Source organism: Metapseudomonas resinovorans DSM 21078 (assembly GCF_000423545.1).
GTDB classification, from domain to species: Bacteria; Pseudomonadota; Gammaproteobacteria; order Pseudomonadales; family Pseudomonadaceae; genus Metapseudomonas; species Metapseudomonas resinovorans.
On record NZ_AUIE01000028.1, the window covers coordinates 56,443 to 103,222 of the forward strand.

46 protein-coding genes, 2 tRNA genes and 1 pseudogene (1 of these 49 cut by a window edge) are annotated in these 46,780 nt (G+C 63.0%); 28 read left to right on the forward strand and 21 right to left on the reverse strand.

All coding sequences use genetic code 11. The annotated features are described in order from the left end of the window. On the reverse strand, positions 1-1,808 hold the 5' portion of the coding sequence (locus G559_RS0119455; RefSeq protein ID WP_028629852.1) for a DUF2339 domain-containing protein. It extends 1,789 nt beyond the left edge of the window; only the first 1,808 of its 3,597 coding nucleotides appear in the window; its start codon is at positions 1,806-1,808; its stop codon lies beyond the left edge, outside the window. A 266-nt stretch (positions 1,809-2,074) separates the two neighbouring features. Between G559_RS0119455 and G559_RS0119460 the strand changes: the two genes are divergently transcribed. Continuing rightward, complete coding sequence (locus G559_RS0119460; protein ID WP_028629853.1) at positions 2,075-2,470, forward strand: YkgJ family cysteine cluster protein; 396 nt, start codon at positions 2,075-2,077, stop codon at positions 2,468-2,470. Positions 2,471-2,486: 16 nt separating this feature from the next. Here the strand turns inward: G559_RS0119460 and G559_RS0119465 are convergent, their stop codons facing one another. Both G559_RS0119465 and G559_RS0119470 read right to left on the reverse strand, forming a co-directional pair. After that, positions 2,487-3,416 carry an ion channel gene (locus G559_RS0119465; RefSeq protein WP_028629854.1) on the reverse strand — a complete coding sequence of 310 codons (930 nt, stop codon included), beginning with the start codon at positions 3,414-3,416 and terminating at the stop codon, positions 2,487-2,489. A gap of 278 nt (positions 3,417-3,694) precedes the next feature. Then, complete coding sequence (locus G559_RS0119470) at positions 3,695-4,609, reverse strand: DUF808 domain-containing protein (RefSeq protein ID WP_028629855.1); 915 nt, start codon at positions 4,607-4,609, stop codon at positions 3,695-3,697. A gap of 545 nt (positions 4,610-5,154) precedes the next feature. Here G559_RS0119470 and G559_RS0119475 point away from each other — a divergent pair. After that, positions 5,155-5,604: a BRO-N domain-containing protein gene (locus G559_RS0119475; RefSeq protein ID WP_028629856.1), complete on the forward strand. Its 450-nt coding sequence runs from the start codon at positions 5,155-5,157 to the stop codon at positions 5,602-5,604. Between the two features lie 200 nt (positions 5,605-5,804). Then, the gene (locus G559_RS29110) at positions 5,805-7,562 is read left to right on the forward strand and encodes a carboxylesterase/lipase family protein (protein ID WP_051246792.1); all 1,758 of its coding nucleotides are present in this window, start codon (positions 5,805-5,807) and stop codon (positions 7,560-7,562) included. A 139-nt stretch (positions 7,563-7,701) separates the two neighbouring features. Here the strand turns inward: G559_RS29110 and G559_RS0119485 are convergent, their stop codons facing one another. The 4 genes from G559_RS0119485 to thiI all read right to left on the reverse strand — a co-directional run bounded on the left by G559_RS0119485 (position 7,702) and on the right by thiI (position 12,327). Then, positions 7,702-8,301, reverse strand: coding sequence for a hypothetical protein (locus tag G559_RS0119485; RefSeq protein WP_028629857.1), 600 nt, complete (start codon positions 8,299-8,301; stop codon positions 7,702-7,704). After that, positions 8,298-8,630, reverse strand: a complete 333-nt coding sequence (locus tag G559_RS31125) for a hypothetical protein (RefSeq protein WP_028629858.1) — start codon at positions 8,628-8,630, stop codon at positions 8,298-8,300. The genes G559_RS0119485 and G559_RS31125 overlap by 4 nt, the downstream gene beginning before the upstream one ends. Positions 8,631-8,925: 295 nt before the next feature. Continuing rightward, positions 8,926-10,743, reverse strand: a complete 1,818-nt coding sequence (typA, locus tag G559_RS0119495; RefSeq protein ID WP_028629859.1) for a translational GTPase TypA — start codon at positions 10,741-10,743, stop codon at positions 8,926-8,928. Between the two features lie 129 nt (positions 10,744-10,872). Then, complete coding sequence (thiI, locus tag G559_RS0119500) at positions 10,873-12,327, reverse strand: tRNA uracil 4-sulfurtransferase ThiI (protein WP_028629860.1); 1,455 nt, start codon at positions 12,325-12,327, stop codon at positions 10,873-10,875. A 332-nt stretch (positions 12,328-12,659) separates the two neighbouring features. On the opposite strand from thiI, the gene glnA reads away from it, so the two are divergent. Continuing rightward, the gene (glnA, locus tag G559_RS0119505) at positions 12,660-14,063 is read left to right on the forward strand and encodes a glutamate--ammonia ligase (protein WP_028629861.1); all 1,404 of its coding nucleotides are present in this window, start codon (positions 12,660-12,662) and stop codon (positions 14,061-14,063) included. A 317-nt stretch (positions 14,064-14,380) separates the two neighbouring features. Here the strand turns inward: glnA and G559_RS0119510 are convergent, their stop codons facing one another. After that, on the reverse strand, positions 14,381-16,624 hold the full coding sequence (locus G559_RS0119510) for a mechanosensitive ion channel family protein (protein WP_155945742.1): 2,244 nt from the start codon (positions 16,622-16,624) through the stop codon (positions 14,381-14,383). Positions 16,625-16,871: 247 nt separating this feature from the next. On the opposite strand from G559_RS0119510, the gene G559_RS0119515 reads away from it, so the two are divergent. The 5 genes from G559_RS0119515 (at position 16,872) to G559_RS0119535 (ending at position 21,285) form a co-directional block, all read left to right on the forward strand. Then, on the forward strand, positions 16,872-17,423 hold the full coding sequence (locus G559_RS0119515) for a DUF4124 domain-containing protein (RefSeq protein ID WP_028629863.1): 552 nt from the start codon (positions 16,872-16,874) through the stop codon (positions 17,421-17,423). Positions 17,424-17,426: 3 nt separating this feature from the next. Then, on the forward strand, positions 17,427-18,050 hold the full coding sequence (locus G559_RS0119520; RefSeq protein ID WP_028629864.1) for a DUF4124 domain-containing protein: 624 nt from the start codon (positions 17,427-17,429) through the stop codon (positions 18,048-18,050). A 257-nt stretch (positions 18,051-18,307) separates the two neighbouring features. After that, positions 18,308-19,393, forward strand: a complete 1,086-nt coding sequence (glnL, locus tag G559_RS0119525) for a nitrogen regulation protein NR(II) (RefSeq protein ID WP_028629865.1) — start codon at positions 18,308-18,310, stop codon at positions 19,391-19,393. Further along, positions 19,390-20,826: a nitrogen regulation protein NR(I) gene (ntrC, locus tag G559_RS0119530; protein ID WP_028629866.1), complete on the forward strand. Its 1,437-nt coding sequence runs from the start codon at positions 19,390-19,392 to the stop codon at positions 20,824-20,826. The genes glnL and ntrC overlap by 4 nt, the downstream gene beginning before the upstream one ends. Before the next feature lie 216 nt (positions 20,827-21,042). Next, on the forward strand, positions 21,043-21,285 hold the full coding sequence (locus G559_RS0119535) for a hypothetical protein (RefSeq protein ID WP_028629867.1): 243 nt from the start codon (positions 21,043-21,045) through the stop codon (positions 21,283-21,285). Between the two features lie 717 nt (positions 21,286-22,002). Here G559_RS0119535 and G559_RS0119540 read toward each other — a convergent pair. Continuing rightward, positions 22,003-22,365, reverse strand: coding sequence for a hypothetical protein (locus G559_RS0119540; RefSeq protein WP_338053623.1), 363 nt, complete (start codon positions 22,363-22,365; stop codon positions 22,003-22,005). Positions 22,366-22,441: 76 nt separating this feature from the next. On the opposite strand from G559_RS0119540, the gene trmL reads away from it, so the two are divergent. Next, positions 22,442-22,903: a tRNA (uridine(34)/cytosine(34)/5-carboxymethylaminomethyluridine(34)-2'-O)-methyltransferase TrmL gene (gene trmL, locus G559_RS0119545; protein WP_028629869.1), complete on the forward strand. Its 462-nt coding sequence runs from the start codon at positions 22,442-22,444 to the stop codon at positions 22,901-22,903. Positions 22,904-23,042: 139 nt separating this feature from the next. On the opposite strand, the gene secB is transcribed toward trmL, so the two are convergent. The 3 genes from secB to G559_RS0119560 are packed head-to-tail and all read right to left on the reverse strand — an operon-like array spanning position 23,043 to position 24,218. Then, positions 23,043-23,513, reverse strand: coding sequence for a protein-export chaperone SecB (gene secB, locus G559_RS0119550; protein ID WP_028629870.1), 471 nt, complete (start codon positions 23,511-23,513; stop codon positions 23,043-23,045). 14 nt (positions 23,514-23,527) lie between these two features. Then, positions 23,528-23,803, reverse strand: coding sequence for a glutaredoxin 3 (grxC, locus tag G559_RS0119555; RefSeq protein WP_028629871.1), 276 nt, complete (start codon positions 23,801-23,803; stop codon positions 23,528-23,530). 1 nt (position 23,804) lies between these two features. Continuing rightward, positions 23,805-24,218, reverse strand: a complete 414-nt coding sequence (locus G559_RS0119560; RefSeq protein WP_028629872.1) for a rhodanese-like domain-containing protein — start codon at positions 24,216-24,218, stop codon at positions 23,805-23,807. A gap of 167 nt (positions 24,219-24,385) precedes the next feature. Between G559_RS0119560 and gpmI the strand changes: the two genes are divergently transcribed. From gpmI to G559_RS0119580, 4 genes are all read left to right on the forward strand, one after another. Beyond that, positions 24,386-25,921, forward strand: coding sequence for a 2,3-bisphosphoglycerate-independent phosphoglycerate mutase (gene gpmI, locus G559_RS0119565; RefSeq protein ID WP_028629873.1), 1,536 nt, complete (start codon positions 24,386-24,388; stop codon positions 25,919-25,921). A gap of 148 nt (positions 25,922-26,069) precedes the next feature. After that, positions 26,070-27,335: a murein hydrolase activator EnvC family protein gene (locus G559_RS0119570; RefSeq protein ID WP_028629874.1), complete on the forward strand. Its 1,266-nt coding sequence runs from the start codon at positions 26,070-26,072 to the stop codon at positions 27,333-27,335. A gap of 26 nt (positions 27,336-27,361) precedes the next feature. Beyond that, entirely contained in the window at positions 27,362-28,675 is a 1,314-nt protein-coding gene (locus tag G559_RS0119575) for a S41 family peptidase (protein ID WP_028629875.1), read from the forward strand. A 1-nt stretch (position 28,676) separates the two neighbouring features. Beyond that, the gene (locus tag G559_RS0119580) at positions 28,677-29,441 is read left to right on the forward strand and encodes a divergent polysaccharide deacetylase family protein (RefSeq protein ID WP_028629876.1); all 765 of its coding nucleotides are present in this window, start codon (positions 28,677-28,679) and stop codon (positions 29,439-29,441) included. Positions 29,442-29,709: 268 nt separating this feature from the next. On the opposite strand, the gene G559_RS0119585 is transcribed toward G559_RS0119580, so the two are convergent. The 7 genes from G559_RS0119585 to hisB form a co-directional block, all read right to left on the reverse strand. Further along, positions 29,710-30,465: a substrate-binding periplasmic protein gene (locus G559_RS0119585; RefSeq protein WP_028629877.1), complete on the reverse strand. Its 756-nt coding sequence runs from the start codon at positions 30,463-30,465 to the stop codon at positions 29,710-29,712. A gap of 160 nt (positions 30,466-30,625) precedes the next feature. Continuing rightward, positions 30,626-31,381, reverse strand: a complete 756-nt coding sequence (locus G559_RS0119590) for a substrate-binding periplasmic protein (protein ID WP_028629878.1) — start codon at positions 31,379-31,381, stop codon at positions 30,626-30,628. 134 nt (positions 31,382-31,515) lie between these two features. Further along, positions 31,516-32,286: an imidazole glycerol phosphate synthase subunit HisF gene (gene hisF, locus G559_RS0119595; protein ID WP_028629879.1), complete on the reverse strand. Its 771-nt coding sequence runs from the start codon at positions 32,284-32,286 to the stop codon at positions 31,516-31,518. A gap of 142 nt (positions 32,287-32,428) precedes the next feature. Continuing rightward, a complete protein-coding gene (gene hisA, locus G559_RS0119600; protein ID WP_016495212.1) occupies positions 32,429-33,166 on the reverse strand; it encodes a 1-(5-phosphoribosyl)-5-[(5-phosphoribosylamino)methylideneamino]imidazole-4-carboxamide isomerase in 738 nt (245 codons plus the stop codon). A gap of 40 nt (positions 33,167-33,206) precedes the next feature. Beyond that, the gene (locus tag G559_RS0119605) at positions 33,207-33,464 is read right to left on the reverse strand and encodes a DUF2164 domain-containing protein (RefSeq protein WP_028629880.1); all 258 of its coding nucleotides are present in this window, start codon (positions 33,462-33,464) and stop codon (positions 33,207-33,209) included. Positions 33,465-33,468: 4 nt separating this feature from the next. Then, complete coding sequence (gene hisH, locus G559_RS0119610) at positions 33,469-34,107, reverse strand: imidazole glycerol phosphate synthase subunit HisH (RefSeq protein WP_028629881.1); 639 nt, start codon at positions 34,105-34,107, stop codon at positions 33,469-33,471. Beyond that, positions 34,107-34,700: an imidazoleglycerol-phosphate dehydratase HisB gene (hisB, locus tag G559_RS0119615; protein ID WP_028629882.1), complete on the reverse strand. Its 594-nt coding sequence runs from the start codon at positions 34,698-34,700 to the stop codon at positions 34,107-34,109. Before hisB ends, hisH begins: the two co-directional genes overlap by 1 nt. 129 nt (positions 34,701-34,829) lie before the next feature. Here hisB and G559_RS0119620 point away from each other — a divergent pair, with 129 nt between their 5' ends. The 13 genes from G559_RS0119620 (at position 34,830) to G559_RS0119680 (ending at position 46,019) form a co-directional block, all read left to right on the forward strand. Next, positions 34,830-35,228, forward strand: a complete 399-nt coding sequence (locus tag G559_RS0119620; protein WP_028629883.1) for an acetyl-CoA sensor PanZ family protein — start codon at positions 34,830-34,832, stop codon at positions 35,226-35,228. Positions 35,229-35,375: 147 nt separating this feature from the next. Further along, positions 35,376-37,607: an AsmA family protein gene (locus G559_RS0119625; RefSeq protein WP_028629884.1), complete on the forward strand. Its 2,232-nt coding sequence runs from the start codon at positions 35,376-35,378 to the stop codon at positions 37,605-37,607. Next, positions 37,604-38,671: an A/G-specific adenine glycosylase gene (mutY, locus tag G559_RS0119630; protein ID WP_028629885.1), complete on the forward strand. Its 1,068-nt coding sequence runs from the start codon at positions 37,604-37,606 to the stop codon at positions 38,669-38,671. The genes G559_RS0119625 and mutY overlap by 4 nt, the downstream gene beginning before the upstream one ends. Next, on the forward strand, positions 38,668-38,940 hold the full coding sequence (locus G559_RS0119635; protein WP_028629886.1) for an oxidative damage protection protein: 273 nt from the start codon (positions 38,668-38,670) through the stop codon (positions 38,938-38,940). The genes mutY and G559_RS0119635 overlap by 4 nt, the downstream gene beginning before the upstream one ends. Positions 38,941-39,016: 76 nt before the next feature. Continuing rightward, positions 39,017-39,092: transfer RNA gene (locus G559_RS0119640), tRNA-Phe, on the forward strand. A 140-nt stretch (positions 39,093-39,232) separates the two neighbouring features. Further along, positions 39,233-39,772 carry an EAL domain-containing protein gene (locus tag G559_RS0119645; RefSeq protein ID WP_028629887.1) on the forward strand — a complete coding sequence of 180 codons (540 nt, stop codon included), beginning with the start codon at positions 39,233-39,235 and terminating at the stop codon, positions 39,770-39,772. Positions 39,773-39,835: 63 nt separating this feature from the next. Next, positions 39,836-40,609: an ABC transporter ATP-binding protein gene (locus G559_RS0119650; RefSeq protein WP_028629888.1), complete on the forward strand. Its 774-nt coding sequence runs from the start codon at positions 39,836-39,838 to the stop codon at positions 40,607-40,609. Between the two features lie 19 nt (positions 40,610-40,628). After that, on the forward strand, positions 40,629-41,381 hold the full coding sequence (locus tag G559_RS0119655; protein ID WP_028629889.1) for an ABC transporter substrate-binding protein: 753 nt from the start codon (positions 40,629-40,631) through the stop codon (positions 41,379-41,381). A gap of 47 nt (positions 41,382-41,428) precedes the next feature. Beyond that, positions 41,429-42,124, forward strand: a complete 696-nt coding sequence (locus tag G559_RS0119660; protein ID WP_028629890.1) for an ABC transporter permease — start codon at positions 41,429-41,431, stop codon at positions 42,122-42,124. Then, a complete protein-coding gene (locus tag G559_RS0119665; protein ID WP_028629891.1) occupies positions 42,121-42,810 on the forward strand; it encodes an ABC transporter permease in 690 nt (229 codons plus the stop codon). Before G559_RS0119660 ends, G559_RS0119665 begins: the two co-directional genes overlap by 4 nt. Before the next feature lie 86 nt (positions 42,811-42,896). Beyond that, on the forward strand, positions 42,897-44,111 hold the full coding sequence (locus tag G559_RS0119670) for a methyltransferase (RefSeq protein WP_028629892.1): 1,215 nt from the start codon (positions 42,897-42,899) through the stop codon (positions 44,109-44,111). A 293-nt stretch (positions 44,112-44,404) separates the two neighbouring features. Beyond that, positions 44,405-44,480, forward strand: a tRNA-Thr gene (locus tag G559_RS0119675). A gap of 408 nt (positions 44,481-44,888) precedes the next feature. Further along, a complete protein-coding gene (locus G559_RS0119680) occupies positions 44,889-46,019 on the forward strand; it encodes an acyltransferase family protein (protein ID WP_028629893.1) in 1,131 nt (376 codons plus the stop codon). A gap of 12 nt (positions 46,020-46,031) precedes the next feature. On the opposite strand, the pseudogene G559_RS30975 reads toward G559_RS0119680, so the two are convergent. After that, positions 46,032-46,271 (reverse strand): annotated as a pseudogene (locus tag G559_RS30975) (hypothetical protein); the annotation flags it as partial. Between the two features lie 20 nt (positions 46,272-46,291). After that, a complete protein-coding gene (locus G559_RS29115) occupies positions 46,292-46,471 on the reverse strand; it encodes a hypothetical protein (protein WP_036997590.1) in 180 nt (59 codons plus the stop codon). 54 nt (positions 46,472-46,525) lie between these two features. Between G559_RS29115 and tnpB the strand changes: the two genes are divergently transcribed. After that, a partial coding sequence (gene tnpB / locus G559_RS0119690) for an IS66 family insertion sequence element accessory protein TnpB (protein WP_028629894.1) occupies positions 46,526-46,780 on the forward strand: 255 nt, incomplete at its 3' end.

Here is a 46,780-nt window from a genome sequence, read left to right on the forward strand (position 1 = left end):
AGCGCAAGCGGCGCCATCAGGTAAAGGAATGCCAGGCCGGCGCAGGCCAGCGCTGGCAGGCAGCGGCGTTCCAGCTCGGTGGCGGCCTCAACGGGTGCCCGGCGCAGCTGCCAGAACACGAACAGCAGCGCCGCACCCAGCATCAAGGCCCCCAGGGGCGAGCCGTCCAGCATGGCATCGCCCCCGTCACGCAACCCGCCCAGGAAGGCCAGGGCCGCGCCAACCTGCAGCAGCAAGGCGAACGCCCGCGCCAAGGGCCGGCCCTGGCGCAGGCCAAGCCAGTAGATCCCGGCGCCCTCCACCGCCCAGGCGGCAGACGTCCAGCGGGCATCCAGCCCCAGCGGAATCGCCAGGCTGCCGAACACCACGCCCAGCGCCAGGCAGGTTTCCACCAGCAGCAGCGCGCGGCCAGCCGTGCGGCCGGCAAGGACTCGTGCCAGGACGATGTAGAACAGCCCCAGGGCGAGGGCACTGAAGGCGGCGCCGAACTCGATATGGCGGATCAACGCCACCTGCAGGCCGAAACCGATGATAGGCGGACCAAACAGCACGGTGCCGTCCACCGTATCGCCCTGACGTGCCGACCAGCGCAGTAGTTCGCCACGCTCTTCGGGCGCGTCCGCCGCATCCGCCAGCTTGCGCCGGGCGAACAGCAGGCCGATGCCCACGTACATCAGGAAGAACAACACCAGGAAGGGCTCGGTGCTGGCGAAGAGCTCCGGACGGTACGAGCGCAGGCCCCAGGCAAAGCCGATGCCGAAGGTCCCGACGAAACCGATCAGATTGAGCAGCCGCCAGGCCTTGAACCAGGCAATCGCGAAGATGCCCGCGTTGAGCAGTGCGAAGTAGCTGAAGAGCGCCACATGGTTGCCGCTGCCACTGGAGGTGAGGATCGGCGCGGCGAAACCGCCCAGGGCTGCAGCGGCGGCCAGGCCGAGTGCATCCTGGGCCACGGCGAGGATGGCGGAGAACAGGGTGACCGCCACCAGCAGGCCGAAGGCCATCGTCGGGTCCAGCAGCGGATGCAGGCGCATGGCGGCGAACACCGTCAGGTAGAGCACGGCAATACCGGCGCCCTGGAGCATCAGCCCGTAGTTCGGATTGCGTCGGCGTAGCCACCAGCCAAGGCCGAGCAAGGCAATAGCCGCCAGGGCCACCCCGGCATAGCGCAGTTCGATGGGAACAACCATGCCTTCAGTGGCATAGCGCAGCAGGAAGGCCAGGCCCAGGAAGAGCAGCACCACCCCGACGCGCAACACGGTATTGCCGCCGAACAGCCAATTGCGCGCCGCGGCAAAACCCCGCTCGAGCAGCGAGGGTTCGCGGGGTTTGGGCGGACTCGGAGGGGCCTGGCGGGGAGCGCTGGGGCGCGCTTCACGGCCCCAGGCATCGGCGGGCGGGGCAGCCGCTGGCGCGGGCTTCGGCTCCGCAGCGGCAACCGGTTCCGCCAGCACCTCGGCAGGCAACTCCCAGATCAGCTCGGAATCGTCGTCGGGCACCGCCTCGGGCGCGCGCTCAGCCGGAGCCACCTCAGGCTGGGTAACAGGAGGTGGCGCCTCTGCAGCCGGCTGCGCTTTGCCCTGCTCCACCTTGAGCAGGCGCTCATGGATGGCTTGGGTGCCTTTGTCGAAACGGGCGGCGAAGCTGGCCTGCGCCTTGCGCAACTCGGCGTTCTCCCGCGCCAACCCCTGGAGGCGAATGGCCTGGCCCAACCCCAGGCCTATCAGGCCGCCGAGCAGGGCACCCGTAACGCTTTCATCAATCCCGGCGCCGAAGGCCAGACCAACCAGCATGAAGATCCATTGCATGCAGCGTTTTCTCGGATGATTGTGCACATTGGGGCCGCATCCATCGCAGCCGCGACCGGCCCGACGCTACAGGAGAACGGGTGTCGACCCAATAGAGACGCCTGAGTCCTGGCTCACGGACACAGAAGATTCCTACAGCCCCGCGCGATATCGACACAAATCTGGTGAGACAAAGGGAAATTTCGCGTTCCCCGACGGGAAACTGTTCACTTTTTCACCGACATCGCTATGATGCCCGCCCTTCTCCCCTAGCCTGTTCGCCGACCATGAAGACCATGATGATCGTCGGTGCCGACCTTGACCGGACGGACACCTGGATCAAATACGAAAAGACCATGTGCCACGCCTGCGCCTCCAGCTGCTGCACCATGCCGGTCGAAACGCGTCTGAGCGACCTGATCCGCCTGGAGCTGGTCGCCGAGTTCGAGCGAGGCGAACCGCCGAAGAACATTGCGAAACGGCTGATGAAGGACGGCGTGGTGGAGCGCTTCAACCAGAAGTCCGGCATCTTCACCCTCACTCGCATGGGCAACAACGACTGCTACTTCCTCGACCGCAAGAGCCGTCTGTGCACCGTCTACGACAAGCGCCCGGAAACCTGCCGCAACCACCCGCGCATCGGTCCGCGCCCGGGCTACTGCGCCTTCAAGCCGAAGGACTGAACCCCGGACTCTGGCGCTAGCGGGTCATCTTCTTCACGAAGACCACCACGAACAGCGCCATGGTGAAGCTGCCGACAAACGCCTCGAAAGCCGCCAATGGCCGCGACAGGCCCAGCGGCGCGATGTCGCCATAACCGAGGGTGGTGAAGGTCACCACGCTGAAGTACATGCAGGCCGCCAGCTCCATCAGGTTGGTCAGTACGTCCTGGTCCGGGGAGAAGGCCAGCCGCACGTCGCCGTGGTAGACGCCCACCAGAAAATAGAGCAGGGCGAAAATCAGCATGAAGCCCACCGAAAACAGCACCACCCGCAACGGCTGCTCGCCGTAACCGCAAAACAGATCGACCATCCACGAGAAAAAGCGATGCCCGGACCAGCGCGGCATCTGCAGCCGGCGCATGACCATCTCGCGATAAAAGAAGCGCCCCGCCTGCTCGAACAACCCGGCCTGCTCCAGATGGAGGCGCAGGTTGCGATAGACCTCTTCGGCCTGCTGCAACAGATCGAACATCAGCTCCCGCTGCCCGGCCTTGCGTGCCGCACGCGCCTGACGTTCCTGCTGCACCTGCTCGCCCCACACCACGTTGTCCAGGCGTGCGCCGTCGAGCTTCACCCCCAGTAGATTGGCATCGCGCAGGTCCGCGCAATGCAGGTTGGCATCACGCAGGTCGGCCTTCATCAGAGAAGCGCCGCGCAAGTTGATCGCAAACAGGTGCGCACCGCGCAGGTCGGCTCGGTAGAGATCGCTGCCGGACAAGTCATAGCCGACAGCGCTGCCACGGTGCACCAGATCGAGGCCAGCCAGCTGGCACTTCTTCAGGCAAAAACCCCGCATCGGCGCGCCACTGCGTGCCCGCGCCTCGAGTGCCGGAGTGAGTTCGGGCGCGTCCGATTTGTCCTGCTTGGCATCCCGCCAGAAGTCGTCCTCAGGGGGGATGTCGAGCATATTGGCAAACCCGGGGTACGGATTTTCAGCCTAGCCCAAAGCCCCCGAAATCGCGCCGCATCAGCGGCGACACACTGTGGGGCCGATTTCAATGGCTATGTCTGCATTGCCCGTAGGAGCTGGCTTGCCAGCGAATGGACCCGTTTCGCTGGCAAGCCAGCTCCTACAAGGCTCTTGGCCGGATGGTCAATTTCTCGCAACAGCTAACGCAGACATAGCCAATTCAATCGCCAAGGGCGGCGCAGTTGCCCCAAGGCCCCATACATACAGTCAGCAGTTCAACGCTTCACGGCCGACAGCAGCTTTTTCACCAGGCTCACCCCGGCCAGCACCAGGGCGCCTGAGGCGATGCCCGCCAGACCATCGACCAGTATCTGCACCAGCCAGGCGAAGCCGCCAAACGCCGCCAGCACCGGCTCCAGCAGGTGATGGGCGGCGGGAATGCCGTGGAGGATGATGCTGCCACCCACCAGGAACATGGCGGCAGTGCCCAGCACCGACAGCCCTTTCATCATCCAGGGGGCGGCAACGAGGATGGCTCGTCCAATGGCCTGGGCCGCGGAGCTGGCCTGACGAACCAGATAGAAGCCCAGGTCGTCCAGTTTCACGATGCCCGCCACCAGGCCATACACACCCACCGTCATGATCAATGCAATGCCTGCAAGCACTGCCACTTGGGTACCGAAGGGAGCAGCAGACACCGTGCCCAGGGTAATGACGATGATCTCGGCGGACAGGATGAAGTCGGTACGGATGGCCCCCTTGATCTTGTCCTTCTCCATGGCCACCAGGTCGACTTCGGGATTGGCCACGGCTTCGGTCAAGGCCGCATGGGCCTGCTCGTCCTCTTCGTGGCTGTGCAACCACTTGTGCGCCAGCTTCTCGAAACCTTCGAAGCAGAGAAACGCACCCCCGAGCATCAGCAGCGGAATCACCGCCCAGGGTGCGAAAGCGCTGATCAGCAGGGCCGCCGGTACCAGGATGGCCTTGTTCACCATCGACCCCTTGGCCACCGCCCAGACCACCGGCAGCTCGCGATCGGCGCGCACGCCGCTGACCTGCTGGGCGTTCAGCGCCAGGTCATCGCCCAGGACCCCGGCGGTCTTCTTCGCGGCGACTTTAGTCATTACCGAGACGTCATCGAGCAGGGTCGCGATGTCGTCGATCAGGGTCAGCAGGCTGGCTCCGGCCATGGTGTGTCCTTGCAGAGGGGAAACGGGGCGCCTTGGTTCGGCGAAGGCGCACTACAGACAAAAACGCCCCGCCGGTCAACCCGGCGGCGCTTTTCTGCCAGTCGGTTCACGCCTGACGCTGACGATGCCGAGCCGTACTGGCCACAACTGGTGTCCTGATAGACATTGCCGTCGTTCATCACCACCGACACGTAAGCGACGCGACTGAACAACACTCAGAAATTTCCCAAACGCTCTCCGGCGACTTGTTCGCTCCCCTCCCCCTCCCTAACGTGCCCGGGTCGCGGCCGAGCCCGCGACCGGGTTTAGCGACCTGAAGCAAACGGCGCGATAGCGCCTACGGCGCATACGAGAAACGGCGGACGTTTCTGGTAGGCACCGGCTCGCATGCAGTTATCCAGGCTGCATCACACAATGGCGGATCGCGTGGGGAGACCCCTGCGGTCTGCCGGCCCCGTTTGCCCGGTTCGCTAACCCCGCGCGATTCGCCACCCTTCGCTTAGCGACGGAGGGCGGCGGACTTAACCCGCAAACGGAGCAACGCCATGCATGACGCATCCATCCCCACCTTCTTCACCCGTCACAACCGCCCCCTGCGCGGCGTGATGATCGACAATCAACCCTGGTTCTCCGCCTACGACTTCGCCCGCCTGCTTGGCCTGCATCACCCGCAATCCCTGCATCGCCGCTTGCGGCCCTTCGAGGCACGCCGGGTCCCCATCCGCTACGCCAACGGCCATGAAGAAGAAATCCACGTCATCAACGAAGCCGGCCTCTACAAGGCCCTGATCCGCTTCGGCCACCCCGAATGCCAGCAACTGGATGAATGGCTCACCCGCGAAGTCATCCCCACCCTGCGCGACCAGCACGCCGAAGGCTACTTCCACCCCCGGCGGGTGCTGATGACCTGGCAAGCCCGGCGGCTGATGCTGCTGGAGTGGCAGGGCGAACTCTGGATGCCATGGGAGCAGGCACCGCGCTACGAAATGCCCTGACGCCCCGCGTGTGGGTGCGGTTCGGCAGGTGACCAACCGGTCGGCGGTTTGTGGCCTGAGCGTGTTTGACCAGCCCGCCCGGCATGACTAGTACTGGCACCCGAGTCCCAATACGCAGTTGGACTCGGGTGGACACGCGGCGGGGGCAAACCCACGGAACGCACCCCGCCATTCCTGTGGCTCGAATCGAGATAACAACAATGAATTCGATCGCAAAGCTGCGTTTCCCGGGCCGTCTGCTAGGCGGTTCCCTGCTCCTGCTTTCCTTCCTGGCCCCCGTCAGCCAGGCCGCCGACAACCAGTCCCTCACACGCTCGATCACCTCCCTGGGCGGCGCTCAGGTGCAGGGCGTGGCCGATGTCAATAACACTCAATCCTGGCGCGCCATTCCTTATGCGGCGCCGCCTGTGGGCGAGTTGCGCTGGAAGGCGCCGCGGGATCCCGCGACCTGGAACGGTGTGCGTCCTTCGGGCCAGTTCGCCAGCATTTGCCCGCAGCTGGGCAGCTTCTTCGGCGCACCCGACCCGGCCACCTTCGGCCAGCCAATAGGCTCGGAAGATTGCCTCTACCTCAACGTCTGGCGCCCGAAGAGCACGGAAAGCAACCTGCCCGTGCTGTTCTGGATTCACGGCGGCTCCAACCTCAAGGGCGCCAGCTCGGAACTGCTCTACAACGGCGCCAACTTCGCCCGCAATGCCAACGCCGTGGTGGTGACGGTGAACTACCGCCTCGGCAGCCTGGGCTGGCTGTACAACGCTGCCCTGCACGAAGGCAACGCCAAGGACGACTCCGGCAACTACGTCACCCTGGACCTGATCAAAGGCCTGGAGTGGGTGCGCGACAACATCGCCCAGTTCGGCGGCAACCCCAACAGCGTCACCATCGCCGGACAGTCCGCCGGCTGCATCAACGCCTGGGGGCTGCTGCAATCGCCACTGGCAGATTCGCTGGTGGACCGCATGATCTGCATGTCGGGCCTGCCCAACGCCTATCCCAAGGCCCTGGGCGAGGTGCAATCCAACGGCATGATCGACGACCTGCTGATCGAGAAGGGCTATGCCAGCGACAAGCTGCAAGCCGCGGCCTTCCGGACAAGCCAGGGCCCGGCCTGGGTGCGCAGCTTCCTACGAGGGCTGCCGGCGGCCGACATCGTGCGCCACACGCCAACGCCCGTGGTGATGGGGCACTTCACCGACGGCCACGTGATCCCCTGGGCTGGCTACGTTGACCTCATCGCTGGCGGTTACCACAAGGTGCCAATGATCCTCGGCACCACCAAGGACGAAGGCACCTACTTCGCCGGCGAACTGCTCAGCTACTACAAGCCCGACCACGCGCAGATGTGGGACATGGTCAACAACCAGAACCCCGCCAGCCTCGCCATCACCGACATCGTCAAGCCGGAGCTCTACTCCACCTACCGCCCGGTGCACCGCGCCCTGAGCCTGGGCGTGGACCTGACGGTGGACAACATCTGCCGCTACCTGCGGCTACTGCAAGGCAGCATCTACCGCTACAACTTCGACTGGGACGACTCGCCAGCACCCTGGCAAGAAGCCTTCGGCGCCGTGCACGGCATGGACCTACCCTTCCTCTTCGGCAACTTCCCCGTGGCACCGCAACAGGACCTGCTGCGCTTCATCAGCACCAGCAGCAACCAGAGCCAACGCACCGCCCTATCCAACAAGTTCACCCAGTACGCGTCCCAGTTCATGCGCACCGGCAACCCGAACAAGGCCTTCGACGGCCTGCCCGAGTGGTACGACTGGTCGAACTTCTGGGTCTTCCAGAAGCGCCTGATCCTCGATAACACGGTGAAAACCAGCTCACACGACGTCTGGCTATCGGACGTGAACAGCGCGCTCGATCAACTCGGCACGGACGACCGACAGAAGGTGCTGGATGTGATGACGGGACAGCAGGTGCAGCTGGAGGATGCGGGGGTGGCCTACCAGTAATCCATAAAAAAGACGCCCAACAAAAAGCCCCCGCTGGATCGGTCCGGCGGGGGCTTTTTAGCCCTAAGTAAGCGCCATACAAATCTGTCCTCTTATCCCAGCCCGCCTTTTCCCATGTCGTCGCGCTCCTTGCCGGTTCTTACAAGGCTGCGCTGGACGGTTCGGCCTTTACCCTGGCGTTCAGGGCTCCGTCCTTCTCCAGATCATGGAGGAAGTTGTCGACGATCGACTTGATGGCGTTGTGCTTGGCGCTCTGCACCTGGATGAACAGGAAAGCTAACTCGTTCGAGTCACGGCGATAGGTATATTCCTTGACCAGATCGTTCCCATCCATCAGAGAAAACTTCGCCTGGTAACGGTAGTCGTAAGGCATGGGCAACAGGAACAGCGTTGCGGCCCCTAGCATCAACTTCCCGAAGTCCACGCCCGCATTGCCCAGGCTCTCCCGCTCGAAGCTGACAACCAGCTTGTGCTGCGCCAGTCCATTGTTGATATCCACCCGTTCAAACTTCCCCGACTCGCGCAGTCTGTTCAGCACATACAGGTGCGACTCGTCGGTGTAGGTACTGCAGCCGTACTGGCCACAACTGGTGTCCTGATAGACATAGCCGTCGTTCACTACAACCGACACGTAGGGGTATTCCTGCCCGTCCTTGTAGTCGTACGACTGGAACTTGTTAGGGGCAGCACATCCGGCCAGAAGGGCCAGTGCAAGCACGAGCAGGTAGTTTCGTTTCATTTGTCGATTTTGCTCCATGGATTGATGGCTGTAGCTGTAACTGAAGACCCACCAACCATGGGGCAGGCTATAGAACACGCTTTTTTCAGGTCGATGCGGCGTATTTCGAAGCAGCGGCCCTCTTCGACTGGGGCGGGCGGCGCGGCTTCCACAGCTTTGCCTGGAAGCTGTTGCAGTTCCTCCAGCCGCTTCTGCTGCTCCTGCAGCAGGCGCTCCTGGCGGTCGCGGATCAGGTCGCGATCGCCGGGGGACACATCGGCGCTGGCCAGGCAGTGGGCGCCGACCATGAACAGACTGAGTACTACGACATCCAATTTCAGGGGACGCACGCTGGGCAGTTCCTTGGCAATGGGCCGGGAATGGAAAGGGCGCCATTGAAAACAACTGAGCCGGTGCGGTATGCCAGCGAACCCTGATCAGGTCGCTGGAAATTTCCTGATTGACTGTATGAAGCCCTGAACAGGGCCTCGGCATGTCTGACCCGCACCCCTGACGGGTGCGCACGACGCGAGACGGCACGAAGCGAGTGCATGAAGACTGAAACGAGCAGAGGGCCGCCCTAGCCCCAAACGAAAACGCCCCCGCAGGCAGGGCCGGCGGGGGCGTTTTCAGCAGCGGGTCGAGTTAGACCTTGGTGCGCTCGTAGCGCTTGCGGTCGTTCTCGTTCAGCATTTTCTTGCGCAGGCGGATGGACTTCGGCGTCACTTCCACCAACTCGTCGTCGGCGATGAATTCCAGCGCCTGTTCCAGGGTGAACTTGATCGGCGGAACCAGGGCAATGACCTCGTCCTTGCCGGAAGCGCGCATGTTGTCGAGCTTCTTGCCCTTGGTGGGGTTGATCACCAGGTCGTTGTCACGGCTGTTGATGCCGCACAGTTGGCCTTCGTAGATCTCGTCGCCCGGGGCGAGGAACAGCTTGCCGCGGCTCTGCAGGGTTTCCAGCGAGTAGGTCAGTGCGGTGCCGGTGGCCATGGAGACCAGTACGCCGTTCTGACGGTTGCTGACTTCGCCGGCCTTGATCGGGCCGTAGTGGCTGAAGGTCGAGGTCAGGATGCCGGTACCCGAGGTCAGGGTCAGGAAGTTGTTACGGAAGCCGATCAGGCCACGCGCCGGGATGGTGTATTCCAGGCGAACGCGGCCCTTGCCGTCGGGGATCATGTTGGTCAGATCGCCTTTGCGAAGGCCCATCTGCTCCATCACGGAGCCCTGGTGCTGCTCTTCGATGTCGATGGTGACGTTCTCGTAGGGCTCCTGCTTCTCGCCGTCCTTCTCGATGATCACCACTTCCGGACGGCCGACGGCCATCTCGAAGCCTTCGCGGCGCATGGTTTCGATCAGTACGGAGAGGTGCAGCTCGCCACGGCCGGAGACCTTGAACTTCTCGGCGGATTCGCCGGCTTCAACGCGCAGGGCCACGTTGTGCAGCAGTTCCTTGTCCAGACGGTCCTTGATGTTGCGGCTGGTGACGAACTTGCCTTCCTTGCCGGCGAACGGCGAGTCGTTGACCTGGAAGGTCATGCTCACGGTCGGCTGGTCAACGGTCAGCGGCGGACGCGCTTCGACGTTCTGCGGGTCGCACAGGGTGTCGGAGATGAACAGCTCTTCCATGCCGCTGACGCAAACGATGTCACCGGCTTCGGCTTCAGCCACTTCTACGCGCTGCAGGCCGGAGTGGCCCATGATCTTCAGGATACGGCCGTTGCGCTTGGTGCCGTCGTCGCTGATGGCGACTACCTGGGTGTTGGACTTGATGCGGCCACGGGCGATGCGGCCGATGCCGATCACGCCGAGGAAGCTGTTGTAGTCCAGCTGGGAAATCTGCATCTGGAACGGGCCGTCGACGTCTACGTCCGGTACCGGCACGTGGTCGATGATGGCCTGGAACAGGGCGTCCATGTTGTCGTCCATCTTCTCGTGGTCCATGCCGGCGATGCCGTTCAGGGCACTGGCGTAGACGATCGGGAAGTCCAGCTGCTCGTCGGTGGCGCCGAGGTTATCGAACAGGTCGAAGATCTGGTCAATGACCCAGTCAGGACGCGCGCCCGGACGGTCGATCTTGTTCACCACCACGATCGGACGCAGGCCGGCCTTGAACGCCTTCTGGGTCACGAAGCGGGTCTGCGGCATGGGGCCGTCCTGGGCGTCGACCACCAGCAGTACGGAGTCGACCATGGACATCACGCGCTCAACCTCACCGCCGAAGTCGGCGTGGCCGGGGGTGTCAACGATGTTGATGTTGTAGCCGTTCCACTTGATGGCGGTGTTCTTCGCCAGGATGGTAATGCCGCGCTCTTTTTCCTGGTCGTTGGAGTCCATCACGCGCTCGCTTTCCGCTTCTTTGCGGTCGAGGGTGCCGGACAGCTTCAGGAGCTTGTCCACCAGGGTGGTCTTGCCATGGTCGACGTGGGCGATGATGGCGATGTTGCGGAGTTTTTCGATCACGTTTGTATCTCGATCAGTGGATTCGGTGTGCCGCGAAGTCTAAGCGGCTGATATGAACTAACGGCGTATCAGGCGGCCCGATGGTCGGGAGGGCGATGGCGGATGCTGCCGCCAAACAGCCCGGGCTGTTTAGGCCGGGCGATAAACGCGCACATTGGCGTGTCCCTCGCTGAGCAGGTGATGGGCATGCAGACGACTCATCACACCCTTGTCGCAATACAGGAGGTACTGGCGGTTGGCGTCCAGTTCCTTGAAGCGGTTGTTGATCGCATAGAACGGCAGGGGCTGCACTTCGATGCCAGGCAGCTCCAGCGGATCGTCTTCCTGGGCATCGGGGTGGCGGATGTCGAGGACGATCTGCCCTGGCAGCACTTCACGCACTTCTTCCACGGCCACGTCCTGGCCAAGCTCGTCGATCACCCGGTCGATGGGCACCAGGCGCGCACGTTCCAGGGCGCGCTCGAGGATGGCCATGTCGAACTGCGCTTCTTCGTATTCGATACGGCTGGCCTTGGCCTTGGTCGTCGGGTTCACCGAGATCACGCCGCAGTATTCGGGCATGTGCTTGGCGAACTCGGCGGTGCCGATGCGGTTGGCGGTGTCGATGATGTCCTGTTTGTGGCTGGCGATCAGCGGGCGCAGCACCAGCATGTCGGTGGCCGAGTCGATCACCGAGAGGTTCGGCAGGGTCTGGCTGGATACCTGGGAAATGGCTTCACCGGTGACCAGCGCGTCCAGGGTCAGCTTGCGCGCCATGTGGGTGGACGCGCGCAGCATCATGCGCTTGAGCACGACGCCCATCTGGCTGTTGTCGACCTTGCTGAGGATTTCGCCGACCACTTCCTCGAAGGGCACGCTGATGAACAGCACGCGCTGGGAACGGCCGAATTTTTCCCACAGGTAGTGGGCCACTTCCATCACGCCCAGTTCGTGGGCACGGCCGCCGAGGTTGAAGAAGCAGAAGTGGGTCATCAGGCCGCGGCGCATCATCTGGTACGCGGCGACGGTGGAGTCGAAACCGCCGGACATCAGCACCAGGGTCTGCTCCAGCGAGCCCAGCGGGTAGCCGCCGATGCCGTCGTGCTGGTGGTGGATGACGAACAGGCGCTGGTCGCGCACTTCCATCCGCACTTCCACTTCCGGGTTCTTCAGGGAGATGCCGGCCGCGTTGCACTCCTGGCGCAGGCGGCTGCCGACGTGGCGCTCCAGCTCCATGGAAGTGAACTCATGCTTGCCCGCACGTTTGCAGCGCACGGCGAAGATCTTGCCGGGAATCAGGTCGGCGTAGTGCAGCTTGCACTTCTCCAGCACATCGTCGAAGTCGCCCAGCGGGTACTCGTGCACTTCAAGGAAGTGGGTGATGCCGGGGACGCACGTCAGCCGCTCGATCATTTCGCGCAGGAGCTTCGGCTCGGTCTGGCGAGTCTGGACTTCAAGGTTGTCCCAAACGCCGGTCACCTCGAGCTCCGGGTCCAGGTCTTTCAGGACCGCGCGGATGTTCTTCGAGAGCTGGCGGATGAAATGCTTGCGCACCGGCCGGCTCTTGATGGTGATTTCCGGGAAGACTTTGACGATGAGTTTCATGAAAAACAGCGCGAGGGCAGCGGCCGAAAAAGAGGGGCGCGGATTATAGCGGAAATTGTTCAAGCTTTGACCAAAATCATTCAGCAAAGCTCGCAACGCACCAAAATGGAACACGCGCACCATGGCAGGCACAAAAACAGTGCGCAAAACTGTGCACAATCGGAGCGAAGCCCCCGCCAGCCGTGAGTTTTGGGGCCCTTGCCCATTCCAGGGCACTGGCACGCAATTTGCTCCCTTGTGAGGCAGGTCGCCCTGGCGGACTATCCCGCTCCGGCTTCACCCCGAATTTCTTGGGAGGCAAGGTTTCTGCCCCCGACCACCTGGAGGACAACATGTCGAAGTCGCTTCAACTGATTAAAGAACACGACGTGAAGTGGATTGATCTGCGCTTCACCGATACCAAAGGCAAGCAGCAGCACGTGACCATGCCGGCCCGTGACGCCGATGACGAATTCTTCGAGCACGGCAAGATGTTCGACGGTTCCTCCATCGAAGGTTGGAAAGGCATCGAAGCTTCCGACATGATCCTGCTGCCGGACGACGCCACCGCCGTCCTGGACCCCTTCACCGAAGAGCCGACCCTGATTCTGGTCTGCGACATCATCGAGCCGAGCACCATGCAAGGCTACGACCGCGACCCGCGCGCCATCGCCCGCCGCGCCGAGGAGTTCCTCAAGACCACCGGTATCGGTGACACCGTATTCGTAGGCCCGGAGCCGGAGTTCTTCATCTTCGACGAAGTGAAGTTCAAGTCCGACATCTCCGGTTCCATGTTCAAGATCTTCTCCGAGCAGGCTTCCTGGAACACCGATGCTGACATCGAGGGCGGCAACAAAGGCCACCGTCCGGGCGTCAAAGGCGGCTACTTCCCGGTACCGCCGGTCGACCACGACCACGAAATCCGCACCGCCATGTGCAACGCCCTGGAAGAAATGGGCCTGGTGGTAGAAGTTCACCACCACGAAGTGGCGACTGCCGGCCAGAACGAAATCGGTGTGAAGTTCAACACCCTGGTTGCCAAGGCTGACGAAGTTCAGACCCTGAAGTACTGCGTGCACAACGTGGCTGACGCTTACGGCAAGACCGTGACCTTCATGCCGAAGCCGCTGTACGGCGACAACGGTTCGGGCATGCACGTTCACATGTCCATCTCCAAAGATGGCAAGAACACCTTCGCTGGCGAAGGCTATGCCGGCCTGTCCGATACCGCCCTGTACTTCATCGGCGGCATCATCAAGCACGGTAAGGCCCTGAACGGCTTCACCAACCCGTCGACCAACTCCTACAAGCGTCTGGTCCCGGGCTTCGAAGCCCCGGTCATGCTGGCCTACTCCGCCCGCAACCGTTCCGCCTCGATCCGCATCCCGTACGTGAACAGCCCGAAAGCCCGCCGTATCGAAGCGCGCTTCCCGGACCCGGCTGCCAACCCCTACCTGTGCTTCGCAGCTCTGCTGATGGCCGGTCTGGACGGCATCCAGAACAAGATTCACCCCGGCGATGCCGCTGACAAGAACCTGTATGACCTGCCGCCGGAAGAGGCCAAGGAAATCCCGCAGGTTTGCGGCAGCCTGAAAGAGGCGCTGGAAGAACTGGACAAGGGCCGTGCGTTCCTGACCAAGGGCGGCGTGTTCAGCGACGACTTCATCGATGCCTACATCGAGCTGAAGAGCGAAGAAGAAATCAAGGTGCGCACCTTCGTGCACCCGCTGGAATACGACCTGTACTACAGCGTCTGATCCAGTTGTGACCGCGCAAGCGGCATGATTGAGAGGCCTCCTTCGGGAGGCCTTTTTTATTTGCGGTAGGTTGGCGTAGAGCGCAGCGAAACCCAACGATTGGCGGCGCGGCCCGGCATACACGCGACCCGAAAGTCCGCTTTGTTGGGTTTCGTACCTCTACCCAACCTACGCGCTGAACCAAGAGTGTGACCGTGCGGTAGGTTGGCGTAGAGCGCAGCGAAACCCAACGATTGGCGGCGCGGCCCGGCATACACCCGACCTGAAAGTCCGCTTTGTTGGGTTTCGTACCTCTACCCAACCTAAGCGCGCTCCGCTCAAACCCCTCTTTCCGCCAGGTCGCCCTGCTCTTCCGGCGGTTCGGCGCGCGACTGGCGCATCCGACTGAGCTGCACGTTCAGGCGCGGCATCGCCAGCTCCAGGCCCGCCTGGTCGAGGCGCCTGCGCAAGCGCAGGTTGAACGCCCGCTGCACTTCCCACTGCTTGATCGGGGCAGTCTTGAAACGGAAGCGCAGAATCGCCTGACCGTTATCGAAACTCTCCACCCCTTGAAGCTCCAGCGGCGACCAAAGACTGCGGTAGATCGCCGTATCGCTGCGCAACTCTTTCGCCACGTCCTGGACCAGCGCCACCGCATCGTCGATAGGCATGCTCGCCGGCACCGGCCAGCGGAACATGGCGTAGCCGAATTGCCGCGAGTAGTTCTTGATGCTCTTGATCTCACTGAACGGGATGGTATGCACCACCCCATCCAGGTCACGCAGGCGCACGGTGCGGATGGTCAGCCCCTCCACCGTGCCCAGGTGGCCGCCAACATCCACGTAGTCATCGATGAACAGCGAGTCCTCGATGATGATGAACAGGCCGGTGATCAGGTCCGCCACCAGGGACTGCGCACCAAAACCGATCGCCAGACCAATCACACCGGCGCCAGCCAGCAGTGGCGTCACATTCATGCCCATGTTGGCCAGGGCAACGATCAAGGCAATGACCGCGATGGTGACAAACAGCACGTTGCGGATTAACGGCAGCATGGTCAGGGCACGGGTATTCGGCCGGTTCCTGCCACCCACACCGAGGCTGTGCTGCACGGCGGTGTCAGTGAGGATCCAGACAAGCCAGGCCACCAGCAACGTGGTGCCGAAGCTGACTATCTTCATGCTGATTTCCGCGCCATCTCCTTCGGCGTAGCGGATCAGCGACATGCCCCATACCCGCAGCCCCACCTCGATGAAGAACAGCACCACGAACAGGTGCACCAGGGTGAGGCCGAACTTCTGCAACTGCTCGACGTAGGGAGCGCTGCGCCGGGGCCCGTCACCACTGCGCCCGGTGCGGCGGCTGAGCAGTCCTATCACCGTCATCGCCACCACAGCCAGCACGGCACAGACCAAGGCGCGGCGCAGGGCCACGCTGCTATCGGCGGCGGACACGAAGGTTGCGAACAGCGATGTGCCCACCAGCAACAGTACCGGCACGAACCACAGGGAACCCACCAACTCCACCAGCTCGTGCAACCCCCGGCGCTTGAGACGACGCTCCAGCGGCTGGTTGCGGATCAGATGGGCGATGGGGCGACGGAAGCGCAGCACGAACAGCGCGGTGAAAACCGCCGCCGTGGCATTTGCCAGAGTGCTCAGGCAGAGCGCCGTGTGCTCACCGAGGCCGTCGATCAGCCGGGGGTCATGGGCCGCCTCGCCAAGGGCGGCCAGGCTGCCGATCAGCCACAGCGGGCGGAACGCCTGGCGCCGCAGGATATCCAGGGCACGGATGCGGTGCGGCCCACTGAGCAACGATAGGCAGATGACGCAGAGCGCGGAGAACAGCGTGCCGCAGACCAGCACGTAGGCCATCACCATCGCCAGCATCTTGCTCAATGAACTGGGCAGCACGAACGACAGGTAAAGCGTGATGAAGAAGGCGATCAGCCAAGGCCCCAGCTTGCGCAGGGCGAACAGCACCAGGTCGCGGGTCTTGGGATGCTGTGGCAGCTCCGCCGACAGGCCGAAGCGCTCGCGCATGCGCCGCCCCAGCCAGAGCAGGGCGCTGGCCAGGCAGGCCCAGAGCAGGATGACCACCGCAAAGTTGAACACGATCCCCGGCCAGTCACGCCATCCGGGCAGGCGCTCCTCCACTTCGGTCCGAGCCAGGCGGAACTGGTTGCTCCAGATCACCAGCGGACTGTTGTCGCCCTGAAACTGCTTTTCCAGGCTGCTCAAGGTATCGCCGATCAGGCCGAGCACCCCGCTCTCGCTCTCCTTCTCTTTGCCGGTAACGTCACGCAACTGCTTCAACTTCTTCAGCAAGTCGGCACGCTGCTTGTCGTTCTCCAGGGTCTGGATCACCTGGTTGAGCGACTGTTCGAGCTGGGCATTGCTGATCTGCTCGCTGCCCGACGAACTCCCCGCCAGGGGATTGGGCAGAGCGGCCTGGCCCTGCGTCGGGCAGAGCAGGCCGACGACCAGGCAGAGCAGCAGCGGGAACAGGAAACGGACAGCAGGCAAGAACGGTATAGGCACGAGAGAGATGTCCCCCAGAACAATGAAAGCGAGTCGCATCATACAAAAGCGGGCACTCGCCCCAATCAGACAATAGCCGCGGCTTTTGTAGTCAGCGGCTAGAGTGACAGCACGCGGCGACCTCCGTTCGCCCCGGCCATACAGAGCGGAGCAGGTGGCGGCACTTTTCAGAAATGTCCTAACGTGTTGCAGCGCACACCGGTCGTCACGGCGCTGTCGCACAATGCCCGACTTGCCAGCCCGCCGTCTGGGTGCAAGGCTTGGCATGAGCTTCCGGAGACCGCCCCCCATGCGCCTCATCATCAGTTGTCTGCTGCTGGCCGCCACGCTGCCTGCCGCTGCGCAGATCTACAAGTACACCGACGCAAACGGCAACACGGTGTTTACCAACCAGCCGCCAGATGGTGCCGCCAGTGAGAAGGTGGAGCTGCCACCGACCAACGCGGTCCAGATACAACCGCCGAGCCAGCCGGCCGACTCAGCGACAAGTGCCGACCAGCAGGCCATCTACCAGGTGGTGGAGCTGACCGATCTCCCTGACGAAGAGGCCCTGCGCGCCAACAATGGCACCTTCAGTGTCGGCGTGCGTCTGGAGCCCAGGCTGCAACCCGGCCACAGGCTGCGCCTGCGCCTGGACGGCCAGCCCTATGGCCAGCCGACCAACGTACCGCGCCTGCAACTGATGAACGTCGACCGTGGCGATCACAGCCTCGCGGTGGATGTCCTCTCAGGCACCAATGTGGTGCAGAGCAGCGCTCCCGTCACCTTTACCGTCCAGCGGGTTAACACCAGCAGCCCGGCGCTGCGCCCGCCCGCCCCTACGCCACGGCCCAACAACTGACCGATGACCCGATTCCTGCTACTCGCCCTCCTGCTCCTTGGCCAGCCCGCGCTAGCCGAGGTCTACACCTACATCGATGACGAGGGTAATCGCGTCTTTACCGACCAACCCAAGCCGGGCAACGCCAAACGCCTGGAGATGGCGCCCTCCAACGAGATGAACGCGCCACGGGATATCCAGCCACCGCCCCTCTACCCCAAGCCCATTCCGCGCGAACAGGGCTATCAGGTGCTACGCATTCTGGTACCCGAACCCGATGCCACCATCCGCGATGGCGAAGGCAACCTGATCGTCAGCGCCATGAGCGAGCCGGGCCTGCGCGCCAACCACAGCTATCGGCTGCTGCTGGATGGTAACCCCGTAGGCGAGCCCGGGCGCAGCCCGGTGTTTCCGCTGGAAAACCTCGACCGCGGCACCCACCAGTTGGCGGTGGAAATCATCGACGCGCAGGGGCGCATGGTGGAGCGCACGCCCAGCCAACCGGTGCATATCGTGCGCATGTCGCTGTCGCAGAAGCGCCAGGCGCGCCCGTGCGAAAAGGACGACTACGGCGTGCGTCCGGAATGCCCGCTGAAGGACAAACCTGAAGAAGAAGACGACGACATCGCCATCCTGCCCTTCATCTGAAGGGCAACTGCCCAGCGATACCCGACAACACTCCCATGGGTATCGCTTCGTTTCTCCCACGCAACGACGTCAATTCGCACCATTTCGGTGCGTCGCCTTGCACCGCTTTCTATACTCTCCCCATTTTGGTTCGCATCGAACCGAACGATCTGCTCTGAAAAGCGGCTGCGACCAGCAGAAAGCCTGTTTTCCCGCGCTTTTTCAGGGCTTTGGTTTGCTTCTTGCATTTTCCTGTCATCGCCACGAGCGCCGAAGCCATGACCATCAACGACGCCCTGCACCGACTGCTGCTCGACAACCTGACCACCGCGGTGATCCTGCTCAACGCCGACCTGCGCCTCGAGTACATGAACCCGGCGGCGGAAATGCTCCTGGCCGTCAGTGGCCAGCGCAGCCATGGCCAGTTCATCAGCGAGTTGTTCACCGAGTCGCCCGAAGCCCTGACCTCCCTGCGCCAGGCGGTGGAACAGGCGCACCCTTTCACCAAGCGTGAAGCCATGCTGACCTCGCTCTCCGGCCAGACCCTGACCGTGGACTACGCGGTGACGCCGATCCTCAATCGCGGCGAAACCCTCCTGCTGCTGGAGGTCCACCCGCGTGATCGCCTGCTGCGGATCACCAAGGAAGAGGCGCAGCTGTCCAAGCAGGAAACCACCAAGCTGCTGGTACGCGGCCTGGCCCATGAGATCAAGAATCCCCTGGGCGGCATCCGTGGTGCCGCTCAACTGCTCTCCCGCGAACTGCCGGAAGAGCACCTGAAGGACTACACCAACGTCATCATCGAAGAAGCCGACCGCCTGCGGAACCTGGTGGACCGCATGCTCGGCTCGAACAAGCTGCCGTCGCTGGCCATGACCAACGTCCACGAAGTGCTGGAGCGCGTATGCAGCCTGGTGGAAGCGGAAAGCCAGGGCGGCATCAATCTGGTGCGCGACTACGACCCGAGCATTCCCGATGTCTTCATCGACAAGGAGCAGATGATCCAGGCCGTGCTCAACATCGTGCGCAACGCCATGCAGGCCCTCTCCGCGCAGAGCGACCTGCGCCTTGGCCGCATCACCCTGCGCACGCGCACCCTGCGCCAGTTCACCATCGGCCACACCCGCCATCGCCTGGTGACCAAGGTGGAAATCATCGACAACGGCCCGGGTATCCCGGCCGAGCTCCAGGAAACCATCTTCTATCCCATGGTCAGCGGCCGCCCGGACGGTACCGGGCTGGGCCTGGCCATTGCCCAGAACATCATCAGTCAGCACCAGGGCCTGATCGAGTGTGAAAGCCATCCCGGCCACACCGTCTTCTCGATCTTCCTGCCGCTGGAACAAGGAGCTTCCTCGTCATGAGCCGTAGTGAAACCGTCTGGATCGTCGACGACGACCGTTCCATCCGCTGGGTCCTGGAGAAGGCCCTGCAGCAGGATGGCATGAATACCCAGAGCTTCGAGAGCGCCGACAGCCTGCTTGGGCGGCTCTCCCGGCAACAGCCGGATGTGATCATCTCCGACATCCGCATGCCCGGCGCCAGTGGCCTGGACCTGCTGGCACGCATTCGCGAACTCTACCCGCGCCTGCCGGTGATCATCATGACCGCTCATTCCGACCTGGACAGCGCGGTAGCCTCCTATCAGGGCGGCGCGTTCGAGTATCTGCCCAAGCCCTTCGATGTGGACGAGGCGGTGTCCCTGGTCAAGCGCGCCTTCCAGCACGCCCAGGAGCAGCAGGGCCTGGAAGCTCCGGCGCCCCAGGCCCGCACCCCGGAAATCATCGGCGAAGCGCCGGCCATGCAGGAAGTTTTCCGCGCCATCGGCCGCCTCAGCCACTCCAACATCACGGTGCTGATCAACGGCGAGTCCGGTACCGGCAAGGAACTGGTGGCCCACGCACTGCACCGACACAGCCCGCGCGCCGCCTCGCCCTTCATTGCCCTGAACATGGCGGCAATCCCCAAGGACCTGATGGAATCCGAGCTGTTCGGCCATGAAAAAGGTGCCTTTACCGGCGCGGCCAACCAGCGTCGCGGACGCTTCGAGCAGGCTGACGGTGGCACCCTGTTCCTCGACGAAATCGGCGACATGCCGGCCGACACCCAGACCCGCCTGCTGCGAGTACTGGCCGACGGCGAGTTCTACCGTGTGGGCGGGCACACCCCGGTGAAGGTGGACGTGCGCATCATCGCCGCGACCCACCAGAACCTGGAAAACCTGGTGCAGGCCGGCAAGTTCCGCGAGGACCTGTTCCACCGCCTCAACGTCATTCGCATCCACATCCCGCGCCTGTCCGACCGCCGCGAGGACATTCCGGCCCTGGCCCGGCACTTCCTCGCCCGCGCAGCCCAGGAACTGGCGGTAGAGCCCAAGCTGCTGAAGAACGAGACCGAGGACTACCTCAAGCACCTGCCCTGGCCGGGCAACGTGCGCCAGCTGGAGAACACCTGCCGCTGGATCACCGTGATGGCCTCCGGTCGCGAAGTCCACGTCGACGACCTGCCGCCGGAACTGCTCACCCAGCCCCAGGACGCCGCACCGGTAACCAACTGGGAACAGGCCCTGCGCCAGTGGGCCGACCAGGCCCTGGCCCGCGGCCAGTCCGGCCTGCTCGACTCGGCCGTGCCGGCCTTCGAGCGGATCATGATCGAAACCGCCCTCAAGCACACCGCTGGCCGCCGTCGCGACGCCGCCGTGCTGCTGGGCTGGGGCCGCAACACCCTGACGCGGAAGATCAAGGAACTGGGCATGAAGGTGGACGGCGGAGACGACGACGACGGCGACGACGCCTGACCCCCCTTCGGCGGGGTGCCCTGCGCCCCGCCTCCTGCCCTCGCGCCTGCGGCACAGCACGCAATCTCCCTATCACACCAGCCGCCTGCCGCCATCACGCCCGCGCTCCAATGCCACCCACTCCGTATGAAATGTCTGGTTTTCCTAGAGGTCGTGGACTGCAGTGAATCAGGGCGGGATGCTGCCCGGACCTGAACCAGAGACAGGGTGAAAACCATGCAGTTACATATGGGTGTTCGAAAGGAAGGAGACGTGCTCAGGCTCAAGGCCTTGGAAGGCTGCAGCGACGCCGAGCTGGGGCAAATGCTGCGAACCAAAGGCATCGAAATCGTGGTGGGGCCAATGGAAGATGGCCGCTCTCGCATCGGCGTCCGGTTACCAAAGGGCCTTTCGCTCAAAGTGGAGCGACTGCGGGACTGCAAGTCCACCGCAGCCTACCTGGCCCCGGATAACCACTGACCCGGCCCCGGACCTCGCTTCGGCGGGGTCCCTCCCGTCAGACGCTCACCGTGCATTCGGCCAGGGAAAAGGATCATCCCTGGTGCCTGAATCACCTCCCCGCCTCAAAAAAGTGCCTCACGCCCAGGCACTTCCGGCGCCGAAGACCGCCGCCACCGTCCCTCCACGTCGAATTTCACTTCGCTCAAAGCCACTAATGGCGCTGCCTCCAGACGAACCAACGAAATTCTCACGAAGGTTATCAAGAAACTGGCACGCCCCCTGCAATACCCAAGACAACAGCGGTTTTGGGGCCCCTGGTACAGGCAGGCCAGGGAATCCCCACTCTTATGACAGGCAGGCTGACCTCCAGCCGCCACGGCTCCAGAAGAGCCGAAAGCGTTTCAGCGTCGCCATCGGGCGACCAGGTTTCAGGGGGCCTTGGTACAGGCAGGCCGGGGAATCCCCTCTTTTATTCGACAGGTGTGCTGCTCAGTCAGCCGCCCGGGCCCTACGGGGCCCAGTGCAGGACCGCGTCGCACGCCACGGCGGGCGACCACCCTTCAGGGGGCCTTGGTACAGGCAGGCCGGGGAATCCCCTCTTTTATGCAAAGGCGCGCTGGTCTCCCAGCCGCCAAGGGCCCCGCAAGGGCCCGGTACAGGACCGCGTCGCTCGCTACGGCAGGCGACCACCCTTCAGGGGGCCTTGGTACAGGCAGGCCGAGGATTCCCCCTTTCTTATTCGGCGCGCAGGCTGACTTCCAACCGCCAGCGCCCATCCTCCGCGGCACCATGCCAATCACCGTGCAAGGGCCGCGCCGCGACGAATCGCACCATCACTCCATGGGTCGATCGCAGCACCTTCCAGCTCACCGGTGCGGTACCGAGGGTCAGTTGACCCTTGGCGTTCTGCCCATCCGCCCCCAGCATCAGCGCATAGGCGCCCTCCAACGCTTCGGCCCGGACCTCGGGCTCATGGTCGAACCAGAGCGTCAAACCACCCTCGCGCACCTCGATGCGCTGCAGGTGCACGGGGTCCGGCGCTGTCAGGCGGCCAAGCATCATTCCCACCAGCACGCCGATCAGGGCAAGGGCGAACAAAAAGCGCGGCCACAGGCTCGGTCGCGGATCATCATCGGGAGTAGAATGCCGCCCGTCTTCGGGCTCGGGGCCACCCATGTTTCACGTCATCCTGTTTCAACCGGAAATTCCACCGAATACCGGCAACATTATCAGGCTGTGCGCCAATTCTGGCTGCCACCTTCACCTGATCGAACCGCTCGGCTTCGAACTGGACGACAAGCGTCTGCGCCGTGCCGGCCTTGATTACCACGAGTACGCCACCCTCCAGCGCTACAGCGACCTGGAAAGTTGCCTGGAAGCCCTCGGCCACCCACGGGTATTCGCCTTCACCACCAAGGGCACCAAGCTGTTCCATGAGGTGGCCTTCGAGAAGGGCGACGCTTTCCTCTTCGGCCCGGAAAGCCGTGGGCTGCCCCAGGACGTCCGGGAAAGCCTGCCCCCGGAACAGCGGCTGCGCCTGCCGATGCGCCCCAACTGCCGCAGCCTGAACCTGTCGAACACCGTGGCCGTTGCAGTTTACGAGGCCTGGCGGCAGCACGATTTCAGTCTGGAGTGAATGCTGTCCGGCTCTATTATGTGGGGTGGGTTTTAGCCCACGCTGACCTCCGCTGGTGGGCTGAAGCCCACCCTACGGGCCAATTTCACCGGCCAAAGAAAAAGCGCCCCGAAGGGCGCTTTTTCCTGAAGCTTGGCAATCAGGCCTGGGCTTCGCCGGCGGCCTGCAGACGCGCCAGTTCCTGGGCGTACAGGGCGTCGAAGTTCACCGGGGAGAGCATCAGCGCCGGGAAGGAGCCGCGGACAACCAGGCTGTCCAGGGTTTCACGGGCGTAGGGGAACAGGATGTTCGGGCAGAAGGCGCCGAGGGTGTGGCTCATGGAGGCCGCGTCCAGACCCTTGATCAGGAAGATACCGGCCTGCTGCACTTCGGCGATGAAGGCGGTTTCTTCACCGTTCTTCACGGTCACGGACAGGGTCAGCACCACTTCATGGAAGTCGCCATCCAGCTGCTTCTGACGGGTGTTCAGGTCCAGGGAAACGTTCGGCGCCCACTCCTGGCGGAAGATCTCGGGGCTCTTCGGCGCTTCGAAAGACAGATCGCGTACGTAGATGCGCTGCAGGGAGAACTGGGGGTTCTGGTTTTCGGCGTTGCTTGCTTGTTCGGTCATGATTCTGCCTTGTTCTAGTGCGTTTCCGTTTGCGGGCGGGCTTGGAGCAGCGCATCGAGCTTGCCAGCGCGCTCCAGGGCATACAGGTCGTCACAGCCGCCAACATGGGTCTGGCCGATCCAGATCTGCGGCACCGAGGTGCGCCCGGCCTTGCGGGTCATCTCGGCGCGAATTGCGGGGTTGCCGTCGACGCTGATCTCTTCATAGCGCACGCCCTTGCTGTCCAGCAGGTGCTTGGCGCGGACGCAGAAGGGGCACCAGGCGCTCGAATAGACGACGATTTCGGCCATCTCACTTCACCAGCGGCAGGTTGTCGCCACGCCAGGTGCCGATGCCGCCGGACAGCTTGATGGCGTTGAAACCGGCCTTCTTCAGGTCACGGCAGACGGTGCCGGCATGCTGGCCCATGGCGTCGACCACGATGATGGCCTTGTCCTTGTACTTCTCCAGTTCGGCGATGCGGCTGGCGAGCTTCTCGTAGGGGATGTTCAGGGCGTCAACGATGTGGCCACCGGCGAAATCCTTGGTGGCGCGCACGTCCAGGACCACGCCCTGGCCGCCGTTGACCATCGAGGTCAGCTCGCGAGAGGAAATGGCGCGGCCACTGCGGCGCAATTCATGTGCCAGCAGCAGGGCCAGCAGCACCACGAACGATCCACTCAGTACATAGTGGTTAGTGGCAAATTCAATCAGCTTAGCGAGCATCGTCGGCTTCCGGGACGGTAAAATGCCGGCCAGTATACACAGGCCCACAGGTCGGCCAAAACCCGTCTGGCGGTGACGCCGACGGAACCAGACCGTAGAATGCCGCCTCTTTTTTCCGGGGCCTTGCCCGCAACTTTCCACCCATTGCCGCAGACGAGTCCGACACTATGACAGCCATGCCCAAACCCCTGGTCCTGATCATCCTGGACGGTTTCGGTCACAGTGACAGCCCCGAATACAACGCCATCTATGCCGCCAAGACACCGGTCTACGACCGTCTGCGCGCCACCCAGCCCCATGGCCTGATCTCGGGCAGCGGCATGGACGTCGGCCTGCCGGACGGCCAGATGGGCAACTCCGAGGTCGGCCACATGAACCTGGGCGCCGGCCGCGTGGTGTACCAGGACTTCACCCGTGTGACCAAGGCGATCCGCGACGGCGACTTCTTCAGCAATCCGGAAATCACCACAGCGGTGGACAAGGCCGTGGCCGCCGGCAAGGCTGTGCACTTCATGGGCCTGCTCTCCGACGGCGGCGTGCACAGCCACCAGGACCACCTGGTCGCCATGGCCGAACTGGCCGCCCAGCGCGGTGCCGAGAAAATCTACCTGCACGCCTTCCTCGACGGCCGTGACACCCCGCCCAAGAGCGCCGAGCCCTCCATCAAGCTGCTGGACGACGCCTTCGCCCGCCTCGGCAAGGGCCGCATCGCCAGCCTGATCGGCCGCTACTTCGCCATGGACCGCGACAACCGCTGGGACCGCGTCGAAGCCGCCTACAACCTGATCACCGAGGGCCAGGCTGAATTCTCCGCCGCCAGCGCCGTCGAGGGCCTGGCTGCCGCCTACGAGCGCGGCGAGAGCGACGAGTTCGTCAAAGCCACCTGCATCGGCGAGCCGGTGAAGGTGGAAGACGGCGATGCCGTAATCTTCATGAACTTCCGTGCCGACCGCGCCCGTGAACTGTCCCGCGCCTTCGTCGAGCCGGGCTTCAAGGAGTTCCCCCGCCAGCGTGAACTGAACCTGGCCGGCTACGTGATGCTGACCCAGTACGCGGCCAGCATCCCCGCCCCCAGCGCCTTCAAGCCGGAATCCCTGGACAACGTACTGGGCGAGTACCTGGCGAAGAACGGCAAGACCCAACTGCGCATCGCCGAGACCGAGAAGTACGCCCACGTGACCTTCTTCTTCTCCGGCGGCCGCGAAGAGCCCTTCGAAGGCGAAGAGCGCATTCTGATTCCGTCGCCCAAGGTCGCCACCTATGACCTGCAGCCGGAAATGAGCGCCCCCGAGGTCACCGACAAGATCGTCGACGCCATCGAAAACCAGCGCTACGACGTGATCGTGGTGAACTACGCCAACGGCGACATGGTTGGCCACACCGGCGTGTTCGAAGCCGCGGTCAAGGCCGTGGAGTGCCTGGACAGCTGCGTCGGCCGTATCGTTGAAGCCCTGGACAAGGTCGGCGGCGAAGCGCTGATCACCGCCGATCACGGCAACGTCGAGCAGATGGAAGACGAAATGACCGGCCAGGCGCACACCGCGCACACCTGCGAGCCGGTGCCCTTCATCTATGTCGGCAAGCGTCCGGCGACGATCCGCGAAGGCGGCGTGCTGGCCGATGTGGCCCCGACACTGCTGACCCTGATGGGCCTGCCGGTGCCGGCCGAGATGACCGGCAAGACCATCGTCGAGCTGCAATGATCGACGCGGGCCGTAGCCCCGGCGCGGCCCAGGCGTGAATATCTGCGCGCCTTATCAGGAAACGCCCCGAACCACCGGTTCCGGGCGTTTTTTTTGCCCCGCGCCACGGGCATACTAGGCCGGTCCTTTCCCCTGGTGCCCCACCCCCATGTTTCGCGCCCTCGCCCTCGCAATCCTTGCCAGCCTGATCACCCCGGTCATGGCCGACCAGCGCGCCGAAACCCAGCAACAGCTGGACCGGGCCGCAAAGGATGTCACCGAACTGAAGAAACTCCTGCAGCAACTGCAGCAGGAGAAATCCGGCGTCCAGGCCGACCTGAAGAAAACCGAAACCGAAATGGGCGGCCTGGAGCAGCAGGTGAAAGAGCTGCAACAGGAACTCGAGAAGAGCGAAGGCGAGATCCAGCGCCTGGACGAAGAGAAAAAAAAACTCCAGGGCGCGCGCACTGAACAACAGCGCCTGATCGGCATCCAGGCCCGCGCCGCCTACCAGAGCGGTCAGCAGGAATACCTCAAGCTGCTGCTGAACCAGCAGCACCCCGAGAAGTTCGCCCGTACCCTCACCTACTACGACTATCTGAGCAAGGCCCGCCTGGAACAGCTTGCCGCGTTCAACGAGACCCTGCGCCAGCTGGCGAACGTCGAGCAGGAAATCACCACCCAGCAGAACCAGCTCAACGAGCAGAAGGCCGCCCTCGATGGCCGTCGCGAGCAACTTGCCGCGACGCGCAAGGAGCGCCAGCAGGCTCTGGCCAAGCTCAACCGGGACGTCAGCGACCGGGACAAGAAGCTCAAGGCCCGCCAGCAGGATCAGGCCGAACTGGGTAAGGTACTCAAGACCATCGAAGAAACCCTGGCCCGCCAGGAGCGTGAGGCCCGCGAGGCCGAAGAAGCCCGCAAGCGTGCGCTCGCCGAACAGCAGCGAGTGCTACGCGAACACCCGGCCGGCAGCCCGGCCAAGGCCAGCAACGGTCCGATGGTTTCCAGCACCGGCGGCAACTTCGGCGGCCCCTTCGTCAAAGCCCGTGGCCAACTGCCCTGGCCGGTGGACGGCCGCCTGGTCGCCCGCTTCGGTTCGGCCCGTGGCGGCGACTCCCGCGCCAAGTGGGACGGCGTGCTGATCGGCGCCCCTGAAGGCAGCTCCGTACGCGCGGTGCATGGCGGCCGTGTGGTTTTCGCAGATTGGTTGCGCGGCGCCGGGCTTCTGGTCATTCTCGATCATGGCAACGGTTATCTGAGCCTCTACGGCCACAATCAGCGCCTGTTGAAAAATGCCGGCGATATCGTCAAAGCAGGCGAATCCATCGCCACCGTCGGCACCAGTGGCGGGCAGGACACGCCCGCACTGTACTTCGCCATACGCCAGCAAGGCCGACCGACCGACCCGGCACAGTGGTGCCGCGCCCAAGGATAGGTCTCATCTAGCAGGAGTTAGTTCGCATGCCGCATCTGTCCCGCCTCACCTCCCTGGCCATGGCACTGGCGCTGCTTGGCGGCGCCCCGCAGCTGCTGGCCGCCGAGGAGCCGGCAAATCTCCCCGCGACGGCGGTGAACGGCAAGGCACCGCTGCCGCTGGACGAGCTGCGCACCTTCGCCGAGGTGCTGGATCGCATCAAGTCCGCCTATGTCGAGCCGGTGGACGACAAGACCCTGCTGGAGAACGCCATCAAGGGCATGCTCAGCAACCTCGACCCGCACTCGGCCTACCTGGAACCGGAAGACTTCCAGGAGCTGCAGGAAAGCACCAGTGGCGAGTTCGGCGGCCTCGGCATCGAAGTCGGCGCCGAGGATGGCTTCGTCAAGGTGGTCTCCCCCATCGACGACACCCCGGCCTCCAAGGCCGGCATCCAGCCGGGCGACCTGATCGTCAAGATCGACGGCCAGCCGACCAAGGGCATCTCGCTGATGGAAGCGGTGGACAAGATGCGCGGCAAGGCCGGCAGCAAGATCACCCTTACCCTGGTACGCGATGGCGGCCAGCCCTTCGACGTGGAACTGGTGCGCGCGGCCATCAAGGTCAAGAGCGTGAAGAGCCAACTGCTGGACAAGAGCTACGGCTATTTGCGCATCACCCAGTTCCAGGTCAACACCGGCGAAGAAGTGGGCAAAGCCCTGGCCAAGATGCGCAAGGACAATGGCGGCCGTCTGAGCGGACTGGTCCTGGACCTGCGCAACAACCCCGGCGGCGTGCTGCAGGCGGCGGTGGAAGTTTCCGACCACTTCCTGAAGAGAGGCCTGATCGTCTACACCAAAGGCCGCATCGCCAACTCCGAACTGCGCTTCTCCGCCGACCCGGCCGACGCCAGCGAAGGCGTACCCCTGGTGGTGCTGATCAACGGCGGCAGTGCCTCGGCGGCCGAGATCGTCGCCGGTGCCCTGCAGGACCACAAACGTGGCGTGCTGATGGGCACCGACAGCTTCGGCAAGGGCTCGGTGCAGACTGTGCTGCCGCTGAACAACGATCGCGCCCTGAAGCTCACCACCGCGCTCTACTACACCCCAAACGGCCGCTCGATCCAGGCCCAGGGCATCGTTCCGGACATCGAAGTCGCGCGAGCCAAGGTCACCCGCGAGCAGGACGGCGAATCCTTCAAGGAAGCCGATCTCGCCGGCCACCTCGGCAACGGCAATGGCGGTGCCGACCGCCCAAGTTCGAACAAGAAATCGGCGGAGCCACGCCCGCAGGATGACGACTTCCAACTGAGCCAGGCCCTCAATCTGCTGAAAGGCCTGAACGTCACTCGCGGAAAGTGACATGAGGTGGGGCGCCTGGTTGCTTGCGTTGTGGTTGGGCGCAACGGCAACCGGTGCCTGGGCCGCGCCAACGGCGCGCCTGGCCCTGGTGATCGACGACCTGGGCCAAACCCCCGCCCGCGACCGCCGTGTTCTCGCCCTCCCCGGCCCGGTGGCGCTTTCCATCCTTCCGGATGCCCCTCACTCCCGTGAACTCGCCGAAGCCGCCCATGCCGCCGGCAAGACAGTGATGCTGCACCTGCCCATGGACCCGGCCACCGGCCCCTATGCCTGGCGGCCAGAGTTATCCACAGCCGAGCTGGAGAAACGCCTGGACGCGGCCCTGCGCCAGGTGCCTTTCGCCCGCGGCTTGAACAACCACATGGGCAGCCGCATGACCGCCCAGCGTCCCGCCATGACCTGGCTGATGCATCGCTTGCAACAGGAACACCGCTTCTTTATCGATAGCCGCACCAGCGCTGCCACGGTGGCCGCCGCCGAGGCGCAGAAGGCCGGGCTGGCCAGCCTCTCGCGGGATGTCTTTCTTGATGACGACCAGAGTCCGGCCGCGGTGGCCAAGCAATTCGACGCGGCACTGGACCTGGCGCGCAAGCAGGGCTCAGCCCTGATGATTGGCCACCCTCACCCGGCAACCCTGGAACTGCTCGAGCGCGAGCTGCCGCGCCTGAAGGAACGGGGCTTCGAGCTGATCGATGTGGAAATGCTGATCGCCCTGCGCGGCAACCGCGCCATGGCGGCTCACGGCAAGGCGGGGTTTTACCGGTAGATGCTCAAGCGGCGCCAGGGACGCCTCGTTGGGGCGAATTCAATCGCCAAGGGCAGCGCAGCTGCCCTATGAAGGCATGCAGGGCAGACCTGCGGTCTGCTTGGCGAATGAACTGGCTATGTCTGCATTACGTGTTGTAGGCAGCTGCATTACCCGTAGGCTCCTGGCCCGATGGTCAATCTCTCGCAACAGCTAACGCAGACATAGCCAATGAATTCGCCCCTAAAGAAGGGCATTCAGAAGCAGGCCGCGCCGGGCCTGCCAATCATTACAGGTAGTTCTGGGTGATCTCGTCGACGTAACCGTCAGTGCGCATCTGGTCCAGGGCCTTCTGCAGACGCTCGATGACCTCGTCTGGGGTGTCCTTGTTGAAGGCCAGGTAGAGCTCGGCGCTGTTGAAGCGCAGCACGGTCTGCAGGCCGGTCACGCCTTCCTGCTTGGCCAGGTAGCGGCCAACGGGATCAGTCGTGGCCCAGAGATCGATCTGGCCCTTGAGCAGTTTCTTCACGTTCTCCTGGTCACGCAGGGCGTTCTGCGGCGCCATGCCCTGGCTTTCCAGGTGCTGGCTCACGGCATCGTTCTTGTACGCGCCAATGCGGTACTGGGACGCACTCTTCAGGTCCTTGACGCTCAGGTTGTTACCCGGCGCGGCGAGCAGCACCCACTCGGTCTTGGCAATCGGACCGACCCATTTGAACAGCGGCTGGCGTTCAGCGGTGAAGGTGGTGGAGAACAGGCCATAGCTGGGCTTGTCCAGGGTCAGGCGATACAGGCGATCCCAGGGGAAGCGCAAGGTCAGGCTGTAGTTGATGTCGGCGCGCTTGAACATCTCGCGGACGATATCGGTGCTGATGCCATCGATGCCGTCGTCGCGGGCGAAGTTCTTGTCATCCACCGCCATGTTGAAGGGCGGGAAGTTCTCGGTGAGCAACACCACCTTGTAGTCCGCCGGCAAATCGGCGCGCGCCGTGAAGGCGAAGAACATCAGGCCCAGGGTCAGGGCACGTTGAATCAGCTTCTGCATTGTCATACCGCTCGCTTGAGTTGTGGTTGTGGCTAAGCGGCTTCCTTGCGTGGGCTCCCCACCCACGGACGTACGGCACGACCCGTCCTGCCTTCCATGGCAAGCGACCGGCTTGTGGCCAGTCACTGAGGTCTCGTTGCTAGGGTTGAAGCACTACCTGTTAGAGGTAGCTGTTCAGTATCTCGTCGACATAGCCTTCAGCCCGCAGCTGGTCCAGCGCGGCCTGCAGCTTGTTCACCACCTCGTCGGGCACTTCTTTGTTCAGCGCCAGGAACAGCTCGGCCTGGTTGAAGCGCAGCACGGTTTTCAGGCCGCCCACGCCTTCCTGCTTGGCCAGATAGCGGCCAGCGGGGTCGCCGGTGGCCCAGAGGTCGATCTGGCCCTTCTCCAGCTTTTTGGCGTTTTCCTGGTCGCGCAAGGCGGTGATCGGTTCGAGCTTCTGTTGGGTCAGGTACTCGGCGATGGCATCGCCCTTGTAGGCGCCCACCTTGTACTTGCGCGCGTCTTCCAGGCTGCCCAGGGCGATCGAGCTGTCGGTGCGAGCCAGCATGATCCAGTCGTCGGGACCGATCGGGCCGACCCATTTGAACGACTGCTCGCGCTCTGGCAGGCGCGCAGTGACGAAGACGCCATAGCCTGGCTTCTCCAGCGCCAGCTTGTAGATGCGATCCCAGGGGAAGCGCAGGGTCAGGCTGTACTTGACCCCGGCACGCTTGAACATTTCACGGACGATGTCGACGGCGATGCCATCGATATTGTCTTCCTGGGCGAAGTTCTTCCCGTTGATCGACATGTTGTAGGGCGGGAAGTTTTCGGTCAGGAGAACGACGCTGTAGTTCTCATCCACTTCGGCACGAGCTGCACCGGCAAACACCATGAGGGTACCGGCCAGCGCCAGCAGCAGGCGTTTCGACATTAGCGATTACCTTCCAGGAGAGATGGGAAATGCGCTGAGCTTAACCCCGTGGGAACGGGGCTCGGGCATCAGCAGCCCAGGCTGCGAAGTCCGTCACGCGAGCAGCCTGGGCGAATGCTAGGCAAGAATCGTGCTCAGCGCACCAGGATTCCGCGGCTGGCGAGATAGGCCTTGGCCTCGGGCACGGTGTATTCACCGAAGTGGAAGATGCTCGCCGCCAGAACGGCGTCGGCCTTGCCCTCGAGGATGCCAGCAGCCAGGTGCTCAAGATTGCCGACACCGCCGGAGGCAATCACCGGAATGCCGACGGTTTCGCTGATGGCGCGAGTGACGCCCAGGTCGTAACCGCTCTTCACACCGTCCTGGTCCATGCTGGTGAGGAGGATTTCACCGGCACCCAGGTCTTCCATTTTCTTCGCCCAGGCCACAGCGTCGAGGCCGGTGGGTTTGCGTCCGCCATGGGTGAAAATTTCCCAGCGTGGTGTTTCCCCGGGGCCGGAGACTTTCTTGGCATCGATGGCAACCACGATGCACTGGGAGCCGAAACGGGAGGCGGCCTCGCCGACGAACTCCGGCGTGAAGACAGCAGCGGTGTTGATCGACACCTTGTCGGCACCGGCATTGAGCAGGTTGCGGATGTCCTGCACGGTGCGCACGCCGCCGCCCACGGTCAGCGGGATGAACACCTGGCTAGCCATGCGCTCCACCGTGTGCAAGGTGGTGTCGCGGCCGTCGACGCTGGCAGTGATGTCGAGGAAGGTGATCTCGTCGGCGCCCTGTTCATCGTAGCGACGGGCGATTTCGACCGGGTCGCCGGCGTCGCGGATGTTCTCGAACTTGACGCCCTTGACCACGCGACCGTTGTCCACGTCGAGGCAGGGGATGATGCGTTTTGCCAGTGCCATAACATTGCTCTCGTAGGATGGGTCGGGCGGCGTTCCGCGGAGCGCCGCGATACCCATCGATCTGTCAGTAGTTGATGGGTTGCGCCGCTGCGCGACTAACCCATCCTACGGCTCTCGGCCAGCGAGGGCTTCAGCGTAATGATCAGCCCTTGTAGCTGTCGCAGAAGGCCTGGGCCTCGGCGACGTCCAGGGTGCCTTCGTAGATGGCACGGCCAGTGATGGCGCCGATGATGCCGGGGGCCTTGGCGGCCAGCAGCTTTTCGATGTCGCCGAGGTTGTGGATACCGCCCGACGCGATCACCGGGATTCGGCTGGCGGCGGCCAGGGCCGCAGTGGCCTCGACGTTGCAGCCCTGCATCATCCCGTCCTTGGCGATGTCGGTGTAGACGATGGCGGAGACGCCATCGGCCTCGAAGCGCCTGGCCAGGTCCACGGCCTGCACGCTGCTGACCTCGGCCCAACCGTCGGTGGCGACGAATCCGTCCTTGGCGTCCAGGCCCACGATGACCTTGCCGGGGAAGGCCTTGCAGGCCTCGGTGACGAACTCGGGCTCTTTCACTGCCTTGGTGCCGATGATCACGTAGCTGACGCCGGCCTTGACGTAGTGCTCGATGGTTTCCAGGGAGCGAATGCCGCCGCCGATCTGGATCGGCAGGTTCGGGTAGCGCTTGGCGATGGCGGTGACCACTTCACCGTTCACCGGCTTGCCTTCGAAGGCGCCGTTCAGGTCCACCAGGTGCAGGCGACGGCAGCCGCCCTCTACCCACTTGGCGGCCATGCTCACCGGGTCGTCGGAGAACACGGTGGAGTCTTCCATGCGGCCCTGGCGCAGGCGCACGCAGGCGCCGTCCTTCAGATCGATAGCGGGGATAATCAGCATCGGTTCAACCTGTTCGAAGTCAGTGGAATCGGCTTGGCGCTCAGCTTTTCTCAAGCGCCCACAAGTCACTCTCGATGCTTTCGAACCTGTCTTTCAGGTGCGCTTGCACATCGGAGATCGCCTTGTTGTAGAAATGTGGCGCGAACTCCTGGGCGAAGAAGTCGAGCACTTCCTCGGCCTCGAAGGAACCCAGCTCCAGCTCGAAGCGATCGGCCATGAAACGCTTGATCGCCAGCACCGCGTCCTGGGTCTGGGCGGCGTCGAGTTGCAGGCTCGGGGTCTTCTTCGCGCGGCTCATCGGTTTACCAGCGGCCGTCCCAGGCGGCGAAGTTCTGCAGCAGCTGCAGGCCGTGGGTGTGGCTCTTTTCCGGGTGGAACTGCACGGCGAAGCGCGAGCCTTCGGCCAGCGCGGCGGCGAAGTCCTTGCCGTAGTGACCGTGACCGACTACCTGGGCAGGGTTGCCGGCCTCGACGTAGTAGCTGTGCACGAAGTAGAACCGCGCCCGATCAGGAATGTTGTGCCAGAGCGGGTGGGCGACACTCTGCTCCACCTCGTTCCAGCCCATGTGCGGCACTTTCAGGTGCTCGCCATCTTCCACCAGGCCCTTGCCGAAGAAGCGCACCTGGCCGGGGAACAGGCCGATGCAGTCGACCCCGTCGTTCTCCTCGCTGCGCTCCAGCAGCGCCTGCATGCCAACGCAGATGCCGAGGAACGGACGATCGCGACTGACCTCGCGCACCAGCTCGTCGAAGCCCAGGCGACGGATCTCCGCCATGCAATCGCGGATGGCACCGACGCCAGGAAACACCACCCGGTCGGCTTCGCGGATCACGCTGGCATCACTGCTGACCAGCACACGGCCGGCGCCGACGTGTTCCAGGGCCTTGGCAACCGAGTGCAGGTTGCCCATGCCGTAGTCGATGACTGCAACCGTCTGCATCAGAGCACGCCCTTGGTGGAGGGCATCTGGCCAGCCATGCGCGGGTCCCGCTCGACGGCCATGCGCAGGGCGCGGCCGAAGGCCTTGAACACGGTTTCGATCTGGTGGTGGGTGTTATGGCCCCGCAGGTTGTCGATGTGCAGGCTCACCAGGGCGTGGTTGACGAAGCCCTGGAAGAACTCCTGGAACAGGTCGACATCGAAGCCACCGACCACGGCGCGGGTGAAAGGAACGTGCATCTGCAGGCCGGGACGACCGGAGAAGTCGATGACCACGCGGGACAGGGCTTCATCCAGCGGCACATAGGAATGGCCGTAGCGGACGATGCCCTTCTTGTCGCCAATGGCCTGGGTGAAGGCCTGGCCGAGGGTGATACCGACGTCTTCCACGGTGTGGTGATCGTCGATATGCAGATCGCCCTTGCACTCGATGTCCAGGTCGATCAGGCCGTGACGGGCAATCTGGTCGAGCATGTGCTCAAGGAAAGGTACGCCGATATCGAAGCGCGCCTTGCCAGTACCATCCAGGTTGATCGAGACCTTGATCTGGGTTTCCAGGGTATTGCGTTCGACGGATGCCGTACGTTCGGCCATCACCAGCTCCACAAAAGGCTCACAAAAAAGAGCGCCATTATAGGCCGCCGGCCGCTGGCGCGGCTACCGACGACGGTCGGCGGGGTTTACACTGCCGAGCCGCGTCCGCAATGCCCTCCAGGAACCCCAATGCCCGTGATCGTAGAGACCCTGAATTGCCCGTCCGAGCAGGATCGCGGCGACCTGGCGAAAATTTACGCCGATGCTCCGGACTGGCTGCTGGCGCCCTACGCCAATGCGGCGGAACTGGTGGAACGCGGCCTGGCCGACGGCCTGCTGGTGGCCGGGCGTTTCAACGATCGCCTGCTCGGCGCAGCGCTGATCGAGCGCGGCGAGGAGCACTGGCGGTTGTCCCACCTCTGCGTGCGCAAGGTCACCCGCCATCGCGGCGTCGCCCGTCGCCTGGTTGAGGAAAGCGCTCGCCTGGCGCGGGAAGCAGGCAGATCGCTGGCCCTGGCCGCTCCAGAGGGCCATCTGGAAAGCCAGGCCCTCGCGGCTCGCTTGCACCTGCCGCTGGAAAGCCTCTAAGCCCCCTGCGCTGAACCGACGGCCAGAATCACCATCAAAAGTCCCTGACCAGGGCGCCGAAGCCCCACGCCACTGCACGCCATGACTGATGGCCCGGCGCTATACTCGGCACCTTCAATTCACGCGATCCATCACAAGGACTGGCCAATGAAAGCCTTCGGAAAAATCCTGGGCCTCATCTTCCTCGGGCTGTTGCTGATCATAGTGGCCCTGGGCTTCGCCCTGACCCACCTGTTCGACCCGAACGATTACAAGGACGAGATTCAACAACTGGCCCGCGACAAGGCCAACCTCGAACTGACCCTCAACGGCGACATCGGCTGGAGCCTGTTCCCCTGGCTCGGCCTCGAACTGCACCAGGCGACCCTGGCCAGTGCCGCCAGCCCGGAAAAGCCCTTCGCCAACCTCGACATGATCGGCCTGTCGGTGCGCGTACTGCCGCTGCTGCGTCGCGAGGTGCAGATGAGCGACATCCGCGTCGAAGGCCTCAACCTCGATCTGCAGCGCGACGACAAGGGCCACGGCAATTGGGAGGATATCGGCCGCCCGGCGAAGGCTCCGGAAACTGCCCAGGCCGGCACGCCGACCAGCCCCGCTCCGACCGACGGTGCCCAGCAGGCGCCCGCTGCCGAAGAACCAGCGCGCCCGGTCAAGCTGGATATCGACAGCCTTACCGTGCGCAATGCGCGCATCAACTACACCGATGCCAAGAGCGGTCAGCAATTCAACGCCGAAGGCATCGAACTGGTCACCGGTGCCATCCGCGAGGGAGCCAGCATCCCGGTCAAACTCAGTGCCTTCTTTGGCACCAACCAGCCGGTGCTGCGCGCCAAGACCGAACTCACTACCAACTTGCGCTTCGAGCGCGCGCTCAAACGCTACCAGCTCGAGGACCTGAAGCTGAACGGCGAAGCGTCCGGCGAACCCTTCAAGGGCAAGACCCTGACCTTCAACGCCCAGGGCCAGCTGCTGGCCGATCTCGCCGCCAACGTCGCCGAGTGGAACAGCCTCAAGCTTTCCGCCAACCAACTGCGCGCACTCGGTGAACTCAAGGTGCATGACCTGAACAAGGGCGCACGGCTGGAGGGCGGGTTGTCCATCGCCCCGCTCAACCTGCGGGAGTTCCTGACCGGCATCGGCGTCGAACTGCCGCCAATGAGCGACGCCACCACGCTGCAGAAATTCGAGCTGGTCACCAAACTGGGCGGCAGCCCCAACAGCCTCGCCCTCGAAGGCCTCAACCTGAAACTGGACGACAGCAGCTTCAGCGGCCGCCTGGCCGTGGCCGACTTCGCCCAAAAGGCCGTGCGCATCCAGCTCAAGGGCGACAAGCTCGACCTCGACCGCTACCTGCCGCCCAAAACCAAGGCCAAGCAGGAAGCCCAAACCGCCCGCCAGGCCGAAGTAAAGCCCGCTGTAGCCGCCGCGAGCCAGGGCACCACGCCGCTACCGAACGCGCCAACCCAGGCTGCCTGGAGCGAAGCACCGATACTGCCAATGGACCAGCTGCGCAAGGTCGATCTGCAAGCCACGCTGAACCTCGGCCAATTCACCGTCGACAAACTGCCTCTGAATGACGTCAGCCTCAAGGCCAACGGCAAGGGAGGCCTGCTGACCCTTGAAGACCTGCGTGGGGGTCTGCTCGGTGGCAGCTTCCAGGCCAGCGCGCAAATCGACGCGCGTCCGGCAGTACCGCTGCTCAAGGCCCAAAAACGCATCAGCAACGTGCCGGTGGAGAAACTCCTCCAGGCCCAGGAGCAGAAGCCACCGGTGCGCGGCCTGCTGGACATGACCGCTGACATCACCAGCAGCGGCAATAGCCAGAAGGCCTGGATTGACGGTCTCAATGGCACCGCCAGTTTCGCCCTGAACGACGGCGCGCTGCTCGACGCCAACCTCGAACAGCAACTCTGCCAGGGCATCGCCACCCTCAACCGCAAAACGCTGAGCAGCACGCGCAGCGGCAGCGAGACCCCCTTCCGCGAGCTCAAGGGCTCGCTCATCTTCAACAATGGCGTGGCCAACAACCCCGACCTGCGCGCCAGCATCCCCGGCCTCAACGTCAAGGGTGATGGCGCAGTCGACCTGCGCGTGCTCGGTCTGGATTACCGGATCGGCGTAGTGATCGAAGGCGACAAGAGCGCGATGCCGGACCCGGCCTGTCAGGTCAACGAGCGCTACGTCGGCATCGAGTGGCCACTGCGCTGCCGCGGCCCGCTGGAGCTGGGCGCCAAAGCCTGCCGCCTGGACAAGGACGGTATGGGCAAGGTGGCTGCCAAGCTGGCCGGCGACAAACTCAACGAGAAACTCGAAGAGAAGCTGGGCGACAAGGTCAGCCCGGAGCTGAAAGACGCGCTCAAGGGGTTGTTCAAGCAATGACCCCCGAGCAGTTCTCCGGCGCCGTGCTCGACTGGTACGACAGTCATGGCCGCAAGGACCTGCCCTGGCAGCAGGGCATCACCCCCTACCGCGTCTGGGTGTCCGAAATCATGCTGCAGCAGACCCAGGTGAGCACCGTCCTGGGCTACTTCGATCGCTTCATGGAGGCCCTGCCTACCGTGCAGGCGCTGGCAGCCGCGCCGGAAGACGAAGTACTGCACCTCTGGACCGGCCTCGGCTACTACACTCGCGCCCGCAACCTGCAGAAGACCGCGAAACAGGTGGTGGCCGATTACGACGGCCACTTCCCCTGCGACGTCGATCAACTGGCGGAGTTGCCTGGCATTGGTCGCTCCACCGCCGGCGCCATCGCCAGCCTGTCCATGGGCCTGCGTGCACCGATCCTCGACGGCAACGTCAAGCGCGTCCTGGCCCGCTATGTCGCGCAGGACGGCTATCCGGGTGAACCGAAGGTCGCCAGGCAACTCTGGGAAGTGGCCGAGCGCTTCACCCCGTACCAGCGAGTGAACAACTACACCCAGGCAATGATGGACCTCGGCGCCACCCTCTGTACCCGCAGCAAACCCAGCTGCCTGCTATGCCCATTGCAGAGCGGTTGTCGTGCACACCAGCTAGGCAGGGAAACGGCTTACCCCGCCCCGAAACCGCGCAAGGCGCTGCCCCAGAAGCGCACCCTGATGCCCCTGCTGGCCAATGGTGACGGCGCCATCCTGCTCTACCGTCGGCCGTCGAGCGGGCTCTGGGGCGGGCTCTGGAGCCTTCCGGAACTGGACGATCTCGACGCGCTCGCCCCGCTGGCCAACCAGCATTCGTTGCAGCTCGGCGAGCGCCGCGAACTGCCCGGCCTGACCCACACCTTCAGTCATTTCCAACTGGCCATCGAACCCTGGCTGGTGGCCGTGGAGGGCAGCGTCCCCATCGTGGCCGAGGGCGACTGGCTCTGGTATAACCTCGCCACCCCGCCGCGCCTGGGGCTCGCCGCCCCGGTGAAAAAGCTGCTCAAGCGCGCGGCCGATGTATTGAATGCAGGAGAACCGCGATGACCCGCACCATCATGTGCCGCAAGTACAAAGAGGAACTGCCGGGCCTGGAGCGTCCGCCATATCCGGGCGCCAAGGGCGAGGACATCTTCAACAACATCTCGAAGAAGGCCTGGGATGAGTGGCAGGCGCATCAGACCATGCTGATCAACGAGCGCCGCCTGAACATGATGAACGCCGAGGACCGCAAGTTCCTCCAGGCTGAAATGGACAAGTTTTTCTCGGGCGAGGACTACGCCCAAGCCGAAGGTTATGTCCCCCCGAGCGCGTAAGCGCCCGTAATAACTAAAAATTTTTTCAGAAGGGTGTTGACGAGGGGCCGCTTAATCCGTTTAATAGCGCCCCGTTGCCCAGGTAGCTCAGTCGGTAGAGCAGGGGATTGAAAATCCCCGTGTCGGCGGTTCGATTCCGTCCCTGGGCACCACTAATACCGTCAAAAAGCCCCAGCCATGTGCTGGGGCTTTTTGTTTTCAGCCCCCCCTCACACCGCTGCCGCGCACGATGCGAACGGCGCTGCTAACCTCACTGCGAAGCCCGCCGCAGCATGGCCCGCTGGCATCAGGCGTGCCCAAGCCCGACCCCACTGACGGTAAGCATCAACCTCTCTGCCGGCAGTTCGCCCAGCACGACCTGGTCGTCCAGGTGGGCGCCATCATCGCCGAGAGCGTATCCATGGCCGATTCCGTGCGGACCATCACCGTGCTACAGCAGCTTCATGATCTGGGGGTACGCATCAGCATCGATGACTTCGGTACCGGTTACTCCTCCCTCAGCTACCTGCAACGTTTCCGCCTGAATGCCCTGAGGGTCGACCGCTCCTTCCTGGCCCAGTTCGACCAGTGCGAGGAGAGCTTGGAGATAGACCGCAGCCGGATGGACAAACCGCGACCGATCCTGGCGCTTTCGTCGCGCCAACCGAGTAACCATTTGATCACAAAGGAAAAAGACAAAGGATCGGCGCAAAGGCGCGAAATCCGGGCATTTCGGCACGAGCTCCGCGAGTTTTTGCTACCGCGACAAGCAACTGCAGCGATGCGACAAACTCACCTACAGAACCCTCCAGGGGCTCTCCGTCGGCTTTCGCCTGGCAAAGCGCTATGCTAGCTTCCCCTCGCCAGGAAGGCCGCCCCACCGCCAGAGTGCCCCCGAACAATAAGAGGACCCCCCATGGCCCAAGCCACGCCAGCGCTTGAAATCCGTAACTTGCACAAACGCTACGGCGATCTCGAAGTGCTCAAGGGCATATCCCTCACCGCCAACGACGGTGACGTGATCTCCATCCTCGGCTCCTCTGGCTCCGGCAAGTCCACCTTCCTGCGCTGCATCAACCTGCTTGAGAACCCGCACCAGGGCCAGATCCTGGTGGCTGGAGAAGAACTCAAGCTCAAGCAGAGCCGCTCCGGCGAACTGGTCGCCGCCGACAACAAGCAGATCAATCGCATGCGCAGCGAAATCGGCTTCGTCTTCCAGAACTTCAACCTCTGGCCGCACATGACGGTGCTCGACAACATCATCGAAGCGCCGCGTCGCGTACTCGGCCAGAGCAAGGCCGAGGCCACCGAAATCGCCGAGGCCCTGCTGGCGAAGGTCGGCATCGCTGACAAGCGCCATGTCTATCCGACCCAGCTCTCCGGCGGCCAGCAGCAACGCGCAGCCATCGCCCGCACCCTGGCCATGCAACCGAAGGTGATCCTGTTCGATGAACCCACCTCGGCGCTTGACCCGGAAATGGTACAAGAAGTGCTTAACGTGATCCGCGCGCTGGCCGAGGAAGGCCGCACCATGCTGCTGGTCACCCATGAAATGAACTTCGCCCGGAATGTCTCCAGCGAAGTGGTTTTCCTGCATCAGGGGCTGGTAGAAGAGCAGGGACCGCCACAGCAGGTATTTGACAACCCGCTGTCGGCGCGCTGTAAACAATTCATGTCCAGCAATCGCTAAAACACGGAGCAAGAGCGCAATGAAGAACTACAAGAAGATTCTGCTGGCTGCGGCCGCCACCCTCGCCTTCGGCACCAGCGCCGTCGCCGCCGACAAGCTGAAGATCGGTACCGAAGGTGCCTACCCGCCCTTCAACCTGATCGATGCCAGCGGCCAGGCCGGCGGTTTCGACGTCGAGATCGCCCAAGCCCTCTGCGCCAAGATGAAGGCCGAGTGCGAAGTGGTGACCTCCGACTGGGACGGCATCATTCCCGCCCTGAACGCCAAGAAGTTCGACTTCCTCGCCGCCTCCATGTCCATCACCGAAGAGCGCAAGCAGGCCGTCGACTTCACCGACCCCTACTACACCAACAAACTGCAGTTCATTGCCCCGAAAAGCTCTGACTTCAAGACCGACAAGGCCAGCCTGAAAGGCAAGGTAATTGGCGCACAGCGTGCCACCATTGCCGGCACCTGGCTGGAAGACAACATGGCTGACGTGGTCGACATCAAACTCTACGACACCCAGGAAAACGCCTACCTCGACCTGTCTTCCGGCCGCCTCGATGGCGTACTGGCCGACAAGTTCGTCAACTGGGAATGGCTGAAGAGCGATTCCGGCAAGGACTTCGAGTTCAAGGGTGACCCGGTGTTCGACAACGACAAGATCGCCATCGCCGTACGCAAGGGCGACCCGCTGCGCGAGAAGCTGAACGCCGCGCTGAAGGAAATCGTTGCTGACGGCACCTACAAGAAGATCAACGACAAGTACTTCCCCTTCAGCATCTACTGACCTGCACGTCCGGTGCCGCCCAGCGCGGCACCGGCGCCTGAGCTCCCATGACCCTAGACCTCTACGGATTCGGCCCGGCCCTGGCCGCGGGCACCCTCATGACCATCAAGTTGGCGCTGTCTGCGCTTGCGGTGGGCCTGGTGCTCGGCCTGCTCGGCGCGCTGGCAAGGACTTCCCCCCTCAAGCCACTGCAGTGGCTGGGCGGCACCTACTCCACACTTGTGCGCGGCGTCCCTGAGTTGCTCTGGGTGCTGCTGATCTATTTCGGCACGGTCAACCTGATGCGCGCCCTGGGTGAATGGATCGGCTACCCCGAACTGGAACTGAACGCCTTCGCCGCGGGCACCATCGCCCTGGGCCTGTGCTTCGGCTCCTACGCCACCGAAGTCTTCCGCGGCGCCATCCTGGCCATCCCCAAGGGACACCGCGAAGCCGGCATGGCGCTGGGCCTGTCCAAGAACCGCATTCTCTGGCGCGTGGTCCTGCCGCAAATGTGGCGAATCGCCCTGCCGGGCCTGGGTAACCTGTTCATGATCCTGATGAAGGACACCGCACTGGTTTCCGTGATCGGCCTTGAGGAAATCATGCGTCGCTCGCAAATCGCCGTGACCTCAAGCAAGGAGCCTTTCACCTTCTTCCTGGTGGCCGCCTTCATCTACCTGGGCCTGACCATCCTCGCGATGATCGGCATGCATTGGCTGGAGAAGCGCGCAGGCCGTGGCTTCAAGCGGAGCGCAGCATGAACTGGGAAGTCATCCTCAAATACCTGCCACAGCTGGCCCAAGGCGCCATCCTCACCCTGGAGCTGGTGGCCATCGCAGTGATCGCCGGCCTGATCCTGGCGCTGCCCATGGGCATTGCCCGCGCGTCCCGCCATTGGTACGTGCGCGCCCTGCCCTACGGCTACATCTTCTTCTTCCGCGGCACGCCCTTGCTGGTGCAGCTGTTTCTCGTCTACTACGGCCTGGCGCAGTTCGATGCAGTGCGCAAGGGCCCGCTCTGGCCGTACCTGCGCGACCCCTTCTGGTGCGCTGTAATCACCATGACGCTGCATACCGCGGCCTACATCGCCGAGATTCTGCGTGGCGCCATCCAGGCCGTACCGCCGGGCGAAATCGAGGCGGCACGGGCACTGGGCATGTCACGCTTCCAGGCATTGGTGTACATCATCCTGCCGCGTGCGGCGCGCATCGGCCTGCCGGCCTACAGCAACGAAGTGATCCTGATGGTCAAGGCGAGCGCCCTGGCCAGCACCGTCACCCTGCTGGAACTCACCGGCATGGCGCGCACCATCATCGCCCGCACCTACCTGCCGGTAGAGATCTTCTTCGCCGCCGGCCTCTTCTACCTGCTGATCGCCTACGTGCTGGTGCGAGCCTTCCGCCTGCTCGAACGCAAATTGCGGGTGGATGCCCTGCAGGGCCGCTGAACCCGCGACCGCTCCTCGCCCCCGGGAGAGGAGCGGTGCCGGCGACGCTATAATCGCCACCCCTGATTCCCCATCGCCTAGCCCGCATGACCAACCCTGCGCCCCTCCAAGGCCCGCACCTGCGGGAACGCTTCGCCGCCCTGGACGACTTCCTCCTCGCGCACCAGGACATCTGGCGTCCCGTGCCCTTCACCGAACTGGAACTGCCCTGGGAACGCCAGCACCCCGAACTGGCCGCATGGCTACGCGGCCGCACCCTGGCAGAAGCAGAAGCCATCCATAACAACCCGGAACAGTTGCAGGCGCCGGCGCCTTATCCACAGCTTGCAGCGCGGTGCGCCGACCTCAGCTGCATCGGCGAGCTGCCCGCAGCGCAGATAGCCGCAGTGCCCAACAGCTTCACGGTGGACGTTCCCGGGCGCAAATGGCAGCAGATCGACGCCTTCGCCAGCCGCCTGCGGTTTGACCAGGCACCAGGCCACTGGCTGGACTGGTGCTCCGGCAAGGGGCACCTGGGACGCCGTCTGGCCCATGACGGCGCATCGCTGACTTGCATCGAGCTCGACCCGCAACTGGTTGCCAGCGGCCAGCAACTCAGCCAGCGCCTGGGGCTCGCCGCCAATCATCACCAGCAGGACGCCTTGGCCGATGACGCCGCACAGCACCTCGCGCCCGAGCACACAGTGGTCGCCCTGCATGCCTGCGGCGACCTGCACGTACGCCTGTTGCAACTGGCCAACGCGGCCGGCTGCCGGCAACTGGCCGTAGCACCCTGCTGCTACAACCGCATCCGCACACCCGACTATCAGCCACTGTCCGAGACTGCATCAGCCTCCGCACTGCGCCTCAGCCACGCCGACCTGCGCCTGCCCATGAGCGAGACCGTCACCGCTGGCGCCCGCGTGCGGCGCCAACGCGACCAATCCATGGCCCGCCGCCTGGCCTTCGACCTGCTGCAACGAGAACTGCGCGGCGAAGACCAGTACCTGCCGACACCCTCCCTCGCCACGAGCTGGCTGAACAAGCCGTTCGCCGACTATTGCCGGGACCTCTGCGCGCTCAAAAGCCTCCCGCAGCCGCAGCCACGCGACTGGGAAGCGCTGGAAATGGCAGGTTGGCAACGCCTTGCCGTGGTACGCAACCTGGAACTCCCCCGCAGCTTGTTCCGCCGCCCCATGGAACTCTGGCTGCTGCTGGACCGCGCCCTGTTTCTTGAAGAACAGGGCTATCAGGTCAAGCTCGGCAGCTTCTGCTCGCCCCAACTCACACCACGTAACGTCCTGCTACTGGCCGAACGCTGAGCTTACCCACAGAACCTGTGGATAACTTTGTTGATGAAATCTGGGCAACTCATTGTAAGGCCCCGCCTTGCGCAACCAGCAGGCGTTGAGCATTTTCTGGACAACAGATAAAGCGCCAATAAAAACAAACACTTGACGAAATCCGAGATGTAGCGCACAGATTTCAAGCACGATCGTGCAAAAAAGATCACCTTTGTGCATAAGCCACGCCATGCTGATGCTCAAAGCTGCTTGAAGCTCGCTTACAGAGGTTTACTCGCGGCGCCCAATCGCTATAATGGCCGCCCCTCCTAGCCGGTATAGCTCAGCTGGTAGAGCAACTGACTTGTAATCAGTAGGTCCCGGGTTCGATTCCTGGTGCCGGCACCAATAAACAGATTCATGCAGTGCCAAGCAGTGTCATGAATCCCCCACAAAGCCCGCCTCGCGCGGGCTTTGTGTTTCATGCAGTGCCATCCAGCTTCATCCAAGCCCTCGCCCGTTCTGGACTCCGCTCCGTTCCCTTCGACATGTCCTTATGATGCCAACAGGGGTCACAAGGGGTCTACAGGGTGCGAAAAACGGCACTTTCACACCTGAGACATTCCCCCAACCCCCTCCTTTCCCCATCGATTGGTACAGAAAGTGGTACGAGCCAATCGTCCATCCACACCCGGCCTCGCCCCCTCCACTCCCCTCATCTATGTGAGCTCAACGGCCCGACTTCCGCCGGCGGACCGAATGCTTGCGCCAAAAAAATTGCTGTAGAATCGCCCCTTTCAACTCAAGGCACAGGACATGCGAGTAAGCAACGGACACGTCGGGCACCAGACAATACAATCAATCGACTTCCTGCGAGCCATAGCGTGCCTTATGGTTGTCTACTGCCATGTTATTGGGCGACCACTTATTATTTTCAACGAGACTTGGCTTCCTGCAACTCTCGTAAATGACTTCATACTTCTGCCGCTGAACGTAATTCAACGATTTGGATTTCTTGGGGTGGCTGTATTCTTCTTGATCAGCGGATTCATCGTTACCCATACAGGGATTAACGAAAGCAGATTCAGTTTTGCCATAAAGAGAATCTTCAGAATTTACCCCGCACTGATCGCTTCTGTTGCCCTGGTTCTCGTTCTTATACCAATCACTGAACAATACGGGATCATTAACGAAGGAATCGGCCACGGATACTCAAATGCATTTCTTGCAATGCTTGGCATGGATGCAGGCTTCACCAAGCGGCCTCTGATGTCTGTTAGCTGGACGTTGTCGCTGGAGCTGTTCTTTTACGCAATGGTCCTGATCATACTCCCATTACTGAAGAGCAGGCCGGTCGTGGCTATGCTGTCGATATTACTTTTCTCGGCGGCCATGACCAGCACCATGGGATTGCCCTATCATCCCGGGCGGATGGCAGCGCACTTCGCAGCATTCATGCCGCTATTTGTGATCGGCATGGCGGTTTATTTTTGCTGGTCTGGAAAAGTCAGACTACTCTACACGGCAATGATTCTAGCCGCGATATGGATTGTGATGATAATTGGCTTCACTAGCGCTAAACCTGCTTATATGGAGCCGCTCAACTCTTACCCAACGCAAGTCTTCTACGCGACTGTGATATTCCTTGGCGCACTCTGGATTTACAGCAGAAAAGAATTTGCAAAGAACGCAATAATCACATTCCTTTCAAACATAAGCTATTCACTTTATCTACTGCACCTACCAATCAGTTCAGCAATCACGCTTTCGCTGCATGACAAGATTGGATATGTCGCCTCCATAACGATAAGCCTTATTGCTTCATTCTCTGTTTCTTATGCCATATACCGACTTGTCGAGCGGCCCGGGCAAGTGATTGGCCGACGGATAATCGCCAAGACAACCTCTGTAATGCCCGCCTTCGTTCAGCGTCGAACAGTCGAATAGGGGCATGTTGAATGCCTCCTGTGCCACAAGCAGTTCTCGCTCGTACCCCTTCCGCTGGCGGCGCTCGGTCAGAAGCGCCCTCACCTTTACCTCCAAGCTGTCGGTTTTCTTCAGGCCGGCGGCGGCCCACGGCGGCACTGCCACTGGACCGATCTTGCACAGTACCGGAACAGCCACCTCTGCGCGCACAATGCGTGGTTCCGGCTTAACGGCCGAATGTCCAGAGCATCCCGCCAGCGCAGCCAGGAATATTCTGCTGTTCCTTTTGTAATTCACAACCCCAACTCCTTATCGATCACGGTTTCTGCCGCGGCACAGGCATCGCCACCGATACACTCCTGCTGCAGCCGGTTCGCGGCCTGGTAGTCTTTTTCCGCCTGTTGGCGGGCGGCCGCCTGCTCCTTCTTGGCAACGGCCTTGCGATGTAAGCGCTCCACAAACCCCACCTTCATTTGAACTGTCCGCTTGCGGATGCTGGGCTCCCGTTTTCCCAGTGGAGCCCCGTCATGATGCGTCCGGACGCCAAGGTCAAAGCCGTCTACCTCTATCCGAAGCCCGTCGACTTCCGGAAATCCATTGATGGTCTGGCGGCCCTGGTGGAGCTGGATATCAAGGTGGCCGTGTTCGACCCCGTGTTGTTTGTCTTCCTCAACAAGACCCGCAACCGGGTGAAGATCCTCTATTGGGAACGCAATGGCTTCTGCCTGTGGTTCAAGCGCCTGCAGGCTGAGCGCTTCAAGACCAAGCCCAATGCTGATGAG

What these genes read in the sequence shown, in the direction of transcription:
- glnL (WP_028629865.1), top strand. Translation starts at nt 18,308, where the DNA reads ATGACCATCAACGACGCCCTGCACCGACTGCTGCTCGACAACCTGACC.
- G559_RS0119625 (WP_028629884.1), top strand. Translation starts at nt 35,376, where the DNA reads ATGAAAGCCTTCGGAAAAATCCTGGGCCTCATCTTCCTCGGGCTGTTG.
- ntrC (WP_028629866.1), top strand. Translation starts at nt 19,390, where the DNA reads ATGAGCCGTAGTGAAACCGTCTGGATCGTCGACGACGACCGTTCCATC.
- trmL (WP_028629869.1), top strand. Translation starts at nt 22,442, where the DNA reads ATGTTTCACGTCATCCTGTTTCAACCGGAAATTCCACCGAATACCGGC.
- G559_RS0119560 (WP_028629872.1), bottom strand. Translation starts at nt 24,218, where the DNA reads ATGCTCGCTAAGCTGATTGAATTTGCCACTAACCACTATGTACTGAGT.
- G559_RS0119680 (WP_028629893.1), top strand. Translation starts at nt 44,889, where the DNA reads ATGCGAGTAAGCAACGGACACGTCGGGCACCAGACAATACAATCAATC.
- G559_RS0119510 (WP_155945742.1), bottom strand. Translation starts at nt 16,624, where the DNA reads ATGATGCGACTCGCTTTCATTGTTCTGGGGGACATCTCTCTCGTGCCT.
- G559_RS0119475 (WP_028629856.1), top strand. Translation starts at nt 5,155, where the DNA reads ATGCATGACGCATCCATCCCCACCTTCTTCACCCGTCACAACCGCCCC.
- G559_RS0119580 (WP_028629876.1), top strand. Translation starts at nt 28,677, where the DNA reads ATGAGGTGGGGCGCCTGGTTGCTTGCGTTGTGGTTGGGCGCAACGGCA.
- G559_RS0119465 (WP_028629854.1), bottom strand. Translation starts at nt 3,416, where the DNA reads ATGCTCGACATCCCCCCTGAGGACGACTTCTGGCGGGATGCCAAGCAG.
- hisB (WP_028629882.1), bottom strand. Translation starts at nt 34,700, where the DNA reads ATGGCCGAACGTACGGCATCCGTCGAACGCAATACCCTGGAAACCCAG.
- G559_RS29110 (WP_051246792.1), top strand. Translation starts at nt 5,805, where the DNA reads ATGAATTCGATCGCAAAGCTGCGTTTCCCGGGCCGTCTGCTAGGCGGT.
- secB (WP_028629870.1), bottom strand. Translation starts at nt 23,513, where the DNA reads ATGACCGAACAAGCAAGCAACGCCGAAAACCAGAACCCCCAGTTCTCC.
- grxC (WP_028629871.1), bottom strand. Translation starts at nt 23,803, where the DNA reads ATGGCCGAAATCGTCGTCTATTCGAGCGCCTGGTGCCCCTTCTGCGTC.
- G559_RS0119655 (WP_028629889.1), top strand. Translation starts at nt 40,629, where the DNA reads ATGAAGAACTACAAGAAGATTCTGCTGGCTGCGGCCGCCACCCTCGCC.
- hisH (WP_028629881.1), bottom strand. Translation starts at nt 34,107, where the DNA reads ATGCAGACGGTTGCAGTCATCGACTACGGCATGGGCAACCTGCACTCG.
- G559_RS0119585 (WP_028629877.1), bottom strand. Translation starts at nt 30,465, where the DNA reads ATGCAGAAGCTGATTCAACGTGCCCTGACCCTGGGCCTGATGTTCTTC.
- G559_RS0119485 (WP_028629857.1), bottom strand. Translation starts at nt 8,301, where the DNA reads ATGAAACGAAACTACCTGCTCGTGCTTGCACTGGCCCTTCTGGCCGGA.
- G559_RS0119470 (WP_028629855.1), bottom strand. Translation starts at nt 4,609, where the DNA reads ATGGCCGGAGCCAGCCTGCTGACCCTGATCGACGACATCGCGACCCTG.
- G559_RS0119460 (WP_028629853.1), top strand. Translation starts at nt 2,075, where the DNA reads ATGAAGACCATGATGATCGTCGGTGCCGACCTTGACCGGACGGACACC.
- hisA (WP_016495212.1), bottom strand. Translation starts at nt 33,166, where the DNA reads ATGCTGATTATCCCCGCTATCGATCTGAAGGACGGCGCCTGCGTGCGC.
- G559_RS0119605 (WP_028629880.1), bottom strand. Translation starts at nt 33,464, where the DNA reads ATGAGCCGCGCGAAGAAGACCCCGAGCCTGCAACTCGACGCCGCCCAG.
- hisF (WP_028629879.1), bottom strand. Translation starts at nt 32,286, where the DNA reads ATGGCACTGGCAAAACGCATCATCCCCTGCCTCGACGTGGACAACGGT.
- G559_RS0119535 (WP_028629867.1), top strand. Translation starts at nt 21,043, where the DNA reads ATGCAGTTACATATGGGTGTTCGAAAGGAAGGAGACGTGCTCAGGCTC.
- thiI (WP_028629860.1), bottom strand. Translation starts at nt 12,327, where the DNA reads ATGAAACTCATCGTCAAAGTCTTCCCGGAAATCACCATCAAGAGCCGG.
- G559_RS0119515 (WP_028629863.1), top strand. Translation starts at nt 16,872, where the DNA reads ATGCGCCTCATCATCAGTTGTCTGCTGCTGGCCGCCACGCTGCCTGCC.
- G559_RS0119520 (WP_028629864.1), top strand. Translation starts at nt 17,427, where the DNA reads ATGACCCGATTCCTGCTACTCGCCCTCCTGCTCCTTGGCCAGCCCGCG.
- G559_RS0119620 (WP_028629883.1), top strand. Translation starts at nt 34,830, where the DNA reads ATGCCCGTGATCGTAGAGACCCTGAATTGCCCGTCCGAGCAGGATCGC.
- G559_RS0119665 (WP_028629891.1), top strand. Translation starts at nt 42,121, where the DNA reads ATGAACTGGGAAGTCATCCTCAAATACCTGCCACAGCTGGCCCAAGGC.
- G559_RS0119660 (WP_028629890.1), top strand. Translation starts at nt 41,429, where the DNA reads ATGACCCTAGACCTCTACGGATTCGGCCCGGCCCTGGCCGCGGGCACC.
- G559_RS0119590 (WP_028629878.1), bottom strand. Translation starts at nt 31,381, where the DNA reads ATGTCGAAACGCCTGCTGCTGGCGCTGGCCGGTACCCTCATGGTGTTT.
- gpmI (WP_028629873.1), top strand. Translation starts at nt 24,386, where the DNA reads ATGACAGCCATGCCCAAACCCCTGGTCCTGATCATCCTGGACGGTTTC.
- G559_RS29115 (WP_036997590.1), bottom strand. Translation starts at nt 46,471, where the DNA reads ATGAAGGTGGGGTTTGTGGAGCGCTTACATCGCAAGGCCGTTGCCAAG.
- G559_RS0119650 (WP_028629888.1), top strand. Translation starts at nt 39,836, where the DNA reads ATGGCCCAAGCCACGCCAGCGCTTGAAATCCGTAACTTGCACAAACGC.
- G559_RS0119635 (WP_028629886.1), top strand. Translation starts at nt 38,668, where the DNA reads ATGACCCGCACCATCATGTGCCGCAAGTACAAAGAGGAACTGCCGGGC.
- G559_RS0119670 (WP_028629892.1), top strand. Translation starts at nt 42,897, where the DNA reads ATGACCAACCCTGCGCCCCTCCAAGGCCCGCACCTGCGGGAACGCTTC.
- mutY (WP_028629885.1), top strand. Translation starts at nt 37,604, where the DNA reads ATGACCCCCGAGCAGTTCTCCGGCGCCGTGCTCGACTGGTACGACAGT.
- glnA (WP_028629861.1), top strand. Translation starts at nt 12,660, where the DNA reads ATGTCGAAGTCGCTTCAACTGATTAAAGAACACGACGTGAAGTGGATT.
- G559_RS0119575 (WP_028629875.1), top strand. Translation starts at nt 27,362, where the DNA reads ATGCCGCATCTGTCCCGCCTCACCTCCCTGGCCATGGCACTGGCGCTG.
- G559_RS0119570 (WP_028629874.1), top strand. Translation starts at nt 26,070, where the DNA reads ATGTTTCGCGCCCTCGCCCTCGCAATCCTTGCCAGCCTGATCACCCCG.